This is a genomic window from Mycobacterium sp. UM_Kg27, from assembly GCF_000972905.1.
Lineage (GTDB): Bacteria > Actinomycetota > Actinomycetes > Mycobacteriales > Mycobacteriaceae > Mycobacterium.
In genome coordinates this window covers 1-54,971 of the sequence record NZ_JRMM01000003.1, presented here as the reverse complement: position 1 = coordinate 54,971, position 54,971 = coordinate 1, and the positions used below count along the sequence as shown (strand labels likewise).

The following is a 54,971-nucleotide window of genomic DNA, read 5'->3' as shown; positions in this document are numbered from 1 at the left end:
GGCGCTGGTCAAGCGGGAACGACAATGACTCACGCCTCCGGCGCCCTGCTGGCTCTTGTGGCCACCTGCAAATCGGGCGAGATTGCAGTGGCCGACTACTGCGCGCGTCTCGCCCGGCGCGAGCCACGATTTGACGATCACAGCGCAGAAGAGAGAAGGCGCACATCATGTCCACGTTGTCTGTAGCACACACCCATCCGCTGCTGGTGCCGCACCTGAAGCACGCCGAGATCGTCGTTGTGAACGCCGTGCGGGCCATCTTCCACCCCGCGACGCGGCCGGAACGGACTCGCTATCCCGCCCCTCTGAACTTCCTACTTGAGGACGCTGCCATGGCCCGAGAGATGCGCCACCTGTGATGGCGCAGCGTGCTGCAGGAGAAGGGCAGTCGGGGGCCGTGTGTTGGAGAAGCCAGGCGACAACTCGTGAGCGGGCCGGTTTGAGCCCTATGGCGTGAGTCCAGCAGTAACCCTGTGGAGAGGAACAAGATCATGCCTACTGTGCCTGTGAGGCAGGGTCATCGGGTGACGATGGCCTTGGGTATCGCGTGCGCCGGCATCGCGTCGATCCCCGCAGCGTCGTCGGAAGCACCGATGTCCCAAGCCGGCTTCGGTGACATCCAGCTCACCGCCGGCGGCACGGCGTTGGTCTATGACGGCAGCGGAGGTCCGATGCTGCCGTCCCCGCAGTTTCTCGATGCGATCAACACGCTGTATCTGCAGCCCGGCGGCTTCACCGGCACGATGCAGGCCGCGCTGCTGCCCAACGAGCTCTATCCGATCACCGGTGTCAAGAGCATGGGATTCGGGGTGTCGGTGAGCCACGGCCAACCGATCATGTTCTCCGACATCCAAAATCAGATCGCCGCCGGCGGTGTGACGTCGGAGAATCCCCTGGTGGTTTTCGGCTACTCGCAGAGCGCCGCGGTGGCCTCGCAGGTCATGCCGCAACTGCGCGATGCGGGTGTCCCCAGCGACCTGGTGCACTTCGTGCTGGTGGGTGATGTCAACAACCCCAACGGCGGCCTGTTGAATACCTTCGATTTTCCGGCCGGCAACAGCTGGGCCTTCACCGCCGCGAACTTCCCGTTCAGCCCCGCGACCCCGTCGGATCTGTATCCGACCGACATCTACAGCCTCGAATACGACGCCAGCGCCGACTTCCCGCACTACCCGCTCAATCTGTTGTCGGTCCTCAACGCCCTGGTAGGAAATTTCACCCAGCACTTCATCTATGCCAACCTCACCCCGGAGCAGGTCGAAAGTGCGATTCTGCTGCCGGGATCCGCGGCGCTGTCCGGTGAAGGCCTCACCGACTACTACATGATCCCGAGCGCGAACCTGCCGTTGCTGATGCCGCTGCTGTTCCTCCCCGGGATCGGAAAACCCCTGTATGACTTGTTGGAACCCGTTACCCGGATCCTGGTGAACCTGGGCTACGGCAGCATCGATGAAGGATGGGATCAGGGGCCGGCGAATGTCCCCACCACGTTCGGGTTGTTCCCGCAGATCGACCCGGGGCAGCTTTCTACGGCACTGGGCAACGGCTTGCAGCAGGGCATCAACGACGCGCTCAACGCCATTGCGAATCCCGTCAGCTATGAAGAGCAGGTCGCGCCCTGGTTGCCGTTCGCGGACTCGATCTACACCCACGGATTCGCGCCGGAGAACCCGACGTTTGACGGTGTGATGGAGGGGCTTCTCACACTGGCTGGCTTCCCGGTTTCCGACGTGACGCTCAATTCACCGGTGGCCGACATCATCACCATGATCAACAGCACGCTGGCCTACGACTACTCGGCGCTGCTGCCCGCCGCCGACGCGGTCAGTGCGCTGTTCACCAGCCTCCCCGCGTACGCCGCGAACATCTTTGTCGACCAGCTTCTGGCAGGGGATCTTGTTGACGCGATCGGGCTTCCATTGGCGGCCTATTCAGGTCTGATCCCGTTCGATCTGCTGCTCGGTGCTCCACCGGCACTGTTCGCGGCCATCGGCACCCTGGACAACTTCATGGAGCTGTTCGCGTAAGCGCCCTCGCCCAGTCGGTATGGAGTTCGAAGCCGAGCGATTCTGCCAGGGCGCGATAGCGATTCACCGCTTCGGCGCCGGCCACGACGTCACCGCGTGCGCGGCACAGCAGTGCAGTCAGCCGCAGCAGGGTGATCTCGCACATCGCCGAGCGTTGACCGGCCAGGAGGCTCGCCAACCAGTGGATTGCCTCGTCGGCTTCGGCCCGGTCGCCGTCGGCGCCGCGCTCCAGCAGTGTCTCCACCAGGACGCCGGTGCCCCACACGCCGTAGAAGACATTGCCGGCCTCACGCAAGTCGTCGACCGCTGCGCGCATCTCCGCAATGGCAGCGTTGGGGTCGCCGTTGCGCGCCGTTTCGCGGGCGGCCCACACGTCGGTGACCGGGATGAGGAACAGTGCGCGTTTGCGCAGCCAAATGTCGCGGGTCTGCATCATCAGTTCGAGTCCCCGATGACGGTCGGCGACGTTGTCGCGATTGAGTAGCACGACGGCCAATGCGTACCCGGCCAAGCCAAGTGCGCGATCGCTGCTGGCCTGTTGGGCGGATTGCACCGCCTCCTCGCACGCGCGTTCCGCGGCGGCGCTGGGCCGAAGTACCCCGTACTGCAAGGCGAAACCGTAGGTCCAGGCCACGGTGCTGCCCAGGGTTTCCGCGTTGCTGCGCAAGGCCATCGCAACGGCATCGCGGAGGTCTTCGCGCCATCCGGCACGGCCCAGCCACCACCGCGCACTGCCACGCCATGCCAGTGCGATCGCGAGAGGTGACCCCACCCCGAAGTTGGCGCCCTTGGCGGGGTCGCCCTCGGCCAGATCGACGATGGTCTGCGACCACCGCAAGATCTCATCGAATTCACCGACACAGAGCCAGTTGACGAACGCCATGAACGCCAAGCCCATGGTCGGGGAGCGATCGCCGATCGACTCGAACAATGCCATCTGCTGGGATGCCAGCTGCGCGCCCTCACGTGAGCGTCCCGCGTAGAGCAGCTCGGTGGCCAACGCGGTCATCCCGATGGCCAGCGACACCCGATCGCCGGCCGTGCCGCACAACTCTTGCAGTTCCTCGAAGCGACTGCGGCTTTCCTGGACTTCTCGGGCTTGCCAGTCGGTGGCGCACAGCATGGTTCGCGGGGCGATGCGCATCGACAAATGTTCTGGGTCCGCTGTCGGTAGCGCGTCGGCGATGCGGCGGGCCCGTTCCCAGCTGCCCCGGGCCGCGACCAGATCGCGGTTGGTGGACCATGCCCCGGCGCGCATGTGCCAGGCGTACGCCTCGCGCAGTTCGCCCGCAGCCTGCAGGTGTTCGGCTATCAACGCCGCGTTGTCGTCCATCGACCCAGGCGCACGCTCCTGGATCGCTGCGGCCAGCTTCCGGTGCCATCGGGCGCGATCGGACTTGAGCTGCGATTCGTAGACCACAGTGCGGATCAGCGGATGCCGAAAGGCGTACTGGGCACTCGCGGTGAGATCAACCTCATCGATGAGCTCCGCCGCGAGCAGCTCGTCGAACACCGCATCGACGCCCAGTGCGGGCAACAGCTCCGCGCCGAAGCGTGCTCCGATCACCGAGGCCGCGTTCAATGTTCGTTTGGCCCCGCTGCTGAGCTGGTCGGTGCGCGCCTCAATGGCCGCCTGCACAGTGGGGGGCACCGTGACGTCCGCGGCCCGCGTGCGGCAGACGTAGCCGCCGTGTTCGCCCTCCAGCGCCCCGCGCTGGGCCAGCTCGCGCACCATCTCCTCGGCGAAGAACGGATTACCGGCGGCTCGCCCGGCAATGATCGCGGTCAGCTCGCCGACCGACGGATCCGATCCCAACAGCTCGCCGGTCAGCGCCGTGATGTCCGAATCATCTAGCGGAGCAAGGATTATTTTCTGTGCATCGGGTAGCTGGGTCAGCGCGCCGCGGTAGTCGGGGCGGTAGGTGATCAGCACCATCGAGGGGGTGCGGGGGAGCACTGCCAAGAAGTCCGCGATCAGAGAATCGCTGACGGCATCGATCCAGTGCGCATCCTCGATAATGAACAAAGTTGGTTCGGTGCGGGCCAACGACGCCGAGTTGATCAGAGCCGTCAGCCGGTCGCGGCGGGTATCGGCGTCGATCTGGGGCAGTGTCACATCAGGGTCGGCGATACCCAGCAGATCGTCGAGCAGCAGCAGATCCTGCGCGTCGGCGTGCCCAAAGCGGTCGCGGACCCGTGCGCGGGCGTCCTCGTCCCACCGGTCAGCTACGCCGATGCTCGCCCGCAGCTGCCTCGACACGGCCTGGAACGGGATGTCACCGGCATGCGACTCGCAGAATGCCCACACCACCTTCACGCCGCGACCTGCCGCGGCCGCCGCGGCCTCCCGGGCCATCCGGCTCTTCCCGATGCCCGGCGCCCCCACCACACTGGTCACACTGCCGTGACCGCGGATCGCGCGGTCGACCATCGCCGCTACGGCGGCCAGCTCCCCGCGCCGGCCGATGAGGCTGGACTCCGCACGCCGGACCGCGCGATGCCGCTCGGCCATGCCAAACAGCTGTCGGGCGGGCACGGGTTCTGCGGTGCCCTTGATCTGAACTGGCTGCACCGCACCCAACATGGCCTGGCCCTCCACGAGCCGCGCCGTCGACGCGCTGAGCATGATCCCGCCGGGCGGAGAAACCGCTTCCATCCGCTGGGCCATGCCCACCTGCTCGCCCACGGCGGCATAGCCGAACTGTCCCGAGCCGATACCGCCCGCGATCACCTTCCCGGAATTCAGCCCAACCCGCATATGCAGCTCGATGCCGTCACGCTTGCCGACGTCGACTGCAAGGCCGGCGGCTTCCTGCTGAATCTCCAAGGCCGCCAGGCAGGCCCGCACGGCGTGGTCTTCCAGGGCGATCGGGGCGCCGAACACCGCCATGATCCCGTCACCGGTCCACTGCGTGATCGTGCTGCCGTAACGCCGCACCGCGGCCGCGCAGCGGTCGGCCAGGGCGGCCATGATCTCGCGTAGCCGCTCCGGGCCCACCGTCGTGGCGATCTCCATGGAATGCACCACGTCGGCGAACAGCACCGTCACCTGCTTGTATTCGGCCGGTGTCGGTGCAGACGCAACCGCGGTTCCGCATTCGTTGCAGAACCTGAAGGTTGCGGGCAGGCCAGTGCCGCATGAACTGCACACCAGGGCTGGCAGTTCCGACAGCGGCCCAACGCCGTTCACACCGCTATCGTGTCACCGTGGCCCACGGCGGGATAGCGGCTTTCGCGAAGAGGGGGCGCTACTCCGGGTGCGGCTCGGCGACCACGGTCGCCAGGTGCGGCTGCGCCTCGGCCTTGACCCGCGCGAACAGCTCTTTGTAGTACGGCATGCAGTCGGCCATCGCCTGCTCCGTGCTGAACAGTGGACGGTAGCCGAGGTCGCGGCCGGCCTTGGCGATCGAGAAGTAGTTGTTCAGGTAAAGCCGCTCCACCGCACCGGGTTCCAACATTGGTTCGGGTAGGCCGAAGCGGAAGTGCAGCCACTGCCAGGCGAACATCACGTCGCGCACCATGCGTCCGGAAACCCGCAGCCGGGGCCAGTGCTCGCCGCACGCTTCGACGACCGGCCGCGCGAACTCAAACATGTTGATCGGTTCGCCGTCGTTGATGAAGTAGGCCTGACCGGGCGCCGATCCGCCGGGAACCAAGTGCTCGGCGGCCAGGATGAAGCCGTGAATCAGGTTGTGCACGTAGGAGTTGTCGAGCTTTGCTCGTTTACTGCCGATGAGAACTTTGACGTGACCGGCGACCACGCTTTCGAACAGCTTGCGGAACATGGTCTGGTCCCCGTCGCCCCAGATGCCCGACGGCCGGATCGCGCAGGTGAGCATGCCGTCGATGCCGTTCTCGCCCAGCACGAACTTCTCGGCGACGACTTTGGTCTCGGTGTAGAGGTCGTTGAACTTGGTGGTGTAGGCCATGGTCTCGTCGCCGCCAGAGATGGCTTTGCCGCCCATCACCACACTGTTGGAGGCGGTGTAGACGAACCGCTTCACCCCGGCCCGCTGTGCGGCCTGGACCAGATTCTTGGTGCCGTCGACGTTGACCGCGAAACTGCGCCGGCGGATCTCGTCGGTGACCTTCGCACCGCCCTGCAGATCGATGATGGCCGCGGTGTGGAACACGGTGTCGATGTTGGCGACCGCCGCGGCCACCGTCGGAGGGTCGCAGATGTCGCCTTCGAGCTTCTCCAGGTTCGGGTGGTCGGGCAGGCTCGACGGTGCGCGGTCGAAGGAGCGCACCTGGTAGCCGCGTTCCAGCAGTGTCTTGACGAAGTTGGTTCCGACGAAGCCGGAGCCCCCGGTGACCAGTACCCGGCCGAGTTCCGTAGTCAGTGATGGATCACCCATCGGGCGAGCATAACTGAACGTGTTTCAGTTCCCGTGGTCTTCGAGCGGGGGAGGTCACCCGCGGTCGTCGTCGGCGGGCTCGGCGTCCAGCGCTTCCTGCACCCGGCGCCGGGCTCCGGCCAGGTGCTCTTCACACCGCTTGGCCAGCTGCTCGCCCCGTTCCCACAGGCTCAGTGACGCGTCGAGATCCATTCCGCCCTGCTCCAGACGCTGCACCACGTCAATCAGCTCGTCGCGGCACTGCTCATAGCCGAGCTCACTAACGGGTGTCACCGGATCGGCTTGCTCAGCTGCCATCGCTGGGTCCTTCAAGAAGTCGCCCCTCACTCGTCGCCGCCACGGCCCCGTCGGCCACCCGGATTCGCAGCCGGGTCCCGGCCGCCGCATCGTCGACCGACCGCAGTACGTGCGGCCCCGCTGCGCCGACAGTCTGGACGACCGCGTACCCGCGCGCCAATGTCGCGGCCGGGCCCAGGGTAGCCAGCCGAGCCGCCAGATGCCCCACCCGTTCGCTTTGCACGGCGATCAGCCGGGTGACATCGCGGCGCACCGCGGCCAGGGCGCGCTGGACCTCCTCGCCGCGCTCGGTCAGCGCGCGCAGCGGGTCGGCCAGCACCGGTCGGCTGCGCAGCTGCATCAGCACGCGGTCCTCACGAACCACCCAGTTACGCACCGCCTGCGCGCTGCGTCGCCGCAGGTCATCGACCAGCGCCTGTTCGGCGGCGGCGTCCGGAACGATCCGCTTCGCCGCGTCGGTGGGGGTCGCCGCGCGCAGGTCAGCGACCAGATCGCACAACGGGCTGTCGGGTTCGTGGCCGATCGCGCTGACCACCGGGGTTCGGCACGCCGCGATGGCCCGGCACAGGGTTTCGTCGGAGAACGGCAGCAGGTCCTCGACGCTGCCGCCGCCGCGGGCCAGCACGATCACCTCGACGGCTTCGTCGGCGTCCAGGTCGCGCAGCGCCTCGATGATCTGGGCGACGGCGGTCGGCCCCTGCACGGCGGTGTTGCGCACCGCGAAGCGCACCGCCGGCCACCGGGTGCCGGCCACCGTCATGACGTCGTGCTCGGCGGCGCTGGCACGACCGGTGATCAGCCCGATGGTGCCTGGCAGGAACGGCAGCGGCCGCTTCAGGCGCGGATCGAACAATCCCTCGGCGTCCAGCAGCCGCCGTAGCCGCTCGATACGCGCCAGCAGTTCACCGATCCCGACGGCGCGGATCTCGCTCAGGCGCAGCGAGAAGGTGCCCCGGGCGGTGTAGAAGTTGGGTTTACCGCAGACCACCACCTGGGTGCCTTCGGTCAGTTTGACCGGCGACGAAGCCACCATTTCGGGGCTGCACGTCACGGTCAGGGACATGTCGGCAGCCGGATCGCGCAACACCATGAACACGGTCCGCACACCCGGGCGCAGGTTGATCTGGGTGAGCTGCCCTTCCACCCACACCGAACCCAGCCGGTCGATCCAGCCCTTGACCCGGATGGCAACCGCGCGGACCGGGAACGGGTTTTCGGCGGATTCGCCCGGCGCGGGGGCGGTCACTTCGCGGTGGTGCGGGTGATCCTGTTGGCCAGCAGCGTCTGGAACGGTGCCCGGGCCTTGGTGGCCTCTTCATAGGCGAGCAGGGTCTCCAGCTCGTCGAGGCTGAGCGAGGCCAGCCGGGCCCGCAGCTGGGCCAGGGTCAACGAGCCGTAGTCGAGCTCGTCGACCAGGTCGGGGGTGGGCACGGCAGAGTCCGCGGCCCCGTTGCGGCCGGCTGGGGCCTCGTCGGCGGGTGCGCTCGGCGGGGTGGCCCCGTCTTCGCTGAACGAATACAGGGCGAAGCGCCCTTCGGTGCGTGGGTGGGCGTCGTCGTCGTCGAAGACCGCGGCACCGCCGTCGAAACTGTCCTCGATGTCGTCATCGAAGGTTGCCCACTCCGGCTGCTCGTCTTTCGGCGGGAACAGCGACTCTAGAGTGGTGTCGCCTTTGTTGACCAGCTCGGCGACACCCTGCTGCCAGCGCATCACCGCGTGCGCGGCCTGGCTGGCCAGCGTCATCGGGTAGGTCAGGATGGTTTGCGGCAGCTTCAGGGTCTCTTCGACCGCGACGGTGGCCGCGCCGACCAGAAGCCGGACTCCAAAGGGTGCAGTTGCCATGGCCCCCAGCCTGCCTTACCCGCCGGTCATCTCCAAGTATTGACCGGCATGACGCGAGCTGGCGGTCTCGTGTCGGCAGACCGTACGCTGGTTGCCATGCCCGAAACCGTCGACGTGGAGATCGCCTACAGTTCAGCAGCACGGGTGAACGGCGCCCCCGCGGGCAAGCGGGTGCTGCTGGCGGAGCCACGCGGGTACTGCGCGGGCGTGGACCGGGCAGTCGAGACCGTCGAGCGGGCGCTGGAGAAGCACGGCGCCCCGGTATACGTGCGGCACGAGATCGTGCACAACAAGCATGTGGTCGACACCTTGACGAACAAAGGCGCGGTCTTTGTGCACGAGACCGACGAGGTCCCCGAAGGCGCGATCGTGGTGTTCTCCGCGCATGGCGTGGCGCCGACCGTGCACGAGTCGGCCGCGGACCGCAACCTGCGGGTGATCGACGCGACCTGCCCCCTGGTGACCAAGGTGCACAACGAGGCCAAGCGGTTCGCCCGAGACGGCTACGACATTCTGCTGATCGGCCACGCCGGCCACGAAGAGGTCGTCGGGATCATCGGCGAGGCGCCCAACGACGTGCAGCTGGTCGACGGCTTAGATGCGGTAGCCGCGGTGACCGTCCGCGACGAGAACAAGATCGTGTGGCTGTCGCAGACCACGCTCAGCGTCGACGAGACCATGCAGACAGTGCTCAAGTTGCGTGAACGGTTCCCGAACCTGCAGGATCCGCCCAGCGACGACATCTGCTACGCCACCCAGAACCGCCAGACCGCGGTCAAGGCGATGGCCCCGGAGTGCGAGCTGGTGATCGTGGTGGGCTCGCGGAACTCCTCGAACTCCTGCCGACTGGTCGAGGTGGCGCTGGGTGCCGGTGCCCGCGCGGCCCACCTGGTCGACTACGCCGAAGACATCGACCCGGCGTGGCTGGCTCCCGAGGCCGGCGAGGTGCAGACCATCGGCGTCACCTCGGGTGCGTCGGTGCCGGAGATCCTGGTCCGCGGTGTGCTGGAGCGTCTCGGCGAGTACGGCTACGGGACTGTGTACCCGGTGGCCACCGCCAACGAGACCTTGGTGTTCGCGTTGCCGCGCGAGATCCGGCCGAGCCGCCGGTAGATCGGGTCGGCGCCATCGGGCGTCGCTAGATGTCGAACTCCCAGGAGTCGGCGTCCTCGCGCGGTTGACGCGAGCGGCTGCGGGGCGCTGCCTCGGCCTCGTCGGCTCCTGACCTGCGGTAGCGCACCTGGGAAACGGGGTGCCGAGTGCCGGTTCCGTTGCCGCGCCCCTCAGCTCCCGGCGGAGCCGGCCGGCGCCGGGGCATCGATTCGGGTGCCTCGGAGGGACGGTAGCTGCGCGGATGCGGATCCCGATTGGCCCTCGAGAGCGGGTCAGCTTGGCGCGAGGCGTCCTGGGGCGGGCGCGGCCGGCGCCGCGGCTCGTCTTGCCAGTCGGGTGCCGGACGCCGGCGCGGCTGGCGCTCGTCGTGCGCCTCGGGAGCCGGGCGTCGCCGCCGCTGCACGGGTTCGTCGCGGCCGTCCGCTGCGGGACGCCGACGCCGACGCGGGCGCGGGTGGTCTGCGGCGCGGGCGTCCAGGTCCGGCCGAACGTGCCGCGAACGCGTCGGTGCCGAGCCGTTGGAAGCACCGCGGCGCTCGGTGGAGCGGGTCCGTGATCGGGCCCCAGAACCCCCACGCGCGGCCCGCCGGGACTCTGCGGTGGCGCGACGCGGGCGCTGACCCGGGCGCTCGCCGCGGGAGGCCGGCTTCTCGATGGCGTGCGCGGGGTTGCGGGTCAGGGCCGAGGTGAGCATGGCGCCGATGCGGTCGCTGAATGTGGCCCGCTTCGGGGTGGCGTCGTCTTCGCTATCGCGGGTCTCGCGCTTCGCGGTTCCGCCCAGCATCCCCAGATACCACCGGACCATCCCGACCAGCAGCACGGCCGCGGCCGTGAACAGCATCAGCGGGAAACGTTCGATCAGGGGGTAGCCGCAGTTGATGACGATGGCCTTGAGGCCCGGGAACCCGCCGCCGCGCAGCATCCAGTACGCGCCGGGCACGGTGGCGAACAGGATCAATGGCGGCTGGACCACCGTGGTGAACACCGCCGATTGCTGCACCATGAGAACCGCGGCGATACAGCCCATCGCGTAGAGGGCGGAGAAGACGATGGACAGTTCTTTGTCGCCGGAGCCGGCGTCGAAGGCCACTCCGACCGCGGTCGCGACCACCGCCACTGCCACCGCACTCCACCACGGCAAACCGGCGATGCTCGGCAAGATCGAACGGTGGTCAGCGGCCACTGCCGACTTCTCCCGCGCTACTGCCACACACTGAAGGTACCGGCTGGCGGCGGCGGGGGCGCACGGCGGCACGCCCCGGGCTCTAGACTTGGCTTCCCGTGAGCCTGAGCCTGGGAATCGTGGGGTTGCCCAACGTTGGTAAGTCGACCCTGTTCAACGCGCTGACACACAACGATGTGTTGGCCGCCAACTACCCGTTCGCGACGATCGAGCCCAACGAGGGCGTGGTACCGCTGCCCGATCCCCGGCTGACCAAGCTGGCGGAGATCTTCGGCTCCGAGCGGATCCTGCCCGCGCCGGTGACGTTCGTCGACATCGCCGGCATCGTCAAGGGCGCCTCGGAGGGGGCCGGGCTGGGCAACAAGTTCCTGGCCAACATCCGCGAGTGCGACGCCATCTGTCAGGTGGTGCGGGTGTTCGCCGACGACGACGTGGTGCACGTCGACGGCAAGGTGGACCCCGAGGCCGACATCGAGGTGATCGCCACCGAGCTGATCCTGGCTGACATGCAGACCCTGGAGAAGGCGGTTCCGCGGCTGGAGAAGGAAGCTCGCAACAACAAGGACCGCAAGCCCATGCACGAGGCCGCGGTGGCCGCCGCGGCGATCCTCGACACCGGCAAGACCCTGTTCGCCGCCGGGGTGGACACCGCGCCGCTGCGCGAGCTGAACCTGCTGACCACCAAGCCCTTCCTGTATGTGTTCAACGCCGACGAGTCGGTGCTCACCGATGCCGCGCGGGTCGCCGCGTTGCGCGAGCTGGTGGCCCCGGCCGACGCGGTGTTCCTCGACGCCAAGATCGAAGCCGAGCTCGCCGAGCTCGACGACGAGTCGGCGATGGAGCTGCTGGAGTCGATCGGGCAGAGCGAGCGCGGCCTGGATGCCTTGGCGCGGGCCGGATTTCACACTCTGAAGCTGCAGACCTACCTGACCGCCGGGCCCAAGGAGGCGCGGGCCTGGACCATCCACCAGGGCGACACCGCGCCCAAGGCCGCCGGGGTGATTCACACCGACTTCGAGAAGGGCTTCATCAAGGCCGAGGTGGTCTCCTACGACGACCTGGTCGAGGCCGGATCGATGGCTGCGGCCAAGGCCGCCGGCAAGGTGCGCATGGAGGGCAAGGACTACGTGATGGCCGACGGGGACGTGGTGGAGTTCCGGTTCAACGTCTGATCGCTCGAGATCACGCGATCACTTCGCCGAGGAACGCGGAGACACCGAAGTCGCCGACGTGTGTCTCGCCGGTGACCTCACCGCGACGGCGATAGGGGAGGCTCATCCTCATGTCGGTGGTTGAGGCGATCTACCTGGTCGCGGCTGTGCTGTGGATTGTTGTGGTGGTGGCCGCGGCGTGCGTCGGAGGCCACTACCTGGTGAAGCTTCGTGCCAGGCGCCGCCAGGTGACCGGGCTGATCGACACCTTGCGGCTGTCCATCGAGCACGCCATCAGCCCGTACCGGGCAGTGGCCGCCGTCGGTGCCGCCGTTCTTCAGCGTGCGGTTGCCGGAGGCGGCGTCCTCGGGAGCGTCGCTCAGTTGATGATCTCGTCGAGCCCGTCAGCGCGCAGCGCGGCCAGCCGATCACGCCACTCCTGAAGTGCCTCGGGCGTCAGTCGCGGCCAGTCGATGATCTCTTCGGCGACGCGCAGCGGTGCACTGCTGCGATAGGAGCGGGTCGGGTTGCCGGGGAACTTCTTGTCGGTGACGTTGGGGTCGTTCTCGAACGCGCCAGTGGGCTCCACGCGATACACCCGCGGTTCCCCGTGGCCGGCGGCGAGCTCGGCCGCTAGCCCGGCACCGCTGAGCAGCGCGGTGAAGTAGATGTGGTTCATCACGAGCTCGGGCCGGTAGTTGGACCGGAAGCCCGCGCTGAGTAGGTCACCCACCATCAGTTGGGCCTTGGTGCCGTGAAAGAACGGGCCCGCTTCCTCGATCGCGTCCATCGGCTACAGGGTATCGACGCGTGGAGGCCCTCGATCGGTAATCTGACCGCGGTGCGGATTCGTGACTGCGTGGGGCCTGCCGAATATCCCCGGCTGGTGGCGATCTGGCGCAGCGCCGTCGACGCGACCCACCACTTTCTGGCTGATGCAGATCGCGCGGACATCGAGAGTCAACTGGCCGATGTCTACTTCCCGGCCGTTCGCCTCACCGTCGCTGAGATCGACGGAGACCCGGTGGGTTTCGCCGGCACGGCGGGGGAGCACCTGGAGATGTTGTTCGTCCACGCCGACGCTCGCGGCCACGGGGTCGGAAGCGCGCTACTCCAACACGTGATCGCCGAGCAGGGAATCCGCTTGGTGGACGTCAATGAGCAGAACGAGCAGGCGGTCGAGTTCTACGTTCGGCGCGGTTTTGTTGTCGCCGGCCGCAGTGAGCTTGATGAGGCGGGTCGGCCATATCCGTTGCTGCACATGGAGGCACTGCTCACGCCGGTCCTGAGCTATCTGGACGAGGATCGGCCGGGAGATCTGGCCGGAGCCTATCTCTACGGGTCGGCGGCCGCGGCCGGGCTGCGGCCGGACAGCGACGTCGATCTGCTGGTTCTCACACGTACGTCGCTGTCGGAGGCCGAGCGGGCGTCGCTGGTGGCAATTCTGTTGGGTGTGTCCGGGTGGAGCGGGCATGCCGCCCAATTCCCCGAGGTTGCCAACCGTCGGCCGTTGGAGCTGACCAGCCTCGTCGTGGCCGACGTTGATCCGTTGCCGCAGACACCCCGCCGCGACTTCCAATTCGGCGAATGGTTGCGCGCGGAGCTGCTGGACGGCCACGTCCCGACTGCCGTTCCCGATCCCGACGTGGTGGTGCTGCTGGCCACCGCCCAGAGCGCTCGCCGGGTGTTGCGCGGCCAGCCGCTCGAGGATCTGGTCGCGCCGGTGCCGCCCGAGCGGCTCCGGCGAGCCCAGCTCGCGTTGTTGCCCGAGCTCATGAACGACCCGGCGGGCGAGGAGAGGTTCTTCCTGCTGACCTTGGCTCGCATGCTGGTCACGATCGAGACCGGGCAGATCGTCGCCAAGGACATTGCCGCGCAACGGGTCGCACCGAGATTGACGGGACACGATCGTGCCCTGCTGGAGCTGGCCGGGCAGGATTATCTAGGCCTTGCCCAGGTGAACTGGCGCGACCATTACGACCACGTAGTGGCGTTGATTCCAAAGCTGGTCGGCCTGATCCGACAGGCCGACGCCGTCGCGTCGGACGTTAAATCGCGATCCGCCACCAGGTTCGGCAGCCGCTGTTAGCCTCCGAAAAGGTGGGCAAAAAGTTGGCCCAACTGTCGCGATGGAGATGAAAATGCGAGGTCAACGAATTGCTATTTTGGCGGGAGTGTTAGCTGGCGGTTCAATGGTGCTGGCCGGCCCGGCCTACGCCGATCCGCCGAGCGGTCGGTACCAGGTAACCGGGCAAGGGCTACAGGATGATTTCTACTGGGAACTCAGCTCGTGCGGTTCGGACTGCCTGAACATTGCGCCATCCGGGCAACTGCACCGGCAAGGCAGGGAGTGGGCGGGCACCACCACCGGCGGTTGCCAGACCACTCTGGACGAGGGCTCGCTGACCGGTAGTTATCAGTGCCCGATGCTTCCGCCGATTGCCATCACCCTGGTGAGTGCCGGCTGAAAGAAGCGGTTAGCGCAGCGGATTCCAGTTCAACGGGTAAGTCCCGCGGTCAGTCGAGGGGTTCCACCCATTGCACGCGAGACGGTCCCGGGCTGAAGGGATCGCCGAAATACTGCGTCTCACGAACGACTACACCGTCCACGAACTCCATCACGCTCACCACATACGACGGCTGGCCGTCGTAGGTGAGCACTAGTTCACTGATCCACAGATCACCACCGCCGCGGATGCGGCGGACCGTGAAGCGCTTGGCATTCGGCTGGGCTTCCCGCGACGCCTGAATGCGATCGCGGCCACGGATCCGCTCACCCGACTGCGGGTATTCGAGGACCGCATCGGCCCGGTAGATCCGGTGTTCGGCGTCGAAGTCGTTCGCATCCTAGGACGCCCAGTGCGCCATGAGCGCGGCGCGGATGCCGGCGTGATCGGCCATGCTAACGACGGTATCGGCTTTTCGCCCGATTGGGATCAGTCAGATCGAATGCCTGAACCGCACCCGGTTACCAGATGACGGCGAGCCCCGCGGCCGTCAGCACTAAAGCGCCTGCAGCATAGAACAGCGGGCGAGGGGCTTCCCCACCCGACTTGCGCTGCCGGGCCCGGCCGATGCCCAGCACGGCACCGAGGGCGATCAGGATCACCAGTTTGGTGCCGATCTTGGGGTAGTTGAGCACGATGCCGGCTGGCCAGGGCGCAGCCAGCGCAAGCCCGGTGAGCAGCGACAGCACCACGCCGTAGTCCATCACCGGGGTGAGCTGGAAGCGCCGTGCCGCGGCTTCAGCGATCAACGCCCCGAAAGTCACCGCGAATCCGACGATGTGCAGCAGAACTATTACGTGCCGTAGTACCTCCACGTCGCTCAGGCTAGCCGCTGGCGGCGGCAAATGGTATTCCTTCCGGCGTCCTGGCGGTCGCGACGTTCGCCGACGCGGCCCGGGGTCTCTACCCTTACCGCCATGACAGCCTCCACCACTCAACTGGCCGCCGTCGTCGCCGCCACCAGTGACCCCGCCGCCGCCGATCCTGCCGGTTCGCAGGTGGTCTTCCGTGCCTCCGCCGTCGCGCACGACGCGGTCGCCAGCACCGTCACCCTGGGTCAGTACAGCGTCGAAGTGGACGAGCCGCCGGCGCTCGGCGGTGAGAACACCGCGCCTAACCCGGTCGAGTACTACTTGGCATCGCTGCTGTCCTGCCAGGTGGTCACCTGGCGGTACTGGGCCGAGAAGCTGGGTATCGCCGTCGATCAGATCACCGGGCGCGCCGAAGGCGACCTGGACGTGCGCGGGTTCTTCGGCCTGGACGACTCGGTGCGCCCCGGCTTCAAAGAGGTGCGGGTGGTCGTCACCGTGACCGGCCCGGAAACCGAGGAGCGGTACCGGGAACTGCATCAGGTCGTCGAAAAGCACTGCCCGGTACTGGATTTGACTACCAATGTCACCCCGGTGCGCAGCACGCTGGAAATCGGATAGCGGCGATGATCTTCATCGTGGTCAAGTTCGCGGTCAAGCCGGAGTGGGCTGAGCGCTGGCCGCAGCTGGTGGCTGGCTTCACCGAGGCCACCCGTGCCGAGCCGGGCAACCTGTGGTTCGACTGGTCGCGCAGCCTGGAGGATCCGAACGAGTACGTGCTCGTGGAGGCCTTCCGGGATGGCGCGGCCGGCGGCGTGCACGTCAACAGTGACCACTTCAAGCAGGCCATGGCCGACATGCCGCAGGCGCTGGTGTCGACACCGAAGATCATCAGCCAGCAGATCGACGCGACGGACTGGTCGGCGATGGGCGAGCTGACAGTCGATTAGGCCGACTAGCGCACGACGACGATCTCCCGGCCCAGCTGATAGCCGGGGGTCAACGGCAAGATGTCGCCGCTCCAGAATGACCCGGGGTCGAACCAGTTCGAATTCTTGTCGGTCGACAGCAGTCCCATCTCCTCATAGGTGATGGCCACCGTCTCGGCGCAGTACGCGGTCTGCAACGCGACCTTGCTGTTGCGGGCCTTGCGCCGCTGGCTGATCTCGTGAACCTTGCGGTCCAGAAACGGAATGCCCCGGGTCCAGTCGCTGGCCGTCGGCAACCGCCCGCGCAGCCACCGGCCGGTCAGCCGCGCGGTGGTGGGAAACGCGGTGCCGTCCATCCGCGCGATCGCCTGCAGCAGGTGGTTCTCCTGCTTGCGGGTGATGGTCCCGCTGAGCTGGCGAAACCAGCAGCGCTGCTCGTAGCGGCCCATCCACTGCTCGACGGCGGCCCGGGCGTCGTTGAGCTGCACGCCGCGGTGATTGGTGCCGGTCCAGAAGTCGTGCAGCTTGTCGCCGAGCTCGGCATGCCAGATCAGCGGCGGCAGGTCATCGAGGGCCACCGTCATCCCGACGTGGTTCACCGGAGAATTGGACAGCGTTTGGATGGCGCGGTCTGGGCCGGAACGGCCCCGGAACAGCCAGATGTCGCCGGTGCGCGTTTCAGCGAGCGCGCGCTCCAAAGTCACTGTGTGTTCATCCACGCTCAGCACCATAAAGTGTGAGCGTGCGCAGCATCTGGAAATGGATCGGCCTGGCGGGTGTGGTCGGGGTTGCCGCCGGGGGAGTGCTGGTGGTGCGAGACCAGCGACGGCGACGGGCCTACACGCCCGAGGAAATCCGCGCCCGGCTTCATGAGCGGCTGGCCGAGGCCGGCGGCTCGGATTAGCGCGGCCTAAAGCGGATTACTCCGTGGCGGCGTCGACGGCATAGAGCCGGTGCGTGCCGGCGAAACCCTTCAGTTCGGCGTCGCGGCCGGCACCGACGGCGATGTCGTCGCATTCCTTTACGGCGTCGCGCACCGGCCCACTGATCAGGATCTGGCCACCGTCGGCGGCCGCGGCCACCCGAGCGGCCATCGCCACGTTGCGCCCGAACAAGTCATCGCCGCGGCGTACCGAGCGGCCCATATGGACCCCGATCCGGACCCGGATCGGGTGCTGCGGTTTGCGCCCGCGTCGCGGAGTCAGCCCGTGCTGGATCGCGATGGCGCAGCGCACCGCCTGTTCGGGTTGGGCGAAGGCGATCATGAACCCGTCGCCTTGGCTCTTGACCACGTGCCCGGCGTGCTGGCTCACCAGACGTTGCACCATCTCGTCGTGCCGGGCGATCAGCTTCACCCAGGCGCGGTCGCCGATCCGCTCGTTGAGCGCGGTGGAGCCCTCGATGTCGGTGAACAGCACCACCACATGCCCATTCGGGGTCAGGCGCGCCAGATCGGGACGTTCGACTTCCGCCCAGTCGGCGAGGTCTTCGATCGAACTGCGCACAGCCGCGCCAAACCCCTCCTTGCGCACCAGGTTCGCGGTCTGCCACACGGTCTTGACGGCTTCGCGCCCGCCGGCCAGCAACAGGTTGCGGGTGTCGACCCGACCGCGCAGCGCCTCGATCTCGGCTTGGGCCATCCGCAACTGTCGGGTCAACACCGCCAGGGCGACGGCCTCGGTGACCGCCACCGCCGCCAGCACACCGACCGCCAGCAGCGTCGGCGTCAGCCATCCGATCCCGAACACATTCAGCCCGACACGAACTCGACGACGGCCGCACTGAAGGCATCATTGTCGTCACCGGCTGCGGTGTGGCCGGCGTCAGACAACTCGACCAGACGCGCGCCCGGGACCTTGGACAGGAAATCCGCGACACCCTCGGCGCTGACCACGTCGGACAGCTTGCCGCGGATCAGCAGGATCGGGATCTGCAGTCCCATGGCGGCGGTCTCGATCTTCTCGGTGCGCAACGCCGGATCGTCGCCGGGTTTGGTCATCAGCGCCGGATCCCAGTGCCAGTACCAGCGCCCGTCGCGGAACCGCAGATTCTTCTTCAACCCCTCGGGACTGCGGGGCTTGGCCCGGTGCGGCAGATATGCGGCCACCGCGTCGGCGGCCTGCTCCAGGGAGTCGAAGCCGTCGATGTGGCTGAACATGAAGTCGCGGATCCGGGCGCTGCCGTCCTTCTCGTAACGCGGCACCACGTCGACCAACACCAGCTTGGTCACCCGCTGCGGGCCGGCCTCATCGGCCACCAGAATGCCGGTCAGCCCGCCCATGCTGGCCCCGATCAGGGCCACCGGCCGGCCGATCGCGTCGATCACCGCGATGGCGTCGGCGGTGAGCGTCTCGATGGCGTAGTCGGCATTGGGTGCGCGGTCGCTGTCGCCGTGGCCGCGGGTGTCCAGTGCGACGACGTGATAGCCGCGGTCGGCCAGGATCTGGCCGGTCTTGTGCCAGGAGTGCCGATTCTGTCCACCGCCGTGCAGCATCACGATCGTCGGATGTTCGGCGGCTTCGGTGGCGCCCCGGTTCCATTCGTCGGCGACCAGTGTTACTCCGCCGACGCCGTCGTACGCGACGGTCTGGGCTGTGCGCATCTCAAGATGGTAGATAGTTTGGACGACAGGGCGGACAGAAACGCCTGCTTGGCCCGGCCTGGGGGTGTGTGATGAGTGAACCGCGGTGGATCGACGTGGCTACGCCCGGGGTCGCGCTCAAGGCATTGAGTTGGGGCACACCGGGTGACCCGGTGGCGTTGTGTCTGCACGGGTTTCCCGACACCGCCTACGGATGGCGCCGCCTGGCGCCGCAGTTGGTGTCGGCCGGCTGGCATGTGGTGGCGCCGTTCATGCGCGGTTACGCGCCGTCGTCGATCCCCTCCGACGGCAGCTACCACATCGGCGCTCTGATGGACGACGCGCTGCGGGTGTACGCCGCCGTCGGCGGGACCGGTCGCGACGTGGTGATCGGTCATGACTGGGGCGCGATGGTCGCCACCGGCCTGGCCGCGTTGCCGGACAGTCCGTTCACCAAGGCGGTGATCATGTCGGTGCCGCCGCCGGCATCGCTGCGCGCGGTCCGCGGGACAGACCGGTTCACCCTGGCCGGCCTCCTGCCGGCGCAACTGGTGCGCAGCTGGTACATCAGCTACTTCCAGTTGCCGTGGCTGCCCGACCGGTCCGCGTCCTGGGTGCTGCCGTTGTTGTGGCGGCGGTGGTCGCCCGGGTATGCGGCCGAGGAGGATCTGCGCCACGTCGACGCGGCCATCGGAACGCCGGAGGGCTGGCGTGCCGCGCTCGGGCCCTACCGGGCGCTGCGCAGCCTGCGGGTTCCCGACCGCTATGCCGACCTGCACCGGCACTGGCTGCAACTGCCACTGTTGCAGACGCTGTACCTGCACGGGCGCACCGATGGCTGCATGTCGCCGGCGTTCACGCGGTGGGTGCAGCCGGCGTTGCCCCCGGGCAGTGACGCCGCCGTCGTCGAAAACGCCGGCCACTTCCTGCAACTCGAGCAGCCAGACGAGATCGCCGATCGGGTGCTGCGATTTTTGACCTGACGCGCGGCGAGCGGATGACCGCGATCGACGCGCAGTTCTACTGGATGTCCGCGAAGATCCCCAGCGACCAATTCCTGCTGTACGCCTTCGCCGGGGTGCCCGCCGACCTCGACGACGCGATCGCAGACGTGCTCGACCGAGCCCGAATGATCCCGGACCTGAACATCCGGGTCGCCGATGCCGGGGCGCTGCGCTACCCGCGGTGGGTGCCATGCACCGAGCCCAGCGAGGACGTAGCCGCGATCCGGGCCCCCGGTGACAGCTGGGACGGTTGCCTAGCTGCGGTGGCGCGCCTGACCGACGATCAGCTTGATGTCCGGGTGGCGCCCTGGCGGTTGCACGTGTTCGCGCCGGTCCACGACATTCCCGGGCACCGCGGCGCGGCCACGGTAGCGGTGTTGCAGGTGGCGCATGCCCTCGCCGACGGGGGGCGGGCTTCTGCGTTGGCCGCCTGGCTGTTCGGCCGGACCGCACCGGTGGGCGAGGTGCGGCCACCGGGCCGTGGTTTCCTGCCGTGGCGTGCGGTTGTCGCGGCGCGCACCCACCGCAGCCGAGTCGATGACACTGCGGCGGGACTCTTGCCGCCCCCGGTCGGTGACCGCCCCCCGTTGGCCACCAATAACCGGCCGGCCGGTGGCCGGACACTGCGCACCCTGGTGCGGCAGCGCACCGAACTGCGCGGACCGACCGTCACCGTGGCGGTGCTGTCAGCGGTCTCAGCGGCGCTGTCGGAGTATCTCGACGAACCGTGCGACGAACTGGGTGCTGAGGTTCCGATGGCCAAATCCGGTGAGCGCCAAGCGCACAACCACTTCGGCAATATTCCGGTCGGGCTCTACCCACTGCTGGGCCACGATGCACGCTGCGAACGGATCGCCGCCGACATCGCCGGGGGCCGGTTGCGCGGCCGCCACCCGGCGGCGGCCGCGGCCGATCGGGCCTTCGCCGCGACACCCGCGGCGCTGCTGCGCTGGGGTATCGACCATTTCGACCCCGACGCCCGGCCGGCGCGGGTGACCGGCAACACCGTGGTCTCCAGCGTGCACCGGGGCGCCGCGGACCTGCGTTTCGGTGCGGTGCCGGTACTGCTCACTGCGGGGTTCCCGGCGCTGTCCCAGGCGATGGGGTTGACCCATGGCGTGCACGGCATCGGCGACACGGTGGTCGTGAGCGTGCATTCCGCCGACTCGGCGGTCAGGGATATCGAGGTATATCTGCGATTGCTGGACGCCGCGTTGTAGTTTGAGCAGATGGTCACTGCTGCTGATGTCGCATTGCTGCTCCTGCGCCTGGTTCTCGGACTGACCATGGCCGCGCACGGGTTCAACAAGTTCTTCGGCGGAGGCCGAATCCCCGGCACCGCGGGATGGTTCGAGAGCATCGGCATGAAGTACGGCAAGCTCCAGGCGGTGACGGCGGCAACCGCCGAGATTGCTGCCGGGCTGGGGCTGGCGATCGGACTGCTGACCCCGATCGCCGCCGCCGGATTCGTCGCCCTGATGGCGGTGGCGGTGTGGACCGTGCACCGTTCGAATGGCTTCTTCGTGCTGAGCAACGGCTGGGAGTACAACCTGGTGCTGGCCACCGGCGCCGTCGTGGTGGCGATGCTCGGGCCGGGCTACCTCAGCGCGGACCACCAGATCTTCTGCCATTGCTGGAAGAACGGCTGGCCGGGCCTGTGGATCTCGGTTGGCCTCGGGCTGGCGGGCGCCATCGGCCAGCTGGCACTGTTCTACCGTCCGGGCGGAACCGGCACGACCGGCGAGTAGGGCAACCCGCTGCCGGCGTTCTCGTCGACGACCACCCGCCGGCCCAGATAGGGGAACGCGCGCTGCGGGCACGCCTCGCGTTCGCAGATCTTGCAACCCGCACCGATCGGCACCACGGTGGCAGCGTCACCCAGGGCGACGCCGGTGGAGTACACCAGCTTGTCCGCATGCGCCAGATCGCAACCCAGCCCGACGGCGAAGGTCTTGTGCTGGCCCAGATAGCCGCGCCCCTCGGGCGGCGTGGTGGTGGCGATCCAGAAGTACTTGCGGCCGTCGGGCATCTGCGCCACCTGGGTGACGATCCGGCCCGGTTGGCTGAAAGCGTCGTGCACCACCCACAGCGGGCAGCTACCCCCCACCCGGCTGAAGTGAAACGCGGTGGCTGACTGGCGCTTCGAGATGTTTCCCGCCTTGTCGGTGCGCACGAAGATGAACGGCACCCCGCGACGTCCGGGCTGCTGCAGGGTCGACAGGCGATGGCACACCGTCTCGAAGCCGACCTCGAAGCGGCGTCCCAGCAGGTCGATGTCGTAGCGCAGATCGGTGGCGGAACGCTGGAATTGCCGATACGGCAACAGGAACGCTCCGGCGAAGTAGTTGGCCAACCCGATCTTGGCCACCCCGCGGGACTCCGGGCTCAACGACTGGTCTTGCGCCACGATGTCCGACATCAACTCCTGCTGGGTCAGCAGTGCCAGTTGGGTGGCGATTTGGAAGGCCCGCTGGCCGGCCAGCAACCAATGCGCGATTCGCAGCACCCGAGTCGTCGGGTCGAAGACCCGTTTGGTTCCCGCGGGCAGGTCGTCGACGATCGCCACAGTGATGTCGAACCGGTCGGCCATCAGCGCCGACAGCTGAATATCCAAGCCGCCGAAGCGCATCCCCGTCTCGACGAACAGTCGCTCTGCGGCGTTGTCGAGTTCGCCGATGTAGTTGTTGCGGTCGTAGAAGAAGTCACGGACCTCCTCGAACGGCATCGGCCGCGCCACGGTCTGCGTCGAGTCGCCCGAGATCTGTGACCGGTAGGACTCCAATTCCTCGGTGGCCCCGCGTAGTTGGCGATGCATGGTCAGCAGACTGTTGCCGATATCGGGCATCCGCGCGACGAGTTCCTCGATCTGACTGTCGCTGGCGGCGTGTTCGCCGGCCGTGGCGGTGAACATGTCGCGCAGGTCGGCCACCAGCCGGGCATCGGCGTCCCCGGAGAAGTACTGCGCGGGCAGGCTGAACCGGTCGGTGAGCGCCAGCAGCACCGGTACGGTGATCGGCCGCTGGTCGTTCTCGAGCTGGTTGACATAGCTGGTCGACAGGTTCAGGGCGCGTGCCAGGGCCACTTGGGTCAGGCCGCGATCCTCACGCAGGCGTCGCAGCCGGGCCCCGGCGAAGGTCCGGGTTGTGGTGGGTGCCATGTCGTGCAGCGTAACCCGCGAATGCATTCGCAAGGTTCGCAATTCTGGCCAACTTAGGACGCAGTAATACGCATTTCCCATGCATATCGGTGTTTACCGGTCGTGCGTAGGGTGTGGAACATGCAGCTACATGACGTGAAGACCCGCCGCAGTGCCGATGACTTTCCCCGCTCCGAGCATCTCGCCTGGAAGATCGCACAGGTGGCCGCCGACCCGGTGGCCGTTCCCGATGACACCGCGGCAATGGTCATCAACCGGATCATCGACAACGCCGCCGTCAGCGCTGCCTCGGTGCTGCGCCGGCCGGTGACGGTGGCTCGCCGGCAGGCTCAGGCGCACCCGTCGAAGCCGGGCGCTGCGGTCTTCGGTATCGAGGGCACCTATTCCGCCGAGTGGGCGGCCTGGGCCAACGGCACCGCGGTGCGCGAACTGGACTTCCACGACACCTTCCTGGCTGCGGAGTACTCGCACCCCGGCGACAACGTCCCGCCGCTGGTGGCGGTCGCCCAGCAGCTCGGCCTGTCCGGCGCCGACCTGATCCGCGGCCTGGCCACGGCCTACGAGATCCAGGTCGACCTGGTCAAGGGCATCTGCCTGCACGAGCACAAGATCGACCACGTCGCGCACCTCGGCCCGTCGGTGGCCGCCGGCATCGGCACCATGCTCAAGCTCGACCCCGAGGTGATTTACTCCGCGGTCGGCCAGGCGCTGCACCTGACCACGGCCACCCGCCAGTCCCGCAAGGGGTCGATCTCCAGCTGGAAGGCCTTCGCGCCGGCATGGGCCGGCAAGGTCGGCATCGAGGCCGTCGACCGGGCGATGCGCGGTGAGGGTGCTCCGGCCCCAATCTGGGAGGGCGAGGACGGCGTCATCGCCTGGATGCTGTCGGGCAAAGACCACACCTACCAGGTGCCGCTGCCCGGCCCCGGCGAGGCCAAGCGCGCAATCCTGGACACCTACACCAAGGAGTACTCCGCGGAGTACCAGAGCCAGGCGCTGATCGACCTGGCTAAGCGGCTCCGGGAGCGGATCGGCGACCTGAGCCAGGTGGCCACCATCAAGCTGCACACCAGCCACCACACCCACTACGTGATCGGTACCGGTTCGGGTGATCCGCAGAAGTTCGACCCGGACGCGTCGCGGGAAACCCTGGACCACTCGGTGATGTACATCTTCGCCGTCGCCCTGGAGGACGGCAGCTGGCACCACATGCGGTCGTACTCCCCGGAGCGCGCCCACCTTCCCGACACCATCGCGTTGTGGCACAAGATCTCCACCGTCGAGGACCCGGAGTGGACCCGGCGCTACCACTCGACCGACCCGAATGAGAAGGCCTTCGGGGCGCGCGCCGAGGTGACGCTGGCCAGCGGGGAAGTGATCACCGACGAGTTGGCGATCGCTGATGCGCACCCGCTGGGGGCCCGGCCGTTCGAGCGCAAGCAGTACATCGGCAAGTTCACCGAGCTCGCCGAGGGCATCGCCACCACCGCTGAACAGGAGCGGTTCCTGGCCGCCGCAGAAGGTCTAGCGGGGTTGGCGGGTTCTGAACTCCGCGGACTCAACATCGTCGTCGAGCCCGCGGTGCTGGACCAGGCGCCGGCGACTCCCAACGGGATTTTCCGGTGAGTGGGCTGCTCGGGGCGGCCGCGGCCCCGTCGGACAAGCGGGTGGCGTTTCGCTCGGGTCTGAATTCTGGTCAGCTGCAACGGTTCCCGGGCGCGTTCTCGCCGCTGGTCGCCAAGCTGGTGGCCGAGATCGGATTCGAGGGCGTCTACGTCTCCGGCGCGGCGCTCTCGGCCGACCTGGGGCTGCCGGACATCGGGCTGACCACGCTGACCGAGGTGGCCGGACGCGGCGCCCAGATCGCGTCCGCCACCAGCTTGCCGACCCTTATCGACGCCGACACCGGCTTCGGTGAACCCATGAGTGCTGCCCGCACCATCACCGTGCTCGAAGATGCCGGGCTGGCCGGATGCCACCTCGAAGACCAGGTCAATCCCAAGCGGTGCGGACACCTCGACGGCAAGGCCGTGGTGCCTACCAGCGAGATGATCAAACGGCTGCGGGCCGCGGTCACCGCGCGCCGGGACCCGAACTTCGTCATCTGCGCCCGCACCGATGCCGCCGGCATCGAAGGGCTTCCCGCCGCGATCGAGCGTGCAAAGGCCTACGCAGAAGCCGGTGCCGACCTCATCTTCACCGAAGCGCTACAGGGCCCGGATGATTTCGAAAAGTTCCGTGCCGCAGTCGATGTGCCGCTGCTGGCCAACATGACCGAGTTCGGCAAGTCGGAACTGCTCACTACCACGCAACTGTCCGACCTCGGCTACAACGCAGTGATCTACCCGGTGACCACGCTGCGGCTGGCGATGTTCGCCGTCGAAGTGGGCCTGCGCGAGATCGACTCGGCTGGAACGCAAGCCGGACTGCTCGACCAGATGCAGCACCGCAGTCGGCTCTACGAGCTGCTGCGGTACGCCGAGTACAACCAGTTCGACGATGACATCTTCAACTTCACCATTCAAGGAGGCAGACGGTGACCACCGCGGATATTCACAAGGGCCTCGCCGGCGTCGTCGTCGACACCACCGCCATCTCCAAGGTCGTGCCGGAGACCAACTCGCTGACCTACCGCGGCTATCCCGTGCAGGACCTGGCGGCGCGTGTGAGCTTTGAGCAGGTCGCCTACCTGCTCTGGCACGGTGAGCTGCCCACGGACGCCGAGTCGGCGTTGTTCTGCCAACGGGAGCGGGCGGCGCGGCGAGTGGACCGGTCGCTGCTGTCGCTGGTGGACAAGCTCCCGGAGAACTGCCACCCGATGGACGTGGTGCGTACCGCGATCAGTTACCTGGGTGCCGAGGACGCGGAAGAGGACGATCCCTCCGAGTCGGCAAACTTCGCCAAGGCGCTGCGGATGTTCGCGGTGCTGCCGACCATCGTCGCCGCCGACATGCGGCGTCGGCGCGGTCTGGACCCGATCGCACCGCACAGCCACCTCGGCTACTCCGAGAACTTCCTGCGGATGTGCTTCGGTGAGGTGCCCGACCCGGTCATCGTGACGGCCTTCGAGCAGTCCATGATCCTCTACGCCGAGCACAGCTTCAACGCGTCCACCTTCGCCGCGCGGGTGGTCACCTCCACCCAGTCCGACATCTACAGTGCCGTCACCGCGGCCATCGGCGCGCTCAAGGGCTCGCTGCACGGCGGGGCCAACGAGGCGGTCATGCACGACATGATCGAGATCGGGGAGCCGGAGAGGGCCGCAGAGTGGCTGCACGCCAAGCTGTCTCGCAAGGACAAGGTGATGGGGTTCGGCCACCGGGTGTACAAGCACGGGGACTCTCGGGTGCCGACCATGAAGGCGGCGCTGGAGCGGGTCGCCGCCGAGCGTCACGGCCAGCGCTGGTTGGACATCTATCGCATCTTGGAGGCCGAGATGTTCGCGGCCACCGGGATTTTGCCCAACCTGGACTTCCCGACCGGGCCGGCCTACTACCTGATGGGCTTCGACATTCCGATGTTCACCCCGCTGTTCGTGATGAGCCGAATCACCGGATGGACCGCGCACATCATCGAGCAGACCGCGTCCAACGCGCTGATCCGTCCGCTGAGTGCGTATTCGGGAAGTCCCCAGCGCGTCGTCGGCGCGCGCTGAGGCATCAGCCGAGCGCGGTGAGCTCCAGGCGCTCGAGGCGGCGCACCAGCAGGCTGGGCAGCCAGCGGCCGGCCTCGGCGATGCCGAACTGCGATGTGCGTGCCAGCAGTTCGCCGATCACGATCCTGGCCTCCAGCCGCGCCAGGGCGGCGCCGACGCAGAAGTGCGCGCCCTTTCCGAATGCCAGGTGACTCTGCGCAGGGCGGTCCACCTGGAACTCGTTCGGCGCGGCAAACCGCGACGGGTCCCGGTTGGCCGCGCCCCACAGCAACAGCAGCCGTGATCCAGCCGGCAGATTCACCCCGCCGAGGCTGGTGTCGCGCCGGACATGGCGGTAGTGACCGCGGAACGGCGACTCGCACCGCAACACCTCTTCGAGGAACGGGCCCAACAGCTCCGGTGCGTCGCGAACCCGACGCTGGACCTCCGGGCGCGTCGCCAAAATCCAGGCGGCCGAACCGATCAGCGATGCCGTCGACTCACCGCCGGCGCTGAACAGGGTGATCATCATGACCTGGGCGGTGAGGTTGTCGAGTGCGCCGGAGGCGCAGGCGGTGGCCAAGTCGCCGAGCAGGTTGTCGCGCGGATCGAGAGCGGCCCGCCCGAAATGGTCGTTGATGTAACCCGCGAGCTCCATGACGGCGACACCCGCGCGGGCGAGTTGGTCAGCGTCGACCAGCCCCTCCACCACTTGGGTGCCGGCGTAACCCCAGGCCGCCAGCTGATCCACGTCCTCGTCGGGCACACCGATCAGCCGCGCCACGATCATCATCGGCAGCCGGTTGGCGACGGCGCTCATCCACTCGATGCGTCCATCGCGGACCCCGTCGTGCCACAACTGGTCCATCGTCTCGGAGATGAACGGCTCCAAAGCGCGAATCCGTTTGGCCGCCAGCTGTGGCACCAGCATCTTGCGGTGCGCGGCATGAGCCGGGTCGTCGGCGGTGGCCAGCACATGGGTGGGGTCTTCGAGTCCGGGCATCGGGAAGGTGGCCACCGTGCCGTCGGGTTGGTAGAGCATGGTCCCGGTCAGGTTTGAGGAGAAGTCCTGCACTCGCGCCACCGCCTCGATGACCGCATCCCAGCCGCACACCGCATAGAACCCGGAATCACCGATCGGGTGCACCGGGGCGTGCGCCAGCATCCGCTCGTACAACGGGTACGGGTCTTGAATGCACGCGTCGTCGAACAGGCGCAGGCCCATCTGGTCTGTCTCTACTGGCATGGCGTCTAGGCTGCTCAAGGTGCGCTACCTGCGTCAATGCGCTGCCCGAAGTTGAAAGCCGTCGTTGGAGCCGGTGGCCGGGGATCGTCTCAGAGCGCGCCGCGGACCTGCAGACACGGTGAGAATTCGGTCTATTTTTGTCTCACGCTGAGATAAAGTTTGCAGGCGGAGGGAGTGCGCGATGACCGGGCATGACTGGCTGGTGGGAGAGGACCGTCGTGCCGCCGGCGCCGAACGCATCTACGCCGCCGCGATGGATCTGGTGATTCGCGAGGGGATCGATGCCCTCGACATCGACGTCTTGGCGGCCCGGGTGCATTGCTCGCGCGCCACCATCTATCGGCATGCCGGCGGCAAGGCCGAGATTCGCGATGCCGTCCTGGCGCGGGCGGCCGCACGCATTGTGGACACTGTGCGCCAGGCGGTCGCCGGGCGCAGCGGGGCCGATCGGGTGGTGGCCGCGATGGCGGCGGCACTGCAGCGGATCCGCTCGGATCCGCTTGTCCAACCGATGGTCGGCTCGGTGCGCGGCGCGCAGGAGATGACCCGACTGGCCGCATCGCCCATGGTCGCCGGTTTCGCCCGCGACCTCGGTGGTCTGAGCGAGGACGATCGGCTGGCCGCGCAGTGGGTCGTGCGGGTGCTGCTTTCGCTGTTGTGCTGGCCCCTCGAGGACGCCGCGGCCGAGCAGCAGATTCTGGAGCGCTTCGTCGCCCCGGCCTTCGCCGGGGACGGTTTCGCCGCGCAGACCTAGAACACGTTCTAGTCTGGCCGTCATGGGATTTCTCAAACCTGAACTGCCCGTTGTCGACTTCGCCGAATGGAGCAAGGGCACGCGCAGCGAGAAGATCCGGCCGATGGCCCGGCACTGGGCCGAGGTGGGTTTCGGCACGCCGGTGGTGCTGCACCTGTTCTATGTGCTCAAGATCGGCCTCTACATCCTGGGCGCCTGGCTGTTTGCGCTGAGCACCGCCGGGGTCGACGGATTCACCGAGGTACGGCAGTGGTGGAGCGAACCGATCGTCTTCGAGAAGGTCGTGCTCTACACGATGTTGTTCGAGGTGATCGGCCTGGGCTGCGGCTTCGGCCCGCTCAACAACCGGTTCTTCCCGCCGATGGGATCGATTCTGTACTGGTTGCGGCCGGGCACCATCCGGCTGCCACCATGGCCGCGGCGCATCCCGCTGACCGCCGGCACCAACCGCACGCCGGTGGACGCCGCCCTGTATGCGGCGCTGCTGGTGATGCTGGTGGTCGCGCTGGTCTCCGACGGAACCGGCCCCATCGCCGCGCTGCACACGAACGTCGGGGTGTTGCCGCACTGGCAGATCCTGACGATTCTGGGGATCCTGGCCACGATCGGGTTGCGCGACAAGGTGATCTTCCTGGCGGCCCGCGGCGAGGTCTACGCCCCGCTGGCGGCGGCATTCCTGTTCACCGGGGTCGACATGATCATTGCGGCCAAAGCGATCTTCATGGTGATCTGGATGGGCGCGGCGACTTCAAAACTCAACCACCATTTCCCATTCGTCATCTCGACGATGATGAGCAACAACCCGCTGATCCGGCCGAAGCCGCTCAAGCGCGCCTTCTTCAAGAACTTCCCCGAAGACCTGCGCCCCGGCGGTCCATCCAAGGCGCTGGCGCATGTGAGCACGGCGATCGAGATGCTCGTGCCACTGGCACTGTTCTTCTGCCACGGTGGTCTGCCCACCGCGACCGCGGCCTTTGTCATGGTCTGTTTCCACCTGGGGATCCTGGCGGCGATCCCGATGGGCGTGCCGTTGGAGTGGAACGTCTTCATGATCTTCGGGGTGCTGTCGTTGTTCGTCGCACACGCCGATCTCGGGTTGTCCGACCTCAACAACCCGCTGGCGGTGGCGCTGCTGTTCGCCATCAGCGCGGGCACGGTGGTGGCGGGCAACCTGTTCCCGCACAAGGTTTCCTTCCTGCCCGGCATGCGGTACTACGCCGGAAACTGGGACACCACCCTGTGGTGCCTGAAGCCGTCGGCGGAAGAGAAGATGGCGCGCGGGATTGTCGCGATCGCCAGCATGCCCGCCGCGCAGTTGGAACGGTTCTACGGAAGTGCCGAGGCCGCTCAGATCCCGATCTACATGGGGTATGCGTTCCGCGGCTTCAACACCCACGGCCGGGCGCTGTTCAGCCTGGCGCACCGGGCGATGGCTGACGGTGACGAGAGCGACTACTCGCTGACCGACGGCGAGCGGATCTGTTCGACGGCCATCGGCTGGAACTTCGGCGACGGCCACATGACCAATGAGCAGCTGATCGAGGCCTTGCAGCAGCGCTGTGGATTCGAGCCGGGGGAGGTGCGGGTGGTGATTCTCGATGCGCAGCCGATCCATCGGCAGACCCAGGCTTACCGGCTGGTGGACGCCGCCACCGGTGAGTTCGAGCGCGGCCACGTCAAGGTGGCCGACATGCTGGAGCGCCAGCCCTGGCAGGACGATCTGCCGATTTACGTCGACGGCGCCGCCTCGGTGTGACCTAGATAACTGGTCCAACCAGTTGACCAGTGGGGGTGGGTGCCTGACCATGGAGACCATGGATCTGGCGCCCATCTCCCGCACCGCGCTCTCCGACACGATCTTCGTGCGGCTCGTCGAAGAGATCCTGACCGGACGCTTGCCTGCCGGCGGGCCGCTTCCGTCCGAACGCGAACTGGCGCTGACCCTGCAGGTCAACCGGCACGCGGTGCGCGAAGCGCTCAAGCGGCTGCAGCAGGCGGGACTGGTCCGGATCAGCCACGGCGGAAAGACCCGGGTGCTGGACTGGCGGCAAAGCGCCGGCCTGGACGCGCTGACCGGATTGGCTGTCGCCGGGGCGATTCCGGCGCGCCAGATCATCGGCGACGTCGCGGTGATGCGCCGCTCGATCGCCGCGGACGCCGCACGACTCTGCGCGCGGAACGCCTCGGCCGAACAGCGGGCCGCGATCATCGCGGCCGCCGCGGACTACCCGATCTCCGGCGACCTTGCGGCGGTCAGCGACGCCGACCTGGCGTTCTGGATCGCCGTAATTGACGCATCCGGCAATATTGCCTACCGGCTGGCGCTCAACACCTTGGTCGCCGCCTACGACGAGATCGGCCGCGACGCCATCTATGCGTTGGGAGCCGCCGAATTCGCCGACCGCAGCTCCCACATCGACCTCGCCGCCGCGATCGCAGCCGCCGACGAGGACGCGGCGTACCGCCTCGCCGAAGAATTGCTGACCCGGTTCGTCACGGCCTGTCAGGCCGGCACCGAGGGCGAGGAGTAGCCGCATGTTCGACCTCATCGCGCACGCCATCCCGGTCTTCATGCTCTGTCTGCTGTTGGAAGCCGTGTCGTTCGCGGTGCGTCCCGACGATCAGGAGCGCGGCTACGAGATGCGCGACACCAGCACCAGCCTCACGATGGGAATCGGCAACGTCGTCATCAACATCGGCTGGAAGCTGGTGGTGCTGGCGATCTTCAGCGGGGCCTATCTGCTGGCACCGGTTCACCTGCCGGCCAGCAACCCACTGACCTGGATCGCACTGTTCGTCGCCGACGACATCGCCTACTACTGGTACCACCGCACGCACCACACCATCCGGGTGTTCTGGGCCAGCCACGTGGTGCACCACTCCAGTCAGCACTACAACCTGTCCACCGCGCTGCGCCAGACCTGGACGCCGTTCACCTCGGTGCCGTTCTGGATACTGTTGGCGTTCGCCGGATTCGCCCCGTGGATGATCCTGCTGCAGCAGTCGGTCAGCCTGCTCTACCAGTTCTTCATCCACACCGAGCGGGTCGGAAAACTTTGGCGGCCAATCGAATTCATCTTCAACACCCCGTCGCACCACCGGGTGCACCACGGGGCGAACGCCCAATACCTTGACAAGAACTACGGGGGAATCCTCATCGTCTGGGACCGGCTGTTCGGCACCTTCCAGCCCGAGGACGAGCGCGTCGTCTACGGCTTGACCAAGAACATCGACACCTTCAATCCGGTGCGAGTGGCCACCCACGAATACGTGGCCATCTGGCGCGACATCCGTGCGGCTCGCAGTTGGCGTGCGGTGTGGGGCCACCTCTTTCGCGGCCCGGGATGGCAACCGGCAGCTTAGGCGCCGGGCGTGACCCACTCGTCGTAGAACGGCGGCATCTGCGAGGCCCGGGAGGTGAACTGGGCGTCGCGCTTCTCCAAAAACGCCCGCACCCCGTCGGCCCCGTCGCCGATGCTGGTGTAGAACATCGCCAGTGAATCGACCCGGTGCGCCTCCACCGGGTCCGGTTGCGCGGAGTTGCGGTAGAGCATCTGACGGATCAGCGCGAACGACACCGGCGAGCGGCCCTTGGTCCAGGCATCGGCCAGCGCCCGCGCGTCAGCCAACAGTGCTTCGGGCTCGTGCAGCGACCCCGCGATCCCGCAGCCGAGTGCCCCCTCGGCATCGAGGATGTCGGCGCGGTAGAGCAGATCCAGGGCGGTCGGCATGCCGACGATCCGGGGCAGAAACCACGTCGAGCACGCCTCGGGAGTGATGCCCAGCTTGCCGAAGACCAGACCGAAACGCGCCTTGGTGGAGAACAGCCGGGCGTCCATGGCCAGCATCATGGTGGCCCCGATCCCGACCGCGGGCCCGTTGACCGCGGCGATCACCGGTTTACGGCAGTTGTAGATCGCCAAGGTCACCCGCCCGCCGGTGTCGCGCACCCGGGCCAGCTCGGGGTCGTCGAGGTCGGCCATGTCGGCCAGCGACGGCGACTTGGACTCATCCAGGCCGAACACGTTGCCGGAACTGGACAGGTCCATGCCCGCGCAGAAGGCGCGCCCCGAGCCGGTGACGATCACCGCGCGGACGGCGTCGTCGTAATTGACGTCGACGAAAGTTCGCTCCAGCTCCTCGGCCATCTCGACGGTGAAGGCGTTGAGATTGTCCGGCCGGTTCAAATACACGGTGAGAATGCCGTCTTCGACCTCATGGCGCAGCGTGGTGAACTCCATCGCCCCGAGGCTAGTGGGCCTCGGCGCGAGACAAGAAGCGGGGCACGATGGCCGCCGCGGTGGTGGCGACCGCAGTCGACGCCAGCGCCTGGCCCCAGCCGATCGGGCCCAGCGGCGTGCAACCCATGAACTGACTGATCCCCGGGATGCTGATCAGCAGGGCCAACGCCGCGAACGACCCGCCGGCGGTGGCCAGCACCATCGGCGAGCGTGACTCCAGCAGGGTCTGCGCCAACTGGGTGGTCACCAGCGCGACCAGCGCCACCGTCGACGCGCGGCGGGGCAGGCCGGTGAGCCGGCCCATGAACCATGCCGCGAGGGTGGCGCTGGCCGTGGTGGTGCCCCGTAGTGTCACCGCGCGCAGCAGCGCCTTCTCATCGGGCCCGCGTCCCCCGAACGGCATGGGACGCCGAGGCTGGCTGATCGCCAGCGCGGTGGCCGGGAACGCGTCGGTCACGATGTTGACCAGCAACAGCTGCCGGGTGTTCAACGGTGCCTGACCGGTCAGCGTGCTGCCGATGATCGCGAACAACGCGCCGCTGGCGTTGCCGCCCAGCAGCACCGCCACCGCGGCCTGCACCCGCTGCCACAGCTGGCTGCCCTCGTTCAGGGCGTCCAGCAGGGTCTCGATCTTCCCGTCGAGCAGCACCACGTCGGCGGCCGTGTGGGCGGCGTCGCTGCCCTGCGCGACGATGCCGATCCCGACGGTGGCGGCCCGGATGGCGGCGGCGTCGTTGGCGCCGTCACCGACCATGGCCGAGACCTTGCCGCTGCGCTCAAGTGCCTGAACCACCTGCACCTTGTTCGCCGGCGACATACGGGCGAACACCACCCGCTCGGACACCGCGCGTTCCTGCTCCGTGCCCGACAGCGCCTCCCACTCCGTGCCGGTGATCACCTGATCGGCGGACAGCTGCACGCCCATCTTGCGGGCGATCGCACGGCCGGTGGTCGGGTGATCGCCGGTGATCATCCGAATGGGCACCTGCCGGCGGTCCAGCTCGGCCAGCAGCCCCGCCGACCCGGCGCGTGGCGTGTCGGCGATACCGACGAACCCGACCAGCGTCAAACCGTCGGCGCACTGCTGCGCCAGCGTCGCGAGCTGGGCTTCGGGATCGTCCGGATCTGCCGAAAGCGCCTGCACCTGAGCGGAACTGAGCTCGCGTCGTGCTACCGCGAGCACCCGCAGGCCCTCGTCGGCCAGCTGCTCCACCACATCGTGGATGTCGGCCGGGACGTCACCGCAGGCGGCCAACACCACCTCCGGTGCACCCTTGATGGTCAACTCGGCGCCGAACACCGACGCCGCGAACGGCCGCCCGGAGCGAAACGGCAGATGGGCATCGGCTGTCCCCGAAGCGACGGCTCCGGGCACCTGGGCTGCCGCCGCCACGATCGCCGTATCGGTCGCGTCGACATGGCTCTGCCCCTTGGCCGACGCCGTCGCACGCTCCGCGCACCGCAGTACCTCGTCACGGGAATGATCGGCCGCCGTACGCACCTCGGTGACCCGCAACCGGTTCTCGCTCAGGGTGCCGGTCTTGTCGAAACACACCACGTCGACGCGGCCCAGGGCCTCCACGGAGCGGGGCACCCGCACCAGCACACCGGATTTGGTGAGACGCTGGGCCGAGGCGTGCTGAGCCAGCGTCGCCACCACCGGCATGCCCTCGGGGACAGCGGCCACCGCCACCGACACTCCGTTGGCCACCGCCTGCTGCAGCCGGGTGGCCCGCAACACGCCAAGCACGCTGACCAGACCGCCGGCCATCAGGCTCAGCGGCCAAGTCCGGGTGGTGATCTGTCCGAGCTGATGGGTCAGCCCGATATCCCCGTGCCGGCTGGTGACCAGGTCAGCGGCGCGCCGCACCTCGGTGTCGGGGCCCACCGCGGTCACCAGCGCCAGACCGCTCCCGGAGGCCACGGTGGTGGCCGCGAACAGCATGCAGCGACGCTCGGCCAGCTCGGCGCCCGGGGTGGCATCGATCTGCTTGGCCACCGGCAACGACTCACCGGTGAGCGAGGACTCGTCGACCTCCAGCTTCTCCAGCTCGACCAACCGGGCGTCGGCGGGCACCACATCGTCGGGACCCACCTCGATCAGGTCGCCACGCTGCAGCTGCTCGGGAAGCACCTGGACGCGGTCGCGGGTGCCATCGGGCCGGATCGTCACCTTCCAGGCGGGCGGGATCTGCTCGGCCAGAAGCCGATCCAGCCGCAGTTCGGCGCTCAACCGTTGACCGGCCGCCAGGACCGCATTGCTGACCAGGACAGAGCCGACCATGAGCGCGTCGAGGGGTGCGCCCAGCAGCGCGGTGGCAGCGGCGCCCAGTCCCAGGACGGGTGTCAGTGGATCGGACAGTTCATCACGCACCGCGTCCAGGAACTGCCAGACCACGTGCCGCCCGGCGATGCCGGTGTCCGGCGCGACGTCGGGCCGCGACAGCGAGCTCAGGGCGGCACGCGCCTGCTCGACCGACATGGCATGCCACTCCTCGACGGGGACCGGCCGGGGCAGCGGCGCCGTGATCACCCGGCGGGCCGTCCAGTAGCCCGACACCAGACCCACGGTCGCGCCCAGCGCCACCGGCTCAGGACCGCGTCCTCGCACCGTGGGTATGAGCAGCATCGAACCCAATGCCGAAGCGCCGGTGGACAAGGCGATACCCAGACGGGTGGCCTCCTGGGCTGCGGGCAGGGCATGCAGCACCCGCCAGACCCCGGACAGGTCATCGATGATCAGGTCCGCCACCGGCGGCTCGCCGTCGTCGGGCAGGATGCCGATCCCGAGGTCGGCCGCCGACAGCGCCTGGGCGGCCGCAGAGGAGACCACCGCCACGGTGTGGCCGTCCTGCTGGTAGTCGCGCACCGCATGAAGCAGCGTGACGTCGATCGAATCGCCCGTCAGGGGAGCGATTTCGTCGAATGCGGGCCGCAGCACTCCCAGGCCGGTGGAGTCGTCCACGGTCACCGTGCGCACCTGGGCGCGCTGTGTCTCGGCGAGCGTCGCGGCCGCCAGGGGATGCGGCGACGGAGCAACCAGTGCCTCGGTGCCGGGGCGGCCGGGGACGGGATGCCACCCTGGCCGCAGGTCACCTGCCGCGAGCATCTCCCGGGCGCTTTCCCAGGCGGTCAGATCCTTCTCGTCGGTGCCGCGCAGTCCCGCCAGGCGCAGCGCTGCGGTCCGCAGCACGCGCGGATCGAGGATCACCACGTCGATGCGGTCCAGTCGACGCAGGCTGTCCGGGTCGACCTGCAGTGCTTCGTCCCGGTTGGCCAGCCCGCGGCCCAATGTGGCGGCGAATGATTCGTGCGTGGCCCGGGTGGCTTTGGGCACCGCGACCAACGCGGCATTGCCGGCCAGTTCCGGGTCGCGGCTGGTCGCGGCGACGACGGCGGCGCCGATCGCCTGAATCCAGGTCCCGCGCTGGAGGTTGTGGTCGACCGGGCTCTCCGGGGATTCGGTCGTGCGCTGGGCCGGCCGGGCAGCCGGGCGGGCCAGTTCCGGCTCGCGCCGCGCCCAGGCCCGGGTGTCCGCGCGCGCTTCGGCGGCCCTGATGGTGTTGATCGCCAGGTCCACTGCCAGCATCGATGGCGCCGCGGCCAGGGCGTTGACGGCGGTGGTCGCCATCCCCAACGCGGTGGCGGTGGCGCGCTTGCCGATTCGTTCCTCCAGCATGCGGCGCAGTTGCGGCTGGTGGTCCAGGGTGATCACCGCGCCCTGGAGGCTGGAGGGCAACCGGCGAAACCGCAGCACGCGACTGGCAACTGCCAGACCCAGGCCGACGGCATTGATGCCGGCCATCGCGGCGCTGCTGACCGCGATCAGACCATCGCCGGGTTCGGGGGCCGGGCGAAGGTGTCGGGGTGGGCGGTCGGCCTCCGCCGGTGGGTCGGCAACCACCTCATAGTCCGGCTCGACATCGTCGGCCAAGGCAGCTATCGAGGGGGGCATCGGTCTCCTTCGCTCGGCGACCGAAGCCGTGGAGACAGCCCGCGGAACCTTCGGTCGACATGATTGATCGTCCGAAGGTCTCGCTCGCGAAAGTCCAGGTCCGCTGAATGACCGGGCGGGTGCAACCGCCGTATTGACGACCATTCACATCCACCACCGGTGTGGCGGGTAGGAACTACTCCCCTTCGCGTCCGAGGCTAGGGCCGGTAAGCAGCTGTCGGCTGAACGCCGCCGAGACTCGACCTGAAGTGTCGGTGAATTACTGCCCCTTCCAACCGATCTGGGCCGCCTCCTCCGGTTTATGTCGGCGGCGACCAGTAGGCGAGCATCTCGGCGAAGGTGTCGAAAGCCGGCTTCGAAGTACCGTAGGGAGCCTCGAAGTGCAGGCTCAACGGGAACCCCAATTCGGCCACGCCATCGATCACCCGCTTGTAGAGATCGAGCAACTGGCGGCGTTTGGCGTCGGGTTCGCCCGCGGCCAGAGTCCGCACGAAGTCCTGTTCGGCGGCGACGGCCTCATTGCCCGGGTCCTGGATCAGCCAGTCGATCAGCCCGACCTTGGACTCCATCTTGGGCACGAAGCCGAACGACAACAGGACCTCGGGCCGGTGGTCGCTGGCCTGGGTGAAGTCGCGCAGGAATCCCGCGATGGCATCCGAGTAGAGCAGCTGCGTCATCCCGAACGTGGCGCCCCGCTCGCATTTGAAGGCGAAGCGATCCTGTTCGGCGTCTCGGGTCGGGATGAGGATGACTCCCCGGTTGTCCACGAGATCGTCGAACTTGGACAGGGCGTCGGTGGGTGCGACGCCGCCGCCCTCTCCGTCGTTGAGCGTGCGGGGGACACCGACGAAGATGATTCCGTCGAACCCGGCCTGGCGCAGCCCCGACAGTCGTGTGCGCAGCGCGGACTCATCGAGGAAGGCGGTGACCTGCGTGCACAGTCCGCGCACTCCGGGCAGTTCGGGACCGATGACCGACCAGAAGTCGCTCACGTCGAGTTTGGGGTGCATCTCGACCGGCCGATCGTCGTCTTCGGGGATCAACCCGGGGATCATGACGTGACCGATCCGGCCCGCGATGCCCGCTTGGGCGGATAACTGCAGGACCTTGTGGGCCTCTTCGCGGGCCTGCTTGACGCCGCGGTCGGTGTTGGGCGGCACCAATTCCAGTGCAATGGTGTTCAGCGGCACCAGGGAACTCCGTATCTCAAGAGGGGAACGGACATGTTGCGCCCCAGAAAAGCTCTGGGGCGCAACATGTCAGACGGTCACAGGCCGGCGCGGGCTTCCTTCGCGGCAGCGACCAGGTTGGCCAGGGACGCGGTGACCTCGTCGGTCTTGCGGGTCTTCAGGCCGCAATCCGGGTTGACCCAGAGGCGTTGCGCGGGAACGGCACTCAGTGCCTCGCGTAGCGACGACGCCATCTCGTCGGTGCTGGGAACACGCGGCGAGTGGATGTCGTAGACGCCCGGCCCGACACCGTTGGAGAACCCGATCGCGTTGAGGTCGTCGAGCACCTCCATGTGCGAGCGGGCCGCCTCGATCGAGGTGACGTCGGCGTCCAGGTCCGCGATCGCACCGATCACCTCACCGAACTCCGAGTAGCACAGGTGCGTGTGGATCTGCGTCGCGTTGGACACGCCGGAGGTGGACAGCCGGAACGAGCCGACCGCCCACTCCAGGTAGGCCGCCTTGTCGGCGTCGCGCACCGGCAGCAGCTCACGCAGGGCCGGCTCGTCGACCTGGATCACCGCGATCCCGGCGGATTCCAGATCCACCGTCTCCTCGCGAATCGCCAGCGCCACCTGATAGGCGGTGTCGGCCAGCGGCTGGTCGTCACGGACGAACGACCAGGCCAGGATGGTCACCGGACCGGTGAGCATGCCCTTGACCGGCCTGTCGGTCAGCGACTGGGCGTAGGTGGCCCACTCGACCGTCATCGGCTTGGGCCGCGCGACGTCACCGAACAGCACCGGCGGGCGCACGCAGCGGCTGCCGTAAGACTGCACCCAGCCGTTGCTGGTGGCGAAGAAGCCGTCCAGCTGCTCGGCGAAGTACTGCACCATGTCGTTGCGCTCCGGCTCGCCGTGCACCAGCACGTCGAGGCCGAGTTCTTCCTGCAGCTTGATGACCGCGGCCACTTCGGCCTTCATCCGGTTGGTGTACTCCGCCTCGTCGATCTCGCCGGCCACCAGCGCGGCACGGGCCTTGCGGATCTCCACGGTCTGCGGGAAGGAACCGATCGTGGTGGTCGGCAGCGGCGGTAGGTGCAGCCGCTCGTCCTGAGCGGCGCGTCGCTCTTCGGCCGATCCGCGCTGGATGCCCGCCTCCTTGATCGTGGCGATCTGGGCGCGCAGCGCCGCGTTGTTCAGCCGCGGGTCGGACCTGCGGGAGGCAACCGCGGCATTGGACGCGGCGATCTGTTCGGCGACCGCGTCGCGGCCCTCACGCAGGGCGCGGGCCAGGGTGGCCACTTCGGTCACCTTCTCGGCGCCGAAGGCGAGCCAGCTGCGCAGCGCGTCGTCCAGGCCGGTCTCGGGCTCCAGCGAGTAGGGCACGTGCAATGTCGAGCACGACGTAGATACAGCAACCGCATCCGCCGATCCCAGCAGTGACGCCAGCTTGGCCAGCGCGGCCTGCAGGTCGGTGCGCCAGATGTTGCGGCCGTCGACCACACCGGCAACCAGCATCTTGGAGGCCAGCTCCGGCACGGACGCGATCTTGGCGTCCGCGCCGTAGACCAGGTCGACGCCGATCGCCTCGACCGGAGTGCGGGCCAGGGCGGGCAGCCCGGCCCCGGGGTCACCGAAGTAGGTGGCCACGAAGATCGCCGGCCGCTTGCTCAGCGCGCCGAGGTGGTTGTAGACCTGCTCGGCCAACGCGGGGGCGTCCGCCGAGATGTCGGTCACCAGCACCGGCTCGTCGATCTGCACCCACTGTGCGCCGGCGTCGGCCAGCTTGCCCAACAACTCGGCGTAGACGCCGGTCAACTCGTCAAGGCGCGAGATCGGTGCGTCCGCACCGTCGACGGCCTTGCTCAGCAGCAGGAAGGTGACCGGCCCGATGATCACCGGACGAGCGTTGATGCCCTGCTCCTGGGCCTCGGCGAGCTCGGAGAGCACCTTGGCCGGGTTCAGCGAGAACTTCGTGTCCGGGCCGATCTCGGGAACGATGTAGTGGTAGTTGGTGTCGAACCACTTCGTCATCTCCAGCGGAGCGATCTCGGCGTTGCCCCGGGCGGCGGCGAAGTAGCGGTCCAGCTCGTCGGCGACGCCGGCCACCCGGGCCGGCAGTGCGCCCAGCAGTACTGCGGTGTCGAGCATCTGGTCGTAGTAGGAGAACGTGTTCACCGGCACCGAGTCCAGCCCGGCGGCGGCCAGCTGTGCCCAGGTGTCCCGGCGCAGGCCGGCGGCCACCGTCTTCAGTTCGTCCTGGCCGATGCGGCCGGCCCAGTAGCTTTCGGTGGCGCGCTTGAGTTCGCGTCGCGGCCCGATTCGCGGTGAGCCGAGAACGGTGGCGGTAAAAGGTTGAACGGTCACGATTTGATCCTTCGATCGACGAGGGTGGGTCAACGCCAGCAGCCGCCCAGCTGATCCGGTCCCGTGCCTATATATAAAGCACTATAACCCTCAAAACCAGACGCCTATTCCGCGAGGCGTTGATCCGCCGGGCGCGGCGCGCCCAGCACAACGGGCAGGTATTCGGACTCGCAGGCACGCACCGAGGTGCTCCTAATGGCCGTCGCTTCCCAGTCGGTGGGCGAACCCGTGACCAGTGCTTATGACGGCGGTCGTTCCTGCATACCGCTGCGGGACAGTCCCGGATTCTCACCGGGTTCCCTCTTGCGCTCCACGGAAAACTGCGTAAACCGCGGTGCGCTCGATGCCGAGGCCGCCTGGCGGCGACAACGGCAAACCAGTTGCGTGATCGAGGTTACTCGGCTCGGCCCGCCGCGAGTGCCTCCGGGATCGGGCTCTGGCCGTCGTTGAATTCGATGGTGCGGCCGATGGTCGAGTTGTCGGCCAGGCAGGCTGCGATCGCCAACGCGACGTTGCCGCGGGAGACCTGCCCTTTGCCGGGGTCGGGGCCGACGGCGATCCGGCCGGTCGCCGGCTCAAGGGTCAGCCGGCTGGGTCCCAGCACCGTCCAGTCCAGGTCGGTGGCGCGCAGGTGGGCGTCGGCGGCGGCCTTGGCCTGAGCGTACGGATAGAACGGGTCGCCCTCGGCCACACCGTGATCGGGGCCGGCGCCGAAGTAGGACACCATGACGAACCGCCGCACGCCGGCCTGCGCGGCGGCGTCGATGGTGCGGATGGCGGCATCGCGGTCGACGGCGTAGGTACGGGCGGGGTTCCCGCCACCGGCGCCGGCGGAGAACACCACCGCGTCGTGATCGGCCACCAGCCGCGCCAGGCCGTCGGTGTCGAGCTGCTCGATGTCGGCCACCACCGGGACCGCGCCGGTGACCGCGACCTCCTCGGCGTGGTCGGGGTTGCGGAACACCGAACTGACCTGGTTGCGGGTTTGGGAAAGAATCGGGGCGAGCAGCAGGGCGACCTTGCCGTGGCCACCGATGATCACAATGCGTGCCATGGAATCGACGGTACGCGGGAGCCCGGAGTGACCCCCGCTGACACCGGCCGGGCGCGCCCGTCGACAATCGAGGCAACAAGACCCCGAACGAACTAAGGAGCACCCATGGCTGAAGCCGTCATCGTCGAAGCGGTGCGCGCGCCGATCGGCAAGCGCAACGGCGGACTGTCCGGGGTACACCCGGCCGAACTGTCCGCCCAGGTGCTCAACGGGCTGGTCAACCGGGCCGGCGTGGACCCGGCGCTGGTCGACGACGTGATCTGGGGCTGTGTCATGCAGGCCGGTGAGCAGGCCCTGGACATCGGCCGCACCGCGGTGCTGAGCGCGGGCTGGCCGGAGACGGTGCCCGCGGTGACCGTGGACCGCCAGTGTGGATCCAGCCAGCAGTCGGTGCACTTCGCCGCGGCCGGTGTGGTCGCCGGGCACTACGACGTCGTGGTGGCCGGGGGCGTCGAGTCGATGTCACGGACCCCGATGGGTTCGTCGCTGGCCAACGGCGGGCGCCCCTACGGCGACTCCTTCAAGGCGCGCTACAGCCAGACCCCCAACCAGGGCATCGGTGCGGAGATGATGGCCACCAAGTGGGGCCTGAGCCGCACCGCGCTCGACGAGTTCGCGCTGGCGTCGCACGACAAGGCCGGCGCCGCACAGGACGCCGGCGCCTTCAAGGACGAGATCGTCTCGATCACCGACCCCGAGGGCAACGTCATCAGTGCGGACGAGGGCATCCGCCGGGGGACTACCCTGGAGAAGATGGCGCAGCTCAAGCCTGCTTTCAAGGAGGACGGCGTGATTCACGCCGGTAACTCCAGCCAGATCTCCGACGGTTCGGCCGCGCTGCTGTTCATGTCGGCGGAGAAGGCCAAGGAACTGGGCCTGACCCCGCTGGCACGGGTGCACACCGCGACACTGGCCGGTGCCGACCCGGTGATGATGCTGTCCGCGCCGATCCCGGCCACCCAGAAGGCGCTGCAGCGCTCCGGCCTCAGCGTCGACGACATCGGGGTGTTCGAGGTCAACGAGGCGTTCGCCCCGGTGCCGATGGCGTGGCTGGCCGAGATCGGTGCCGACCTGAAGAAGCTCAACCCCAACGGCGGGGCGATCGCACTGGGTCACCCGCTCGGCGGCTCCGGCGCCCGGATCATGACCACCATGCTCTACCACATGCGCGCCAACGGGATTCGCTACGGACTGCAAACCATGTGCGAAGGCGGCGGCCAGGCCAACGCCACCATCTTGGAGCTGCTGTGAGTGCGGAAGCCGCTGTGAGTGAAGAGGCCGTTCTGGTAGAACGGCGCGACGGCGGCGTACTGGTGGTCACGATCAACCGGCCCGACGCCCGCAACGCGATCAACGGCGCCGTCAGTGCCGGCATCGGTGACGCCTTGGCGCAGGCTCAAGACGACGACGAGGTACGCGCGGTCGTGCTCACCGGCGCCGGCGACAAGTCGTTCAGTGCCGGAGCCGACCTCAAGGCGATCGCCAACCGGGAGAACATCTACCACCCGGAGCACCCGGAGTGGGGTTTCGCCGGCTTCGTGCAGCACTTCATCGACAAGCCCGTCATCGCGGCGGTCAACGGCACCGCGCTGGGCGGCGGCACCGAGATCGCGCTGGCCAGCGACCTGGTGATCGCCGAGCAGCGCGCCCAGTTCGGGCTGCCCGAGGTCAAGCGTGGCCTGATCGCCGGTGCCGGCGGGGTGTTCCGCATCGTCGACCAATTGCCTCGCAAGATCGCGCTGGAACTGCTCTACACCGGGGAGCCCATCTCGGCGGCCGACGCGGCCCGCTGGGGACTGGTCAACCGGGTGGTCGAGGACGGCGGGGCGCTGCAGGCAGCACTCGAGCTGGCCGAACGGATCACCAGCAACGCGCCGCTGTCGGTGCGGGCCAGCAAGCGGATCGCCTACGGCGTCGATGACGGCGCCATCCCCGGCGAAGTCGACGGTTGGGCTCGCACCGGCCGGGAGTTCTCCGCCGTGCTGCGGTCCGAGGACGCCAAGGAGGGACCCCGGGCGTTCGCCGAGAAGCGTGCACCAGTGTGGAAGGCGCGTTGAGCGGCGTGCCCGAGCCGCTTCTCATCTCCATCCGCGGGCGCGCCCCGCAGCTACACCCGGAGTCCTGGGTGGCGCCCAACGCCAGCCTGATCGGCCAGGTCAGCCTGGCCGCCCGGGCCAGCGTCTGGTACTCGGCGACCCTGCGCGCCGAGGTCGAACCGATCGAGATCGGCATCGACACCAACATCCAGGACGGCGTGACCATCCACGTCGACAAGGAGTTCCCCTGTCGGGTGGGGGCGCACGTCAGCGTCGGGCACAACGCGGTGCTGCACGGTTGCACCATTGAGGACGACTGCCTGATCGGCATGGGAGCGATCGTCCTCAATGGCGCCGTGGTGGGGGAGGGCTCGCTGGTCGCGGCCGGTGCCGTCATCCCGCAGGGGATGGTGGTGCCGCCGCGGTCACTGGTGTCGGGGGTTCCGGGCCGGGTGCGGCGCGACCTGAGCGAGGCCGAGGTCCGCAACAATCGGCACAATGCCGCGGCATACCGGCGACTGATCGAAGTCCATCGAGCGAACTAACGCATTTGGGCCACCGGCCGCCGTTTCGCCGCTACGTTTTAGGGACGTTGCTCAACCCGCCGCTGAGGGGACGTCCTCCTATGACCCAGATCAGTCCAACTCGCCCCGGCCTGCTGCGTGAGATCACCGACATCATGAGCCGGGTCGCGCCGCCCTATCACGAACCACGGGCAGTGGTGCAGCGGCGGCGCGCCGTGGTCGGAGTGGTCGTGCTGATCGGCGCAGCGGTACTGGTCGCCATGCACAGCAAGCTTCCCGGCGACCCGTCGTTCTACTGGCTCTCGCTGGTCTTGGCCGCGGTCTGGACGGTGGGGGCGGTGGTGGCCGGACCGCTGCACCTGGGCGTGTTGCGGTTCCGCGGACGCAACGAGCGGCCGGTATTCACCGGCACCGGCGTCGGCCTGGTACTGGGCGGCGTGTTCCTGCTGGGCGGGCTTGCGGTGCAGGGCATTCCGCCGCTGGCCGATCAGGTGGTCGCGATCCTGGCCTACACCACCGAAGCTTCGTGGCGGCTGGTGGTACTGATCGCACTTGTCAACGCGATCGCCGAGGAGCTGTTCTTCCGCGGCGCACTGTTCAGCGCCTTCGGTCGTCGCTCCCCGCTGGTGTTCTCCACCCTGCTCTACGTCGCGGCGATGATGGCCGCGGGCAACCTCATGGTCGGGTTGGCCGCGGTGATACTCGGTACCGTCTGTGCCTTCGAGCGCCGCGCTACCGGTGGCGTGCTGGCTCCGGTGCTGACCCACCTGGTGTGGGGGCTGATGATGGTGCTGGCGCTGCCCCCGATCTTCGGGATGTAGGCACCTCAGGAGTCGGTGAAATTGGCCGAACGGCGCTCCTGAAAAGCGCGGGTTCCCTCACGGAAGTCGTGGGCGTTCAACAGGATTGACTGCCCGACGTATTCGCGGTCCAGGGTAGCGTCCAGCTCGGTCAGGGTCGCGGTGTTGATGGCGTGCTTGGTCTTGGCGAACGCTGCGGCGGGTCCGGCCAGCAAGCCGACCAGCAGCTTGTCCACCTCGGCGTCGAACTCCTCGGCCGGGTACACCGCGCTGATCAGGCCCCAATCCAGGGCGTCGGCCGCGGACAGTCGTTCGGCCAGCAGCGCCAGCCGCATGGCGCGGGTCCGGCCCACGGCCGCGGCCACCAACGCGGAGGCGCCACCGTCGGGCATCAGCCCGATCTTGGTGAACGCCAACAGGAAAAAGGCCTTGTCCGAGGCCACCACCAAGTCGGAGGCCAGGGCCAGTGACACGCCGATACCGGCACACGGACCCTGCACCACGGCCACCACCGGCCGCGGCAACGCGACCATCGCACGGATTGCGCGGTTGGCCTCGACGATGATCTCGGTGGGAACGCCGTCGGTAGCGTCCTCGGCGCTGATCCCCGCTCCCGAGCAGAAACCGCGTCCCGCGCCGCCGAGCCGCACCGCGCGCACCCGGGGGTCACGCGCAGCGGCTTCCATGGCGTCGGCGATACCGGCCAGCACTCCGGTGGTCACCGAGTTGAGGCTGTCGGGTCGGTCGATGGTCACCGAGAGCACCCCATCGGCCAAGGTGACGGAAAGTCCGGCCACGGGGGCCACAGAGTCGATGCCGGAGTCGATTGCAGTCATGGCCCTCACCCTAGGATGCACATCACACAGGCACACGACGAGGAGGCAGATATGGCGGGACCACTGGCGGGGCTGCGGGTCATCGAACTGGCCGGGATCGGGCCGGGTCCGCATGCAGCGATGATCCTCGGCGACCTGGGCGCTGATGTGGTCCGCGTCGAGCGGCCACCGAAATTCGGCGGCGGTCCCAGCAAGGACACCATGCTGCGCAACCGGCGCTCGGTGACCGCTGACCTGAAGTCGCCGGAAGGCCGCGACCTGGTGCTGCAGCTGGTCGCCAAGGCCGATGTGCTGATCGAGGGCTTCCGGCCCGGCGTCACCGAGCGACTCGGCCTCGGCCCGGAGGACTGCGCCAAGGTCAACGAGCGGCTGATCTACGGCCGGATGACCGGCTGGGGACAGACCGGCCCCCGTGCTCAGCAGGCTGGCCACGACATCAACTACATCTCGCTGAACGGCACCTTGCACTCCATCGGTCGCAAGGGGGAGCGCCCCGTGCCGCCGCTGAACCTGACCGGTGACTTCGGCGGTGGGTCGATGTTCCTGCTGGTCGGCATCCTGTCCGCGCTGTGGGAGCTGCAGCGTTCCGGCAAGGGGCAGGTGATCGATGCGGCGATGGTCGACGGGGCCAGTGTGCTCTCGGCGATGATGTGGAGCTTCCGCTCGCAGGGCCTGTGGAGCGACGAGCGTGGCGTCAACATGCTCGACACCGGTGCGCCCTACTACGACACCTACGAATGTGCCGACGGGAAGTACGTCTCGGTCGGCTCGATCGAGCCGCAGTTCTACGCCGAACTGCTGGCCAAGCTGGAGCTGGACCCCGCCGAGTTGCCGGCGCAGAACGACGTCAGCGGTTGGCCAGTGCTGCGGGAGAAGCTGACCGCGGCGTTCGCCGCCCACGACCGCGACCACTGGGCCAAGGTGTTCGCCACCTCCGATGCCTGTGTGGCGCCGGTGTTGGCGTTCAACGAGGTGCAGGCCGATTCGCACATCACCGAGCGCGACACCTTCTACGACGTCGACGGTTACCTGCAGCCGATGCCGGCGCCGCGGTTCTCCCGCAGCGTTCCCGATGTCCCGACCCCGCCGGCCGTTCTGGGAGCCGACAACGAGTCCATCCGGAGCGACTGGGTATAGTCCCGACCAACCAGACGGTTGGGATCGAGAGGGGCCAAGAGAGTGCAGATCAAGGACGCGGTAGCCGTTGTCACCGGCGGTGCCTCCGGGTTGGGATTGGCGACGGCAAAACGCCTGCTGGACGCCGGCGGCCAGGTGGTGGTGATCGACCTCAAGGGCGAGGACGTGGTCAATGAGCTCGGTGACCGGGCTCGCTTCGTGGAGGCCAACGTGGCCGACCCCGAGGCGGTCAGCGCGGCCCTGGACGTCGCGGAATCTCTTGGCCCGGTGCGGATCAACGTCAACTGCGCGGGAATCGGCAACGCGATCAAGACGCTGAGCAAGGACGGCGCCTTCCCGCTGGATGCCTTCAGCAAGATCATCCAGGTCAACCTGATCGGCACCTTCAACGTGCTGCGGCTCTCGGCCGAGCGGATCGCCAAGACCGAGCCGATCAACGGCGAGCGTGGCGTCATCATCAACACCGCCTCGGTCGCGGCGTTCGAGGGCCAGATCGGGCAGGCCGCCTACTCGGCGTCCAAGGGCGGCGTGGTCGGTATGACGCTGCCGATCGCCCGTGACCTGTCGCGTGAACTGATCCGGGTCTGCACCATCGCTCCGGGGCTGTTCAAGACGCCGCTGCTGGGCTCGCTGCCCGAGGAGGCGCAGAAGTCGCTGGGTGCGCAGGTGCCGCACCCGTCGCGGCTCGGTGACCCCGACGAGTACGGCGCCCTGGCCGAGCACATCATCAACAACCCGATGCTCAACGGCGAGGTCATCCGCCTCGACGGTGCCATCCGGATGGCACCCCGATGAGTTCCTGCGCGAAGAGCATCAAGCAGAGCTAGGAGTCCTTATGGCCATTACAACGAAGTTCACCGAGACGTTCGGGGTCGAGCATCCCATCGCCCAAGGCGGCATGCAGTGGGTGGGTCGCGCGGAGCTGGTGGCCGCGGTCGCCAACGCCGGGGCGCTGGGTTTCCTGACCGCGCTCACCCAGCCGACGCCGGCCGACCTGGCCAACGAGATCGCCAAGACCCGGGATCTCACCGACAAGCCGTTCGGGGTGAACCTGACCATCCTCCCGGCGATCAACCCGCCGCCCTACGACGAGTACCGCCAGGTGATCGTCGACGCCGGCATCAAGATCGTCGAGACTGCCGGATCCAACCCGGCGCCGCACCTGCCGATGTTTCACGACAACGGAATCAAGGTGCTGCACAAGTGCACCTCGGTGCGGCACGCGGTCAAGGCGCAGAGCCTGGGCGTGGACGGCATCAGCATCGACGGGTTCGAATGTGCGGGCCACCCGGGTGAGGACGACATCCCGGGCCTGGTGCTGATCCCGGCCGCCGCGGCGCAGATCGAGATCCCGATGATCGCCTCCGGCGGTTTCGCCGACGCCCGCGGCCTGGTCGCGGCGCTGGCCCTGGGTGCCGACGGCGTCAACATGGGCTCGCGGTTCATGTGCACCGTGGAGTCCTGCATCCACCAGAACGTCAAGGAAGCGATCGTCGCCGGCGACGAGCGCGGCACCGAGCTGATCTTCCGGTCGTTGCACAACACCGCCCGGGTGGCTAGCAACGCGGTGTCCCGCGAGGTGGTCGAGATCCTCAACAACGGCGGTCAGTTCCCCGACGTCCAAGAGCTGGTGGCCGGTGTGCGCGGCCGCCGCGTCTTCGACGAAGGCGACGTCGACGCCGGGATCTGGACGGTGGGCACCGCGATGGGGCTCATCAACGACATTCCGACCGTCGACGAGCTGGTGTCGCGGATGGTGTCCGAGGCCGAGGAGATCATCCTCGGACGGCTGGGCAACATGGTCGAGGACGACGACGAGGAGAACGTCGCCTGACGAGGGCGGCTGAGGGCTTAACGACGCCGAACGTGCGATCAGGCCGGAAATCCGCAGATTTTCCGGCCTGATTACACGTTCGGCGTTGTCCGTTTACGGCACGGCCGAACCGAGTCTGAATGTCAGAGAAATGGGATGACTCAAAGAGGGCGGCCCGCTTACAGGGGGCGGCCATCGCCACGCAACAGCGTGACCGTGAAAGGCGCCGCTGTCGCGGCGCCGATCAATCAGCTGGCCAGCGAATGCAAGCCTTCGACCTGCTCCGAGGTGTCGCCCTCGACGAGGAAATCGCCGTGGTACAGGGCCTCGAAGTCGACCTTGATGACGTCGGCACTTGAGTCGTCGATCCACATGACCCTGAGCCTATGGGCCGCTATTAAGGAATCATTGAGTCACGTTTCGGGAAATGGTGGCAATATTACTGGCCGGTAGCGTTTGGTGCGGCCGGCGCTGCAGGAGCTGTGTGCGCCTCCGCTGCGCCCGGCTAGGGTGGCTGCCATGAGCGCATCGGACACCCTGGACAACCCGCTGTTCGCCCGGATCTGGACTTTCATGTCCAGTCGCGAGACCGACTGGTTGCGGGACCGCCGCCGAGAGAACCTCGAGGGGTTGTCCGGGCGAGTGCTCGAGATCGGAGCCGGCACCGGCAGCAACTTCGGCTTCTACCCCGACACCGTGACTGAGGTGGTGGCCGCCGAACCCGAATCACGGCTGCGGGATGCCGCCGTCTCTGCTGCCGCGGCGGCGTCGGTGCCGATCACCGTGGTGGCCAGCACCGTGGAAACCTTGGACTCCCGGGAGCCCTTCGACGCGATCGTGTGCTCGCTGGTTTTGTGTTCGGTCGACCGTCCCGAGGACGTGCTGCGCCAGCTGTTCGCATTGCTGAAGCCCGGCGGCGAGCTGCGCTACTTCGAGCATGTCGCCAGCGCCGGGATGCGCGGCGGACTGCAACGGGTGGCCGACGCCACCTTCTGGCCCCGACTGTTCGGCAACTGCCACACCCACCGCGAGACCGAGCAGATGATCACCGGTGCCGGCTTCGTCGTCGACCGGGCGCGGCGCGGGCATCAATTCCCGGCGTGGGCGCCGGTGCCGGTGTCGGAGTTCGCGCTGGGCTCGGCCAGCCGCCCGGCCTGAATCGGAGTCAGCCCAGCAGGAACGGCAACCGCTGTGCCATCCCCGGCAGTGCCGCCGAGGCGGTGGTTTGCAGAAAGACCGTGGCCCGCTCCGACAGCGGCGTCGGCTCCGGGTTCACCTGGATGACGGTCTTGCCCAGCTCCAGCGCTCGTTCGGGCAGGCTGGCCGCCGGATAGACCACCCCGGACGTGCCGACCACGATCAGCGCATCGGCGGCGTCGACAGCCTCGACCGCTGCGTTCCACGGCTCGTCGGGAAGCTGTTCGCCGAACCACACCACGTCCGGGCGGATCAAGCCGCCGCACTCGCACTGCGGGGGCATGATTTCGAGTACGGGCTCTGCCAGCTCCGGCAGCTGCGTGTCGTGCGGTTGCTCGCAGTCCGAGCAGCGGAACGTGAACATCCGGCCGTGCAGATGGTGAACCGAGGAACTGCCGCCGCGCTCGTGCAGATTGTCAACGTTCTGGGTGATGACCTGGACGTCGGCGTGCTGCTCCCAGTCCGCGATCGCAGTGTGGCCCAGGTTCGGCTCATAGCGGCGGGCCAGCTGGCAGCGCCACACATACCAGCCCCACACCAGTTCCGGCTGCCGATTCCAGCCATCGATGCTGGAGACCTCGTAGGGGTCGTATTGCGACCACAGCCCCTTCTCGTCATCGCGGAAGGTAGGTATCCCGCTCTCCGCTGAGATCCCTGCACCACTGAACACCACCACCCGCACGCCACCAAGATAGCGGGATACTGGCCGAATGGACTTTTCCGACCTGCTGAAAAACGACGTGCATGCCGACGTGCCGCTGTTCGAGCAGATCCGGGGCGCACTGATCGAGGCGGTCCGGGCCGGGGCACTGCCGGCGGGAACCCGGCTGCCGACGGTGCGCCAATTGGCGAGTCAACTGGGTCTGGCGGTCAACACCGTCGCGCGCGCCTACCGCGAGCTGGAGGCCGGCGGCGTCGTCGAAACTCGGGGCCGGTTCGGCACCTTCGTGGCAAGTAGTGACCCGGCCGATGCAGCTATGACGCAGGCGGCGGGCGCTTTCGTGGCCGCGGCCCACGCGGTCGGTTTGGCCAAGGCCGACGCGCTGCGCTACCTCGACGCGGCCTTCGACAGCGGTGCTTAGCCGAATTCCAGCAGGGTCAGTGACGGACGGACCGGGTCCAGGAAGCGCAGCCGATACGCGCTCGAGAGCAAGGTGTTGAACAGCCACCCGCGCCCGGCCGGCAACGGCAGATCGCGCACGGCCCGGATACCGGGCATGGTGTTTACCAGATCGGCCGCTTGGCTCATCGAGAGGTTGAACGGCATCGGTGGCGCCTTGTACCGCAGCGACGTCCATACCCCGCGGCGAATCAGCATCGCCAGCAACGGCGGCGGCACATCGAATAGCAGCCGCCCGCCCGGGAAGCGGCGGGCGCACTCGGCGATCAGCCCGAGCGACTGCTCAGGCTGCAGGTACATCAGCAGGCCCTCGGCGCTGATGAACACGCCCTTGTCCGGATCGACCTGGTCCATCCAGCTGTAGTCCAACGCGGATTGGGCGCACACCGAGATCTGCGGCGACGCCGGCAGCAGCCGGGCGCGGATGTCGATGATCGGCGGGAGATCGACGGTGAGCCAGCGGAACGCGGCGTCGGGCACGCTCGCGCTCACCCGCCAGAAGCTGGTCTGCAAACCCTCGGCCAGGGCCACCACGGTGCCCGACGGGTGCTGGCGCAGAAATTGGCGGGTCTGCTCATCGAAGGCCAAGGCGCGCAGCGCGATGTCCTGGCGCGTCGGCCCGAATTTCGCGAAGTCGAAGTCGATCGACTCGGCCAGGCTGATCGCCATCGGGTCTTCGATGATCCCGTCGGGACGGCGGGCCTCTCTGGCCCGAGCGTTCAAGGTCAGCAACGCGGTTTCGGAGACCCCGGTCAGGGTGACTTTGTGTGCCTGGCTCACGCCTGCGACCTTACCGGTGTGCGGCTCAGCGCAGCATTTTGTTCAGCGTGCGCAGGTTGCGGGTGGTGGTGGCGGATTTGTACCGCTTGTTGCTCATCGTCTTGCCCACAGCGCTGGTCAGGGTGTCGCCCTTGGGGATCTGCCAGTACATCACCCCGCCACCGGGGGCGATCTTGTCGTCGGCATCTGCTGCCAGTTTCGCCAATTCGCTCAGCGCCGCGTCGTCGGCGACGAACGTGACATAGGAGTGCACGCCTGCGACCTCAGGTTCGAAGGGATACGCCGCCACGATGTCGCGCACGGTGTTTACGTCGTAGACCAGCACCCAGGCCTCATAGCCGAAGCGCTTCCGCAACGCTGCCTCGGCGGTCGCGCGCACCGCCGCGGCATCGGCGGGCGAGTCCAGCAGCACGTTGCCGCTGGCCAGCAGGGTGCGGACCTCGGAGAATCCGGCAGCGGTCAGCGCGGCAGCGACCTCGGCCATCTTGAGGTTGACCCCGCCGACGTTCACGCCGCGCAGAAACAGGGCATACCGGGTCATGAGACGGCCTCCAATCGGTGGAACAACGCTGGCAATAAGCGGACACGTCGGTAGGCTTCGATCATGGGACGCCAGGTATTCGACGACAAGTTGCTTGCGTTGATCAGCGGGAACTCGCTCGGCGTCTTGGCCACCCTCAAGAAAGACGGACGCCCCCAACTGTCGAACGTGAAGTACTACTTCGACCCGCGGTCGCTGGTGGTGCAGGTGTCGGTCACCGAACCGCGGGCCAAAACCCGCAACCTGCGCCGTGACCCCAGAGCGTCGCTGCTGGTCGATTCCGACGACGGCTGGTCCTATGCCGTCGCCGAGGGAGATGCCCAGCTGACGCCGCCGGCCGCTGCGCCCGATGACGACACCGTCGAGGCACTGATTGCGTTGTACCGCAATATCGCCGGGGAGCATCCGGACTGGGACGAGTACCGCCAGGCTATGGTGACCGACCGCCGCGTGCTGGTGACACTGCCGATCCAGCACCTCTACGGCATGCCGCCGGGAGTGCGCTGAACATCTCCCACCCGGTATGCCCGGCGCTGAGCTAGGCTCCCGGGTATGCCCGAATCAGATTCCGCCGCAGACGAGAACAAGCGCAAGTTCCGGGAGGCGCTGGAGCGTAAGAAGGCGAAGGCGGCGGGCGGCTCCGACCATAAGGACGGCGGCGCCAAGCAGTCGCGGTCGCACGGACCGGTGGAGAGCCGCCGGGAGTTCCGCCGCAAGAGCGGCTAGTTCGGGCAGTTACTGCACCGGGCAGGCGTATTTGCGGGCCACGTCCATCAGCCGCTGGTCCGCTCCGGGCCCGACGACTCCTTGTGCCATGAGTTCCCACCCGATGAACCCGGGAAGTCCGCCCTCGCACGCCTGATGCGCTACGCGCCAGGCGGTGTCGGGGTTGAGGTTGAACCCGTTGCGCTCCAGGCCTTGCATGTACGTGTCGAACTCCGGGGTGCCCTGCTCCGGTATCGCCCCGGCCGTGGCGGCCAGGGCTACGGCGGAAACCACCGCGGTGAACAGTGCTGCCGCTACACGTCTCATGGTCCTTCTCCTGCAGGGGTGCGTTCGCTGGATATGGCCTCTACCGTTGCACACGCCACTGACACAGACCACCGGAACGTTTTGGTCGGCTGGGGTGGGCCCCACGGGTCGACCAGGCCTCGACAGGTAAGGGCCGGGCCGCCGGCGACAGGTCAGTTCGCGGGGGCCGGGGCAGTTCTTATCGCTGCGGACGGTCTTCACCAGCGGTGACGTTCTCGGTCGATGTCATCTTGTCGACGCGTCCAGGTGTCGTCGGTGTCCTTGGAGCCCCCGTCGGTGCTGCACGTCGGACGCTCACCGAGTAGTACGTGCCGTCGCGAGTCGGCGTCGGTGTTTCCGTTGGCGTGCTGGGTGACGTGCTGCCTGCCTCGGTGCAGGCTGGGTACGGCTTCAACGTGCGGGGCCGGCACCAGTGTCAGCCCTGCGGCGGTAAGGACTAGGACGGCAATAGCTCTGAGCATCTGGTGGGCCTCTTTCGCGCTCATGGGGGTGCCCGCGATTGCGAACCCTGGGTCCGACAAGCGTCGGAGGTCACCCATGCGCGGCAGGGCTCGGGTCGCCAAGCGCGATCAGCTAGCAGCCAGGCCGAGTCGAGCTTTGGGGTGGATGATCGAGGAGGCCGGCCAGGTCAAGCGGGAGGCATGGTTAACCGCATCAGAGGAAAGTCGACGGCAGCTCTGTTTTGATGCAGGGTTGCGGTACCTGCTGGGCCGCGGGGCAGAGCGTGGCTACTTCGAAGGATGGGCGTAGACGGTTATGAAACGTTTGCTTACCGGGTTGATCCTCACAGCCATGGCCGCTGTCGCCATTACGCCGGCTGCGGTCGCCGGCGCAGATCCGATTGAGCCGTATTGCTTCGATGCCCGGTTGTGCTCTGACGATTTCGGGAGCCGGACCTACTGCCCGGAAAGCGGTAGCTGGGTCGGCCCGTTCGGGACCTGCGCTTCGCTCAACACCGGCCCGTATGCACCCGGTGGTTTGAGGCCGAACCAGAGCATCTGGGATGACGAAGACCCCGAGTGAGTGCAGACCGGCCATGACCAACTGTGCGCTCCCCCAAGGGGGCTTCAGGTCGAATGCTCCTATCTCCGTGGTTGCGGTCCTGGGGGTGCGGGACCGGTCCGAAAAAGCGGGACGGCAGTGTCACGCATTCGAGGATGGCTACCATCTCTCTCAGTGGTGTAACGCGGACGTTGGACCGTCCGCTCCTTGTCGAGAGGTGGTTGGTGACTCCGAAACTCTGCCTCACTCAAGACCCCGAGGCTGACGAGCTGCTCTCGGGAGACCCGTTCGCGCTGCTGGTCGGAATGCTGCTCGATCAACAAGTGAAGATACGATTGCAACTGTGTGTGTGGTGGGGGGGGAGGGAGGGAAAGCTAGGTGGTGCGCGGTCTCGTCGCAAGCTGCTGAGTCGACGCTGGCATGGCGTTCGGAGTTCGGGTGCTGGCGACGATCACTGCCTCGCTAATGTTTGGGCCTATGCAACTGAACCCTGGGACCGTTTTTGCCGGCTACGTGATTGTTCGGCTCCTGGGGGCCGGCGGTATGGGGGAGGTCTACCTCGCCCAGCATCCGCGTCTGCCGCGTCATGATGCGCTTAAGGTCTTGCCTCTGGATATATCCGGGGACACAGACTTTCGCCAACGATTTATCCGGGAGGCGGATCTTGCTGCCTCAATATCGCATTGAGCCGTCCCGGTAAGTCCGGGGACTGATTTCCTTGAATCACCCCGCCTTCGGTGGGGTGTGCCTGTGATCGTAGTGAAGCGCTTCGA

58 protein-coding genes, 2 pseudogenes and 1 riboswitch (1 of these 61 running past the window's edge) are annotated in these 54,971 nt (G+C 67.7%); of the genes and pseudogenes, 35 read left to right on the top strand and 25 right to left on the bottom strand.

Annotated features, from left to right (window positions below; all coding sequences use genetic code 11):
* The 3 genes from LI94_RS01085 to LI94_RS01075 all read left to right on the top strand — a co-directional run.
* Positions 1-28, top strand: partial view of a hypothetical protein gene (locus LI94_RS01085; protein WP_152664721.1) — the end only. Its footprint begins 170 nt before the window's first position; only the last 28 of its 198 coding nucleotides appear in the window; its start codon lies off the left edge, out of view; the stop codon is at positions 26-28.
* Positions 29-167: 139 nt separating this feature from the next.
* Complete coding sequence (locus LI94_RS01080) at positions 168-359, top strand: hypothetical protein (RefSeq protein ID WP_046300021.1); 192 nt, start codon at positions 168-170, stop codon at positions 357-359.
* 141 nt (positions 360-500) lie between these two features.
* Positions 501-2,027: a PE-PPE domain-containing protein gene (locus LI94_RS01075; protein ID WP_192830882.1), complete on the top strand. Its 1,527-nt coding sequence runs from the start codon at positions 501-503 to the stop codon at positions 2,025-2,027.
* Here LI94_RS01075 and LI94_RS01070 read toward each other — a convergent pair.
* From LI94_RS01070 to LI94_RS01050, 5 genes are all read right to left on the bottom strand, one after another.
* Complete coding sequence (locus LI94_RS01070) at positions 2,008-5,076, bottom strand: adenylate/guanylate cyclase domain-containing protein (RefSeq protein ID WP_239651123.1); 3,069 nt, start codon at positions 5,074-5,076, stop codon at positions 2,008-2,010. The genes LI94_RS01075 and LI94_RS01070 overlap by 20 nt on opposite strands.
* A 199-nt stretch (positions 5,077-5,275) precedes the next feature.
* Complete coding sequence (locus tag LI94_RS01065; protein WP_046300020.1) at positions 5,276-6,385, bottom strand: NAD-dependent epimerase/dehydratase family protein; 1,110 nt, start codon at positions 6,383-6,385, stop codon at positions 5,276-5,278.
* 54 nt (positions 6,386-6,439) lie between these two features.
* The gene (locus tag LI94_RS01060; RefSeq protein ID WP_024441116.1) at positions 6,440-6,682 is read right to left on the bottom strand and encodes an exodeoxyribonuclease VII small subunit; all 243 of its coding nucleotides are present in this window, start codon (positions 6,680-6,682) and stop codon (positions 6,440-6,442) included.
* Positions 6,672-7,928: an exodeoxyribonuclease VII large subunit gene (xseA, locus tag LI94_RS01055; RefSeq protein WP_046300019.1), complete on the bottom strand. Its 1,257-nt coding sequence runs from the start codon at positions 7,926-7,928 to the stop codon at positions 6,672-6,674. Before xseA ends, LI94_RS01060 begins: the two co-directional genes overlap by 11 nt.
* Complete coding sequence (locus LI94_RS01050) at positions 7,925-8,524, bottom strand: lipid droplet-associated protein (RefSeq protein ID WP_046300018.1); 600 nt, start codon at positions 8,522-8,524, stop codon at positions 7,925-7,927. The genes xseA and LI94_RS01050 overlap by 4 nt, the downstream gene beginning before the upstream one ends.
* Positions 8,525-8,620: 96 nt before the next feature.
* On the opposite strand from LI94_RS01050, the gene LI94_RS01045 reads away from it, so the two are divergent.
* Positions 8,621-9,637: a 4-hydroxy-3-methylbut-2-enyl diphosphate reductase gene (locus LI94_RS01045; protein ID WP_024441119.1), complete on the top strand. Its 1,017-nt coding sequence runs from the start codon at positions 8,621-8,623 to the stop codon at positions 9,635-9,637.
* 25 nt (positions 9,638-9,662) lie between these two features.
* On the opposite strand, the gene LI94_RS01040 is transcribed toward LI94_RS01045, so the two are convergent.
* On the bottom strand, positions 9,663-10,847 hold the full coding sequence (locus LI94_RS01040) for a DUF6542 domain-containing protein (protein ID WP_046300017.1): 1,185 nt from the start codon (positions 10,845-10,847) through the stop codon (positions 9,663-9,665).
* A 71-nt stretch (positions 10,848-10,918) separates the two neighbouring features.
* On the opposite strand from LI94_RS01040, the gene ychF reads away from it, so the two are divergent.
* Together ychF and LI94_RS23620 are read left to right on the top strand one after the other, a co-directional pair.
* Positions 10,919-11,992, top strand: a complete 1,074-nt coding sequence (ychF, locus tag LI94_RS01035; RefSeq protein WP_046300016.1) for a redox-regulated ATPase YchF — start codon at positions 10,919-10,921, stop codon at positions 11,990-11,992.
* Positions 11,993-12,102: 110 nt separating this feature from the next.
* Complete coding sequence (locus tag LI94_RS23620; RefSeq protein ID WP_024441124.1) at positions 12,103-12,414, top strand: hypothetical protein; 312 nt, start codon at positions 12,103-12,105, stop codon at positions 12,412-12,414.
* On the opposite strand, the gene arr is transcribed toward LI94_RS23620, so the two are convergent.
* Positions 12,351-12,761, bottom strand: a complete 411-nt coding sequence (gene arr, locus LI94_RS01025; RefSeq protein WP_024441125.1) for an NAD(+)--rifampin ADP-ribosyltransferase — start codon at positions 12,759-12,761, stop codon at positions 12,351-12,353. The two genes, LI94_RS23620 and arr, sit on opposite strands and share 64 nt — an antisense overlap.
* Positions 12,762-12,812: 51 nt before the next feature.
* Here arr and LI94_RS24315 point away from each other — a divergent pair, with 51 nt between their 5' ends.
* Together LI94_RS24315 and LI94_RS01010 are read left to right on the top strand one after the other, a co-directional pair.
* Positions 12,813-14,060, top strand: a complete 1,248-nt coding sequence (locus LI94_RS24315; RefSeq protein WP_343252033.1) for an acetyltransferase — start codon at positions 12,813-12,815, stop codon at positions 14,058-14,060.
* Between the two features lie 40 nt (positions 14,061-14,100).
* Positions 14,101-14,439 carry a hypothetical protein gene (locus tag LI94_RS01010; protein ID WP_152664720.1) on the top strand — a complete coding sequence of 113 codons (339 nt, stop codon included), beginning with the start codon at positions 14,101-14,103 and terminating at the stop codon, positions 14,437-14,439.
* Positions 14,440-14,939: 500 nt separating this feature from the next.
* Here LI94_RS01010 and LI94_RS01000 read toward each other — a convergent pair whose 3' ends face one another.
* The gene (locus LI94_RS01000; protein ID WP_024441128.1) at positions 14,940-15,293 is read right to left on the bottom strand and encodes a hypothetical protein; all 354 of its coding nucleotides are present in this window, start codon (positions 15,291-15,293) and stop codon (positions 14,940-14,942) included.
* A 102-nt stretch (positions 15,294-15,395) separates the two neighbouring features.
* Between LI94_RS01000 and LI94_RS00995 the strand changes: the two genes are divergently transcribed.
* Positions 15,396-15,908 (top strand): OsmC family protein, encoded by a 513-nt coding sequence (locus LI94_RS00995; protein ID WP_046300014.1) that lies wholly within the window; start codon positions 15,396-15,398, stop codon positions 15,906-15,908.
* A gap of 5 nt (positions 15,909-15,913) precedes the next feature.
* A complete protein-coding gene (locus LI94_RS00990) occupies positions 15,914-16,237 on the top strand; it encodes a putative quinol monooxygenase (protein ID WP_046300013.1) in 324 nt (107 codons plus the stop codon).
* 5 nt (positions 16,238-16,242) lie between these two features.
* Here the strand turns inward: LI94_RS00990 and LI94_RS00985 are convergent, their stop codons facing one another.
* Positions 16,243-16,947, bottom strand: coding sequence for a guanylate cyclase (locus LI94_RS00985; protein WP_192830881.1), 705 nt, complete (start codon positions 16,945-16,947; stop codon positions 16,243-16,245).
* 11 nt (positions 16,948-16,958) lie between these two features.
* Here LI94_RS00985 and LI94_RS22955 point away from each other — a divergent pair, with 11 nt between their 5' ends.
* Positions 16,959-17,120 carry a hypothetical protein gene (locus LI94_RS22955; protein WP_152664719.1) on the top strand — a complete coding sequence of 54 codons (162 nt, stop codon included), beginning with the start codon at positions 16,959-16,961 and terminating at the stop codon, positions 17,118-17,120.
* Positions 17,121-17,136: 16 nt separating this feature from the next.
* Here LI94_RS22955 and LI94_RS00980 read toward each other — a convergent pair whose 3' ends face one another.
* Positions 17,137-17,946 carry an adenylate/guanylate cyclase domain-containing protein gene (locus LI94_RS00980; RefSeq protein ID WP_192830884.1) on the bottom strand — a complete coding sequence of 270 codons (810 nt, stop codon included), beginning with the start codon at positions 17,944-17,946 and terminating at the stop codon, positions 17,137-17,139.
* 20 nt (positions 17,947-17,966) lie between these two features.
* A complete protein-coding gene (locus LI94_RS00975) occupies positions 17,967-18,818 on the bottom strand; it encodes an alpha/beta hydrolase (protein WP_046300011.1) in 852 nt (283 codons plus the stop codon).
* Between the two features lie 71 nt (positions 18,819-18,889).
* On the opposite strand from LI94_RS00975, the gene LI94_RS00970 reads away from it, so the two are divergent.
* From LI94_RS00970 to LI94_RS00960, 3 genes are read left to right on the top strand one after another with little or no spacing between them, the layout of a single operon-like run.
* Positions 18,890-19,780: an alpha/beta hydrolase gene (locus LI94_RS00970; protein ID WP_024441134.1), complete on the top strand. Its 891-nt coding sequence runs from the start codon at positions 18,890-18,892 to the stop codon at positions 19,778-19,780.
* Between the two features lie 14 nt (positions 19,781-19,794).
* On the top strand, positions 19,795-21,021 hold the full coding sequence (locus tag LI94_RS00965; protein WP_046300010.1) for a hypothetical protein: 1,227 nt from the start codon (positions 19,795-19,797) through the stop codon (positions 21,019-21,021).
* Positions 21,022-21,030: 9 nt separating this feature from the next.
* Positions 21,031-21,549: a DoxX family protein gene (locus tag LI94_RS00960; RefSeq protein WP_046300009.1), complete on the top strand. Its 519-nt coding sequence runs from the start codon at positions 21,031-21,033 to the stop codon at positions 21,547-21,549.
* Here LI94_RS00960 and LI94_RS00955 read toward each other — a convergent pair.
* Entirely contained in the window at positions 21,513-22,958 is a 1,446-nt protein-coding gene (locus LI94_RS00955) for a short-chain fatty acyl-CoA regulator family protein (RefSeq protein WP_046300036.1), read from the bottom strand. The two genes, LI94_RS00960 and LI94_RS00955, sit on opposite strands and share 37 nt — an antisense overlap.
* Positions 22,959-23,078: 120 nt before the next feature.
* On the opposite strand from LI94_RS00955, the gene prpD reads away from it, so the two are divergent.
* Genes prpD through LI94_RS00940 form a run of 3 tightly spaced genes read left to right on the top strand, consistent with a single transcriptional unit; the run spans position 23,079 to position 26,613 of the window.
* Positions 23,079-24,584: a 2-methylcitrate dehydratase PrpD gene (gene prpD, locus LI94_RS00950; protein WP_024441138.1), complete on the top strand. Its 1,506-nt coding sequence runs from the start codon at positions 23,079-23,081 to the stop codon at positions 24,582-24,584.
* Complete coding sequence (gene prpB, locus LI94_RS00945; RefSeq protein ID WP_046300008.1) at positions 24,581-25,498, top strand: methylisocitrate lyase; 918 nt, start codon at positions 24,581-24,583, stop codon at positions 25,496-25,498. Before prpD ends, prpB begins: the two co-directional genes overlap by 4 nt.
* Entirely contained in the window at positions 25,495-26,613 is a 1,119-nt protein-coding gene (locus LI94_RS00940; RefSeq protein ID WP_046300007.1) for a bifunctional 2-methylcitrate synthase/citrate synthase, read from the top strand. Before prpB ends, LI94_RS00940 begins: the two co-directional genes overlap by 4 nt.
* Positions 26,614-26,617: 4 nt before the next feature.
* Here the strand turns inward: LI94_RS00940 and LI94_RS00935 are convergent, their stop codons facing one another.
* Positions 26,618-27,838 (bottom strand): cytochrome P450, encoded by a 1,221-nt coding sequence (locus LI94_RS00935; RefSeq protein ID WP_046300006.1) that lies wholly within the window; start codon positions 27,836-27,838, stop codon positions 26,618-26,620.
* Positions 27,839-28,019: 181 nt separating this feature from the next.
* Between LI94_RS00935 and LI94_RS00930 the strand changes: the two genes are divergently transcribed.
* From LI94_RS00930 to LI94_RS00915, 4 genes are read left to right on the top strand one after another with little or no spacing between them, the layout of a single operon-like run.
* Complete coding sequence (locus LI94_RS00930; RefSeq protein WP_046300005.1) at positions 28,020-28,592, top strand: TetR/AcrR family transcriptional regulator; 573 nt, start codon at positions 28,020-28,022, stop codon at positions 28,590-28,592.
* A gap of 22 nt (positions 28,593-28,614) precedes the next feature.
* Positions 28,615-30,348 carry a DUF3556 domain-containing protein gene (locus LI94_RS00925; RefSeq protein ID WP_046300004.1) on the top strand — a complete coding sequence of 578 codons (1,734 nt, stop codon included), beginning with the start codon at positions 28,615-28,617 and terminating at the stop codon, positions 30,346-30,348.
* A 49-nt stretch (positions 30,349-30,397) separates the two neighbouring features.
* Positions 30,398-31,123, top strand: a complete 726-nt coding sequence (locus tag LI94_RS00920; protein WP_239651122.1) for a GntR family transcriptional regulator — start codon at positions 30,398-30,400, stop codon at positions 31,121-31,123.
* A gap of 4 nt (positions 31,124-31,127) precedes the next feature.
* The gene (locus LI94_RS00915) at positions 31,128-31,955 is read left to right on the top strand and encodes a sterol desaturase family protein (RefSeq protein WP_046300003.1); all 828 of its coding nucleotides are present in this window, start codon (positions 31,128-31,130) and stop codon (positions 31,953-31,955) included.
* On the opposite strand, the gene LI94_RS00910 is transcribed toward LI94_RS00915, so the two are convergent.
* The 5 genes from LI94_RS00910 to LI94_RS00890 form a co-directional block, all read right to left on the bottom strand.
* Entirely contained in the window at positions 31,952-32,833 is an 882-nt protein-coding gene (locus LI94_RS00910) for a crotonase/enoyl-CoA hydratase family protein (RefSeq protein WP_046300002.1), read from the bottom strand. The genes LI94_RS00915 and LI94_RS00910 overlap by 4 nt on opposite strands.
* A 10-nt stretch (positions 32,834-32,843) precedes the next feature.
* Positions 32,844-36,788 (bottom strand): cation-translocating P-type ATPase, encoded by a 3,945-nt coding sequence (locus LI94_RS00905; RefSeq protein ID WP_046300001.1) that lies wholly within the window; start codon positions 36,786-36,788, stop codon positions 32,844-32,846.
* Positions 36,789-37,087: 299 nt separating this feature from the next.
* Entirely contained in the window at positions 37,088-37,978 is an 891-nt protein-coding gene (locus LI94_RS00900) for a mycobacterial-type methylenetetrahydrofolate reductase (RefSeq protein WP_046300000.1), read from the bottom strand.
* Positions 37,979-38,055: 77 nt separating this feature from the next.
* Positions 38,056-40,326 carry a 5-methyltetrahydropteroyltriglutamate--homocysteine S-methyltransferase gene (metE, locus tag LI94_RS00895; protein ID WP_046299999.1) on the bottom strand — a complete coding sequence of 757 codons (2,271 nt, stop codon included), beginning with the start codon at positions 40,324-40,326 and terminating at the stop codon, positions 38,056-38,058.
* 135 nt (positions 40,327-40,461) lie between these two features.
* A riboswitch (cobalamin riboswitch) is annotated at positions 40,462-40,674 on the bottom strand.
* 46 nt (positions 40,675-40,720) lie between these two features.
* On the bottom strand, positions 40,721-41,380 hold the full coding sequence (locus LI94_RS00890; protein ID WP_024441150.1) for an SDR family oxidoreductase: 660 nt from the start codon (positions 41,378-41,380) through the stop codon (positions 40,721-40,723).
* A 105-nt stretch (positions 41,381-41,485) separates the two neighbouring features.
* Here LI94_RS00890 and LI94_RS00885 point away from each other — a divergent pair, with 105 nt between their 5' ends.
* The 4 genes from LI94_RS00885 (at position 41,486) to LI94_RS00870 (ending at position 44,761) form a co-directional block, all read left to right on the top strand.
* Positions 41,486-42,631, top strand: a complete 1,146-nt coding sequence (locus LI94_RS00885) for a thiolase family protein (protein WP_046299998.1) — start codon at positions 41,486-41,488, stop codon at positions 42,629-42,631.
* Between the two features lie 14 nt (positions 42,632-42,645).
* Complete coding sequence (locus tag LI94_RS00880; protein WP_024441152.1) at positions 42,646-43,437, top strand: crotonase/enoyl-CoA hydratase family protein; 792 nt, start codon at positions 42,646-42,648, stop codon at positions 43,435-43,437.
* Positions 43,438-43,442: 5 nt separating this feature from the next.
* Positions 43,443-43,961: a gamma carbonic anhydrase family protein gene (locus tag LI94_RS00875; protein ID WP_024441153.1), complete on the top strand. Its 519-nt coding sequence runs from the start codon at positions 43,443-43,445 to the stop codon at positions 43,959-43,961.
* Positions 43,962-44,041: 80 nt separating this feature from the next.
* A complete protein-coding gene (locus tag LI94_RS00870) occupies positions 44,042-44,761 on the top strand; it encodes a type II CAAX endopeptidase family protein (protein ID WP_046299997.1) in 720 nt (239 codons plus the stop codon).
* Positions 44,762-44,766: 5 nt separating this feature from the next.
* On the opposite strand, the gene LI94_RS00865 is transcribed toward LI94_RS00870, so the two are convergent.
* Positions 44,767-45,576 (bottom strand): enoyl-CoA hydratase, encoded by an 810-nt coding sequence (locus LI94_RS00865; protein WP_046299996.1) that lies wholly within the window; start codon positions 45,574-45,576, stop codon positions 44,767-44,769.
* A gap of 51 nt (positions 45,577-45,627) precedes the next feature.
* On the opposite strand from LI94_RS00865, the gene LI94_RS00860 reads away from it, so the two are divergent.
* The 3 genes from LI94_RS00860 to LI94_RS00850 are packed head-to-tail and all read left to right on the top strand — an operon-like array spanning position 45,628 to position 48,547.
* Positions 45,628-46,713, top strand: coding sequence for a CaiB/BaiF CoA-transferase family protein (locus LI94_RS00860; protein WP_046300034.1), 1,086 nt, complete (start codon positions 45,628-45,630; stop codon positions 46,711-46,713).
* A 42-nt stretch (positions 46,714-46,755) separates the two neighbouring features.
* Positions 46,756-47,508 carry a 3-hydroxyacyl-CoA dehydrogenase gene (locus LI94_RS00855; RefSeq protein ID WP_024441157.1) on the top strand — a complete coding sequence of 251 codons (753 nt, stop codon included), beginning with the start codon at positions 46,756-46,758 and terminating at the stop codon, positions 47,506-47,508.
* Positions 47,509-47,548: 40 nt separating this feature from the next.
* Complete coding sequence (locus tag LI94_RS00850) at positions 47,549-48,547, top strand: nitronate monooxygenase family protein (protein WP_036457322.1); 999 nt, start codon at positions 47,549-47,551, stop codon at positions 48,545-48,547.
* Positions 48,548-48,774: 227 nt separating this feature from the next.
* Here the strand turns inward: LI94_RS00850 and LI94_RS24920 are convergent, their stop codons facing one another.
* Positions 48,775-48,900: a hypothetical protein gene (locus LI94_RS24920; RefSeq protein WP_255341877.1), complete on the bottom strand. Its 126-nt coding sequence runs from the start codon at positions 48,898-48,900 to the stop codon at positions 48,775-48,777.
* Between the two features lie 145 nt (positions 48,901-49,045).
* Between LI94_RS24920 and LI94_RS00845 the strand changes: the two genes are divergently transcribed.
* The gene (locus tag LI94_RS00845; protein WP_046299995.1) at positions 49,046-49,684 is read left to right on the top strand and encodes a methyltransferase domain-containing protein; all 639 of its coding nucleotides are present in this window, start codon (positions 49,046-49,048) and stop codon (positions 49,682-49,684) included.
* A gap of 7 nt (positions 49,685-49,691) precedes the next feature.
* On the opposite strand, the gene LI94_RS00840 is transcribed toward LI94_RS00845, so the two are convergent.
* A complete protein-coding gene (locus tag LI94_RS00840; RefSeq protein WP_024441159.1) occupies positions 49,692-50,405 on the bottom strand; it encodes an NAD-dependent deacylase in 714 nt (237 codons plus the stop codon).
* A 28-nt stretch (positions 50,406-50,433) separates the two neighbouring features.
* On the opposite strand from LI94_RS00840, the gene LI94_RS00835 reads away from it, so the two are divergent.
* A complete protein-coding gene (locus LI94_RS00835; RefSeq protein ID WP_046299994.1) occupies positions 50,434-50,805 on the top strand; it encodes a GntR family transcriptional regulator in 372 nt (123 codons plus the stop codon).
* On the opposite strand, the gene LI94_RS00830 is transcribed toward LI94_RS00835, so the two are convergent.
* Both LI94_RS00830 and LI94_RS00825 read right to left on the bottom strand, forming a co-directional pair.
* The gene (locus tag LI94_RS00830) at positions 50,802-51,623 is read right to left on the bottom strand and encodes a class I SAM-dependent methyltransferase (RefSeq protein WP_046299993.1); all 822 of its coding nucleotides are present in this window, start codon (positions 51,621-51,623) and stop codon (positions 50,802-50,804) included. The genes LI94_RS00835 and LI94_RS00830 overlap by 4 nt on opposite strands.
* Before the next feature lie 25 nt (positions 51,624-51,648).
* Complete coding sequence (locus LI94_RS00825) at positions 51,649-52,164, bottom strand: DUF1697 domain-containing protein (protein WP_046299992.1); 516 nt, start codon at positions 52,162-52,164, stop codon at positions 51,649-51,651.
* A 63-nt stretch (positions 52,165-52,227) separates the two neighbouring features.
* On the opposite strand from LI94_RS00825, the gene LI94_RS00820 reads away from it, so the two are divergent.
* Both LI94_RS00820 and LI94_RS22950 read left to right on the top strand, forming a co-directional pair.
* On the top strand, positions 52,228-52,671 hold the full coding sequence (locus LI94_RS00820; RefSeq protein ID WP_024441163.1) for a PPOX class F420-dependent oxidoreductase: 444 nt from the start codon (positions 52,228-52,230) through the stop codon (positions 52,669-52,671).
* A 45-nt stretch (positions 52,672-52,716) separates the two neighbouring features.
* Positions 52,717-52,890 (top strand): DUF5302 domain-containing protein, encoded by a 174-nt coding sequence (locus LI94_RS22950; protein ID WP_125079853.1) that lies wholly within the window; start codon positions 52,717-52,719, stop codon positions 52,888-52,890.
* A gap of 9 nt (positions 52,891-52,899) precedes the next feature.
* Here the strand turns inward: LI94_RS22950 and LI94_RS00815 are convergent, their stop codons facing one another.
* Positions 52,900-53,196 carry a hypothetical protein gene (locus tag LI94_RS00815; RefSeq protein ID WP_024441164.1) on the bottom strand — a complete coding sequence of 99 codons (297 nt, stop codon included), beginning with the start codon at positions 53,194-53,196 and terminating at the stop codon, positions 52,900-52,902.
* Between the two features lie 197 nt (positions 53,197-53,393).
* Complete coding sequence (locus LI94_RS00810; RefSeq protein WP_152664718.1) at positions 53,394-53,681, bottom strand: hypothetical protein; 288 nt, start codon at positions 53,679-53,681, stop codon at positions 53,394-53,396.
* A 271-nt stretch (positions 53,682-53,952) separates the two neighbouring features.
* On the opposite strand from LI94_RS00810, the gene LI94_RS00805 reads away from it, so the two are divergent.
* The 3 genes and pseudogenes from LI94_RS00805 to LI94_RS24305 form a co-directional block, all read left to right on the top strand.
* Positions 53,953-54,219, top strand: coding sequence for a hypothetical protein (locus LI94_RS00805; RefSeq protein ID WP_024441165.1), 267 nt, complete (start codon positions 53,953-53,955; stop codon positions 54,217-54,219).
* Between the two features lie 203 nt (positions 54,220-54,422).
* Positions 54,423-54,530: pseudogene (locus LI94_RS24310) on the top strand (Fe-S cluster assembly protein HesB); the annotation flags it as partial.
* 145 nt (positions 54,531-54,675) lie between these two features.
* Positions 54,676-54,882 (top strand): annotated as a pseudogene (locus tag LI94_RS24305) (serine/threonine protein kinase); the annotation flags it as partial.
* Positions 54,883-54,971 lie beyond the last annotated feature (89 nt).

Excerpts from the sequence above, each read along its gene's own strand:
- LI94_RS00890 (WP_024441150.1), bottom strand. The coding sequence starts at position 41,380 with ATGGCACGCATTGTGATCATCGGTGGCCACGGCAAGGTCGCCCTGCTG.
- LI94_RS00805 (WP_024441165.1), top strand. The coding sequence starts at position 53,953 with ATGAAACGTTTGCTTACCGGGTTGATCCTCACAGCCATGGCCGCTGTC.
- LI94_RS00870 (WP_046299997.1), top strand. The coding sequence starts at position 44,042 with ATGACCCAGATCAGTCCAACTCGCCCCGGCCTGCTGCGTGAGATCACC.
- LI94_RS22950 (WP_125079853.1), top strand. The coding sequence starts at position 52,717 with ATGCCCGAATCAGATTCCGCCGCAGACGAGAACAAGCGCAAGTTCCGG.
- LI94_RS01060 (WP_024441116.1), bottom strand. The coding sequence starts at position 6,682 with ATGGCAGCTGAGCAAGCCGATCCGGTGACACCCGTTAGTGAGCTCGGC.
- LI94_RS24920 (WP_255341877.1), bottom strand. The coding sequence starts at position 48,900 with ATGTGGATCGACGACTCAAGTGCCGACGTCATCAAGGTCGACTTCGAG.
- LI94_RS00845 (WP_046299995.1), top strand. The coding sequence starts at position 49,046 with ATGAGCGCATCGGACACCCTGGACAACCCGCTGTTCGCCCGGATCTGG.
- LI94_RS00810 (WP_152664718.1), bottom strand. The coding sequence starts at position 53,681 with ATGAGCGCGAAAGAGGCCCACCAGATGCTCAGAGCTATTGCCGTCCTA.
- LI94_RS01010 (WP_152664720.1), top strand. The coding sequence starts at position 14,101 with ATGGAGATGAAAATGCGAGGTCAACGAATTGCTATTTTGGCGGGAGTG.
- LI94_RS00820 (WP_024441163.1), top strand. The coding sequence starts at position 52,228 with ATGGGACGCCAGGTATTCGACGACAAGTTGCTTGCGTTGATCAGCGGG.
- LI94_RS00920 (WP_239651122.1), top strand. The coding sequence starts at position 30,398 with ATGGAGACCATGGATCTGGCGCCCATCTCCCGCACCGCGCTCTCCGAC.
- LI94_RS23620 (WP_024441124.1), top strand. The coding sequence starts at position 12,103 with ATGTCGGTGGTTGAGGCGATCTACCTGGTCGCGGCTGTGCTGTGGATT.
- LI94_RS00815 (WP_024441164.1), bottom strand. The coding sequence starts at position 53,196 with ATGAGACGTGTAGCGGCAGCACTGTTCACCGCGGTGGTTTCCGCCGTA.
- LI94_RS00960 (WP_046300009.1), top strand. The coding sequence starts at position 21,031 with ATGGTCACTGCTGCTGATGTCGCATTGCTGCTCCTGCGCCTGGTTCTC.
- LI94_RS00990 (WP_046300013.1), top strand. The coding sequence starts at position 15,914 with ATGATCTTCATCGTGGTCAAGTTCGCGGTCAAGCCGGAGTGGGCTGAG.
- LI94_RS00975 (WP_046300011.1), bottom strand. The coding sequence starts at position 18,818 with ATGCGCACAGCCCAGACCGTCGCGTACGACGGCGTCGGCGGAGTAACA.
- LI94_RS00935 (WP_046300006.1), bottom strand. The coding sequence starts at position 27,838 with ATGCCAGTAGAGACAGACCAGATGGGCCTGCGCCTGTTCGACGACGCG.
- LI94_RS01045 (WP_024441119.1), top strand. The coding sequence starts at position 8,621 with ATGCCCGAAACCGTCGACGTGGAGATCGCCTACAGTTCAGCAGCACGG.
- LI94_RS00910 (WP_046300002.1), bottom strand. The coding sequence starts at position 32,833 with ATGGAGTTCACCACGCTGCGCCATGAGGTCGAAGACGGCATTCTCACC.
- LI94_RS00865 (WP_046299996.1), bottom strand. The coding sequence starts at position 45,576 with ATGACTGCAATCGACTCCGGCATCGACTCTGTGGCCCCCGTGGCCGGA.
- LI94_RS00850 (WP_036457322.1), top strand. The coding sequence starts at position 47,549 with ATGGCCATTACAACGAAGTTCACCGAGACGTTCGGGGTCGAGCATCCC.
- LI94_RS00825 (WP_046299992.1), bottom strand. The coding sequence starts at position 52,164 with ATGACCCGGTATGCCCTGTTTCTGCGCGGCGTGAACGTCGGCGGGGTC.
- LI94_RS00915 (WP_046300003.1), top strand. The coding sequence starts at position 31,128 with ATGTTCGACCTCATCGCGCACGCCATCCCGGTCTTCATGCTCTGTCTG.
- LI94_RS01080 (WP_046300021.1), top strand. The coding sequence starts at position 168 with ATGTCCACGTTGTCTGTAGCACACACCCATCCGCTGCTGGTGCCGCAC.
- LI94_RS00965 (WP_046300010.1), top strand. The coding sequence starts at position 19,795 with ATGACCGCGATCGACGCGCAGTTCTACTGGATGTCCGCGAAGATCCCC.
- LI94_RS00885 (WP_046299998.1), top strand. The coding sequence starts at position 41,486 with ATGGCTGAAGCCGTCATCGTCGAAGCGGTGCGCGCGCCGATCGGCAAG.
- LI94_RS00985 (WP_192830881.1), bottom strand. The coding sequence starts at position 16,947 with ATGGTGCTGAGCGTGGATGAACACACAGTGACTTTGGAGCGCGCGCTC.
- LI94_RS00860 (WP_046300034.1), top strand. The coding sequence starts at position 45,628 with ATGGCGGGACCACTGGCGGGGCTGCGGGTCATCGAACTGGCCGGGATC.
- LI94_RS00995 (WP_046300014.1), top strand. The coding sequence starts at position 15,396 with ATGACAGCCTCCACCACTCAACTGGCCGCCGTCGTCGCCGCCACCAGT.
- LI94_RS00925 (WP_046300004.1), top strand. The coding sequence starts at position 28,615 with ATGGGATTTCTCAAACCTGAACTGCCCGTTGTCGACTTCGCCGAATGG.
- LI94_RS00970 (WP_024441134.1), top strand. The coding sequence starts at position 18,890 with ATGAGTGAACCGCGGTGGATCGACGTGGCTACGCCCGGGGTCGCGCTC.
- LI94_RS01065 (WP_046300020.1), bottom strand. The coding sequence starts at position 6,385 with ATGGGTGATCCATCACTGACTACGGAACTCGGCCGGGTACTGGTCACC.
- LI94_RS01050 (WP_046300018.1), bottom strand. The coding sequence starts at position 8,524 with ATGGCAACTGCACCCTTTGGAGTCCGGCTTCTGGTCGGCGCGGCCACC.
- prpD (WP_024441138.1), top strand. The coding sequence starts at position 23,079 with ATGCAGCTACATGACGTGAAGACCCGCCGCAGTGCCGATGACTTTCCC.
- arr (WP_024441125.1), bottom strand. The coding sequence starts at position 12,761 with ATGGACGCGATCGAGGAAGCGGGCCCGTTCTTTCACGGCACCAAGGCC.
- LI94_RS00955 (WP_046300036.1), bottom strand. The coding sequence starts at position 22,958 with ATGGCACCCACCACAACCCGGACCTTCGCCGGGGCCCGGCTGCGACGC.
- LI94_RS00835 (WP_046299994.1), top strand. The coding sequence starts at position 50,434 with ATGGACTTTTCCGACCTGCTGAAAAACGACGTGCATGCCGACGTGCCG.
- LI94_RS00905 (WP_046300001.1), bottom strand. The coding sequence starts at position 36,788 with ATGCCCCCCTCGATAGCTGCCTTGGCCGACGATGTCGAGCCGGACTAT.
- LI94_RS00930 (WP_046300005.1), top strand. The coding sequence starts at position 28,020 with ATGACCGGGCATGACTGGCTGGTGGGAGAGGACCGTCGTGCCGCCGGC.